The organism is Azospirillum sp. Marseille-Q6669, from assembly GCF_965111635.1.
The window spans coordinates 450,779-508,449 of the sequence record NZ_CBCOOP010000004.1; the positions used below are offsets into that span (position 1 = coordinate 450,779).

Annotated in this window: 49 protein-coding genes (1 of these 49 cut by a window edge); 35 read left to right on the forward strand and 14 right to left on the reverse strand. The window is 67.7% G+C overall.

Features of this window, described 5'->3' with window-relative positions:
* Positions 1-186: 186 nt before the first annotated feature.
* The 5 genes from ACWPXE_RS23530 to ACWPXE_RS23550 all read right to left on the reverse strand — a co-directional run bounded on the left by ACWPXE_RS23530 (position 187) and on the right by ACWPXE_RS23550 (position 6,326).
* A complete protein-coding gene (locus tag ACWPXE_RS23530; RefSeq protein WP_454019759.1) occupies positions 187-1,353 on the reverse strand; it encodes an iron-containing alcohol dehydrogenase in 1,167 nt (388 codons plus the stop codon).
* 146 nt (positions 1,354-1,499) lie between these two features.
* Positions 1,500-2,234: an ABC transporter ATP-binding protein gene (locus ACWPXE_RS23535; protein ID WP_454019760.1), complete on the reverse strand. Its 735-nt coding sequence runs from the start codon at positions 2,232-2,234 to the stop codon at positions 1,500-1,502.
* On the reverse strand, positions 2,227-4,023 hold the full coding sequence (locus tag ACWPXE_RS23540; RefSeq protein WP_454019761.1) for a branched-chain amino acid ABC transporter ATP-binding protein/permease: 1,797 nt from the start codon (positions 4,021-4,023) through the stop codon (positions 2,227-2,229). The genes ACWPXE_RS23535 and ACWPXE_RS23540 overlap by 8 nt, the downstream gene beginning before the upstream one ends.
* A 9-nt stretch (positions 4,024-4,032) precedes the next feature.
* A complete protein-coding gene (locus tag ACWPXE_RS23545) occupies positions 4,033-4,917 on the reverse strand; it encodes a branched-chain amino acid ABC transporter permease (protein ID WP_454019762.1) in 885 nt (294 codons plus the stop codon).
* Positions 4,918-5,114: 197 nt separating this feature from the next.
* Complete coding sequence (locus tag ACWPXE_RS23550; protein ID WP_454019763.1) at positions 5,115-6,326, reverse strand: ABC transporter substrate-binding protein; 1,212 nt, start codon at positions 6,324-6,326, stop codon at positions 5,115-5,117.
* A 381-nt stretch (positions 6,327-6,707) separates the two neighbouring features.
* Here ACWPXE_RS23550 and ACWPXE_RS23555 point away from each other — a divergent pair, with 381 nt between their 5' ends.
* From ACWPXE_RS23555 to ACWPXE_RS23590, 8 genes are read left to right on the forward strand one after another with little or no spacing between them, the layout of a single operon-like run.
* Positions 6,708-7,724, forward strand: coding sequence for a thiamine pyrophosphate-dependent dehydrogenase E1 component subunit alpha (locus ACWPXE_RS23555; RefSeq protein WP_454019764.1), 1,017 nt, complete (start codon positions 6,708-6,710; stop codon positions 7,722-7,724).
* Between the two features lie 6 nt (positions 7,725-7,730).
* Positions 7,731-8,705 carry an alpha-ketoacid dehydrogenase subunit beta gene (locus ACWPXE_RS23560; RefSeq protein ID WP_454019765.1) on the forward strand — a complete coding sequence of 325 codons (975 nt, stop codon included), beginning with the start codon at positions 7,731-7,733 and terminating at the stop codon, positions 8,703-8,705.
* Between the two features lie 22 nt (positions 8,706-8,727).
* On the forward strand, positions 8,728-9,516 hold the full coding sequence (locus ACWPXE_RS23565) for an enoyl-CoA hydratase/isomerase family protein (RefSeq protein ID WP_454019766.1): 789 nt from the start codon (positions 8,728-8,730) through the stop codon (positions 9,514-9,516).
* A 2-nt stretch (positions 9,517-9,518) separates the two neighbouring features.
* Entirely contained in the window at positions 9,519-10,766 is a 1,248-nt protein-coding gene (locus ACWPXE_RS23570) for a dihydrolipoamide acetyltransferase family protein (RefSeq protein ID WP_454019767.1), read from the forward strand.
* Between the two features lie 17 nt (positions 10,767-10,783).
* The gene (locus tag ACWPXE_RS23575) at positions 10,784-11,956 is read left to right on the forward strand and encodes an acyl-CoA dehydrogenase family protein (RefSeq protein ID WP_040137608.1); all 1,173 of its coding nucleotides are present in this window, start codon (positions 10,784-10,786) and stop codon (positions 11,954-11,956) included.
* Between the two features lie 50 nt (positions 11,957-12,006).
* Positions 12,007-13,521 (forward strand): AMP-binding protein, encoded by a 1,515-nt coding sequence (locus ACWPXE_RS23580; protein WP_454019768.1) that lies wholly within the window; start codon positions 12,007-12,009, stop codon positions 13,519-13,521.
* On the forward strand, positions 13,518-14,936 hold the full coding sequence (locus ACWPXE_RS23585; protein WP_454019769.1) for an MmgE/PrpD family protein: 1,419 nt from the start codon (positions 13,518-13,520) through the stop codon (positions 14,934-14,936). The genes ACWPXE_RS23580 and ACWPXE_RS23585 overlap by 4 nt, the downstream gene beginning before the upstream one ends.
* A gap of 29 nt (positions 14,937-14,965) precedes the next feature.
* Complete coding sequence (locus ACWPXE_RS23590; protein ID WP_454020053.1) at positions 14,966-15,604, forward strand: TetR/AcrR family transcriptional regulator; 639 nt, start codon at positions 14,966-14,968, stop codon at positions 15,602-15,604.
* A gap of 34 nt (positions 15,605-15,638) precedes the next feature.
* Here the strand turns inward: ACWPXE_RS23590 and ACWPXE_RS23595 are convergent, their stop codons facing one another.
* Positions 15,639-16,577, reverse strand: a complete 939-nt coding sequence (locus ACWPXE_RS23595) for a LysR substrate-binding domain-containing protein (RefSeq protein ID WP_454019770.1) — start codon at positions 16,575-16,577, stop codon at positions 15,639-15,641.
* A gap of 240 nt (positions 16,578-16,817) precedes the next feature.
* Between ACWPXE_RS23595 and ACWPXE_RS23600 the strand changes: the two genes are divergently transcribed.
* From ACWPXE_RS23600 to ACWPXE_RS23665, 14 genes are all read left to right on the forward strand, one after another.
* Entirely contained in the window at positions 16,818-17,567 is a 750-nt protein-coding gene (locus tag ACWPXE_RS23600; RefSeq protein WP_014198868.1) for an SDR family NAD(P)-dependent oxidoreductase, read from the forward strand.
* A 25-nt stretch (positions 17,568-17,592) separates the two neighbouring features.
* Complete coding sequence (locus tag ACWPXE_RS23605) at positions 17,593-18,438, forward strand: transketolase (RefSeq protein ID WP_109071187.1); 846 nt, start codon at positions 17,593-17,595, stop codon at positions 18,436-18,438.
* The gene (locus ACWPXE_RS23610; RefSeq protein ID WP_454019771.1) at positions 18,435-19,454 is read left to right on the forward strand and encodes a transketolase family protein; all 1,020 of its coding nucleotides are present in this window, start codon (positions 18,435-18,437) and stop codon (positions 19,452-19,454) included. The genes ACWPXE_RS23605 and ACWPXE_RS23610 overlap by 4 nt, the downstream gene beginning before the upstream one ends.
* A 117-nt stretch (positions 19,455-19,571) precedes the next feature.
* Positions 19,572-20,627: a TRAP transporter substrate-binding protein gene (locus tag ACWPXE_RS23615; RefSeq protein ID WP_454019772.1), complete on the forward strand. Its 1,056-nt coding sequence runs from the start codon at positions 19,572-19,574 to the stop codon at positions 20,625-20,627.
* Between the two features lie 114 nt (positions 20,628-20,741).
* Positions 20,742-22,631 carry a TRAP transporter large permease gene (locus ACWPXE_RS23620; protein ID WP_454019773.1) on the forward strand — a complete coding sequence of 630 codons (1,890 nt, stop codon included), beginning with the start codon at positions 20,742-20,744 and terminating at the stop codon, positions 22,629-22,631.
* 85 nt (positions 22,632-22,716) lie between these two features.
* Positions 22,717-23,601 carry an NAD(P)-dependent oxidoreductase gene (locus ACWPXE_RS23625; RefSeq protein WP_454019774.1) on the forward strand — a complete coding sequence of 295 codons (885 nt, stop codon included), beginning with the start codon at positions 22,717-22,719 and terminating at the stop codon, positions 23,599-23,601.
* Positions 23,602-23,926: 325 nt separating this feature from the next.
* On the forward strand, positions 23,927-25,225 hold the full coding sequence (locus ACWPXE_RS23630) for an alanine racemase (protein WP_454019775.1): 1,299 nt from the start codon (positions 23,927-23,929) through the stop codon (positions 25,223-25,225).
* A 21-nt stretch (positions 25,226-25,246) separates the two neighbouring features.
* A complete protein-coding gene (locus ACWPXE_RS23635) occupies positions 25,247-25,915 on the forward strand; it encodes an amino acid ABC transporter permease (RefSeq protein ID WP_237906619.1) in 669 nt (222 codons plus the stop codon).
* 14 nt (positions 25,916-25,929) lie between these two features.
* Positions 25,930-26,580 (forward strand): amino acid ABC transporter permease, encoded by a 651-nt coding sequence (locus ACWPXE_RS23640; protein ID WP_454019776.1) that lies wholly within the window; start codon positions 25,930-25,932, stop codon positions 26,578-26,580.
* Positions 26,567-27,295 (forward strand): amino acid ABC transporter ATP-binding protein, encoded by a 729-nt coding sequence (locus ACWPXE_RS23645; RefSeq protein ID WP_119509256.1) that lies wholly within the window; start codon positions 26,567-26,569, stop codon positions 27,293-27,295. Before ACWPXE_RS23640 ends, ACWPXE_RS23645 begins: the two co-directional genes overlap by 14 nt.
* 84 nt (positions 27,296-27,379) lie before the next feature.
* A complete protein-coding gene (locus ACWPXE_RS23650; RefSeq protein ID WP_454019777.1) occupies positions 27,380-28,183 on the forward strand; it encodes a transporter substrate-binding domain-containing protein in 804 nt (267 codons plus the stop codon).
* A 35-nt stretch (positions 28,184-28,218) separates the two neighbouring features.
* Positions 28,219-28,563: a RidA family protein gene (locus tag ACWPXE_RS23655; protein ID WP_237906622.1), complete on the forward strand. Its 345-nt coding sequence runs from the start codon at positions 28,219-28,221 to the stop codon at positions 28,561-28,563.
* A gap of 90 nt (positions 28,564-28,653) precedes the next feature.
* Positions 28,654-29,700: a deacylase gene (locus ACWPXE_RS23660; RefSeq protein WP_454019778.1), complete on the forward strand. Its 1,047-nt coding sequence runs from the start codon at positions 28,654-28,656 to the stop codon at positions 29,698-29,700.
* Between the two features lie 44 nt (positions 29,701-29,744).
* Positions 29,745-30,854 carry a LacI family DNA-binding transcriptional regulator gene (locus ACWPXE_RS23665; RefSeq protein WP_454019779.1) on the forward strand — a complete coding sequence of 370 codons (1,110 nt, stop codon included), beginning with the start codon at positions 29,745-29,747 and terminating at the stop codon, positions 30,852-30,854.
* Positions 30,855-31,106: 252 nt separating this feature from the next.
* Here the strand turns inward: ACWPXE_RS23665 and ACWPXE_RS23670 are convergent, their stop codons facing one another.
* Positions 31,107-31,832, reverse strand: a complete 726-nt coding sequence (locus tag ACWPXE_RS23670; protein WP_454019780.1) for a FadR/GntR family transcriptional regulator — start codon at positions 31,830-31,832, stop codon at positions 31,107-31,109.
* Between the two features lie 225 nt (positions 31,833-32,057).
* Between ACWPXE_RS23670 and ACWPXE_RS23675 the strand changes: the two genes are divergently transcribed.
* The 7 genes from ACWPXE_RS23675 (at position 32,058) to ACWPXE_RS23705 (ending at position 40,874) form a co-directional block, all read left to right on the forward strand.
* Positions 32,058-32,939 carry a fumarylacetoacetate hydrolase family protein gene (locus ACWPXE_RS23675; RefSeq protein WP_454019781.1) on the forward strand — a complete coding sequence of 294 codons (882 nt, stop codon included), beginning with the start codon at positions 32,058-32,060 and terminating at the stop codon, positions 32,937-32,939.
* A 42-nt stretch (positions 32,940-32,981) separates the two neighbouring features.
* Positions 32,982-33,746, forward strand: a complete 765-nt coding sequence (locus ACWPXE_RS23680) for an alpha/beta fold hydrolase (RefSeq protein ID WP_454019782.1) — start codon at positions 32,982-32,984, stop codon at positions 33,744-33,746.
* A 187-nt stretch (positions 33,747-33,933) separates the two neighbouring features.
* Positions 33,934-35,205, forward strand: coding sequence for an amidohydrolase family protein (locus ACWPXE_RS23685; protein WP_454019783.1), 1,272 nt, complete (start codon positions 33,934-33,936; stop codon positions 35,203-35,205).
* 126 nt (positions 35,206-35,331) lie between these two features.
* Positions 35,332-36,219 carry an HpcH/HpaI aldolase/citrate lyase family protein gene (locus ACWPXE_RS23690; RefSeq protein WP_454019784.1) on the forward strand — a complete coding sequence of 296 codons (888 nt, stop codon included), beginning with the start codon at positions 35,332-35,334 and terminating at the stop codon, positions 36,217-36,219.
* 71 nt (positions 36,220-36,290) lie between these two features.
* The gene (locus ACWPXE_RS23695) at positions 36,291-38,048 is read left to right on the forward strand and encodes an arylsulfatase (RefSeq protein ID WP_454019785.1); all 1,758 of its coding nucleotides are present in this window, start codon (positions 36,291-36,293) and stop codon (positions 38,046-38,048) included.
* 81 nt (positions 38,049-38,129) lie between these two features.
* A complete protein-coding gene (locus ACWPXE_RS23700; protein ID WP_454019786.1) occupies positions 38,130-39,179 on the forward strand; it encodes a formylglycine-generating enzyme family protein in 1,050 nt (349 codons plus the stop codon).
* Positions 39,180-39,815: 636 nt separating this feature from the next.
* A complete protein-coding gene (locus tag ACWPXE_RS23705) occupies positions 39,816-40,874 on the forward strand; it encodes an IS630 family transposase (RefSeq protein WP_454018128.1) in 1,059 nt (352 codons plus the stop codon).
* Between the two features lie 167 nt (positions 40,875-41,041).
* On the opposite strand, the gene ACWPXE_RS23710 is transcribed toward ACWPXE_RS23705, so the two are convergent.
* Positions 41,042-41,914: a CPBP family intramembrane glutamic endopeptidase gene (locus tag ACWPXE_RS23710; RefSeq protein ID WP_454019787.1), complete on the reverse strand. Its 873-nt coding sequence runs from the start codon at positions 41,912-41,914 to the stop codon at positions 41,042-41,044.
* The gene (locus tag ACWPXE_RS23715) at positions 41,911-42,561 is read right to left on the reverse strand and encodes a TetR/AcrR family transcriptional regulator (protein ID WP_454019788.1); all 651 of its coding nucleotides are present in this window, start codon (positions 42,559-42,561) and stop codon (positions 41,911-41,913) included. The genes ACWPXE_RS23710 and ACWPXE_RS23715 overlap by 4 nt, the downstream gene beginning before the upstream one ends.
* 363 nt (positions 42,562-42,924) lie before the next feature.
* On the opposite strand from ACWPXE_RS23715, the gene ACWPXE_RS23720 reads away from it, so the two are divergent.
* From ACWPXE_RS23720 to ACWPXE_RS23740, 5 genes are all read left to right on the forward strand, one after another.
* Positions 42,925-44,883, forward strand: a complete 1,959-nt coding sequence (locus ACWPXE_RS23720; RefSeq protein ID WP_454019789.1) for a PAS domain S-box protein — start codon at positions 42,925-42,927, stop codon at positions 44,881-44,883.
* 543 nt (positions 44,884-45,426) lie between these two features.
* A complete protein-coding gene (locus ACWPXE_RS23725) occupies positions 45,427-45,843 on the forward strand; it encodes a YsnF/AvaK domain-containing protein (RefSeq protein ID WP_237906636.1) in 417 nt (138 codons plus the stop codon).
* A 4-nt stretch (positions 45,844-45,847) separates the two neighbouring features.
* Entirely contained in the window at positions 45,848-46,786 is a 939-nt protein-coding gene (locus ACWPXE_RS23730) for a YsnF/AvaK domain-containing protein (RefSeq protein WP_454019790.1), read from the forward strand.
* A 244-nt stretch (positions 46,787-47,030) separates the two neighbouring features.
* Entirely contained in the window at positions 47,031-50,276 is a 3,246-nt protein-coding gene (locus tag ACWPXE_RS23735; protein ID WP_454019791.1) for a DEAD/DEAH box helicase, read from the forward strand.
* Positions 50,277-50,368: 92 nt separating this feature from the next.
* Positions 50,369-51,451 carry a potassium channel family protein gene (locus ACWPXE_RS23740; protein ID WP_454019792.1) on the forward strand — a complete coding sequence of 361 codons (1,083 nt, stop codon included), beginning with the start codon at positions 50,369-50,371 and terminating at the stop codon, positions 51,449-51,451.
* A gap of 99 nt (positions 51,452-51,550) precedes the next feature.
* Here the strand turns inward: ACWPXE_RS23740 and ACWPXE_RS23745 are convergent, their stop codons facing one another.
* Genes ACWPXE_RS23745 through ACWPXE_RS23765 form a run of 5 tightly spaced genes read right to left on the reverse strand, consistent with a single transcriptional unit; the run spans position 51,551 to position 56,790 of the window.
* The gene (locus ACWPXE_RS23745) at positions 51,551-53,302 is read right to left on the reverse strand and encodes a hypothetical protein (protein WP_454019793.1); all 1,752 of its coding nucleotides are present in this window, start codon (positions 53,300-53,302) and stop codon (positions 51,551-51,553) included.
* Positions 53,303-53,346: 44 nt separating this feature from the next.
* Positions 53,347-54,273, reverse strand: a complete 927-nt coding sequence (locus ACWPXE_RS23750) for a beta-xylosidase (RefSeq protein WP_014199291.1) — start codon at positions 54,271-54,273, stop codon at positions 53,347-53,349.
* Positions 54,270-55,085, reverse strand: coding sequence for a TIGR04290 family methyltransferase (locus ACWPXE_RS23755; RefSeq protein ID WP_454019794.1), 816 nt, complete (start codon positions 55,083-55,085; stop codon positions 54,270-54,272). Before ACWPXE_RS23755 ends, ACWPXE_RS23750 begins: the two co-directional genes overlap by 4 nt.
* Positions 55,082-55,678, reverse strand: coding sequence for a histidine phosphatase family protein (locus tag ACWPXE_RS23760; RefSeq protein WP_454019795.1), 597 nt, complete (start codon positions 55,676-55,678; stop codon positions 55,082-55,084). The genes ACWPXE_RS23755 and ACWPXE_RS23760 overlap by 4 nt, the downstream gene beginning before the upstream one ends.
* Positions 55,679-55,686: 8 nt before the next feature.
* The gene (locus ACWPXE_RS23765) at positions 55,687-56,790 is read right to left on the reverse strand and encodes an inositol-3-phosphate synthase (protein WP_454019796.1); all 1,104 of its coding nucleotides are present in this window, start codon (positions 56,788-56,790) and stop codon (positions 55,687-55,689) included.
* Between the two features lie 312 nt (positions 56,791-57,102).
* Here ACWPXE_RS23765 and ACWPXE_RS23770 point away from each other — a divergent pair, with 312 nt between their 5' ends.
* Positions 57,103-57,671 carry the 5' portion of an NAD-dependent epimerase/dehydratase family protein gene (locus ACWPXE_RS23770; RefSeq protein ID WP_454019797.1) on the forward strand. It continues 544 nt past the right edge of the window, so the window shows 569 of its 1,113 coding nt (coding positions 1-569); the start codon lies at positions 57,103-57,105; its stop codon lies beyond the right edge, outside the window.

A 57,671-nucleotide genomic window follows, 5' to 3' on the forward strand; every position in this document is an offset into this window, starting at 1 on the left:
ATTTTCTATGAAGATTATGAGTGCGCAAATATTGTTGGTCAAACGAATTATCTGTTCTTGGCATTGTTTGAAATGCATACCCCCATAGTCATTTTGCACGGCTGCTCCCCTCCGCCTTCCGAACGCAAAACGGCCCCGCCGGGAGGGGCGGGGCCGTTCGTGCCGTAGGGTTGTGGCGCCTGCGGATCACCAAGCCAGTTCGAGGATCTCCCGGACGTCGTCCTCTCCGGTGATCGGGCGCGGGTTGCTGCGGACCATCATGTTCTGCATCGCCCCGGCGGCGATGGCGGCGAAATGGTCGCGCGTCACGCCGACCGCCCGCAGGCCGTCGGGCTGCCCCAGGGCGCGCACCAGATCGGCAACCGCCGCCGCCGCGTCGCCGTCCTCCCGCCCCAGCGCCTGCGCCACCAGCCGTTGGCGGTCGGCGTTCACCGGGTGGTTCCAGCGCAGCACGCTGGGCAGCATGACGCAGGAGCAATGGCCGTGCGGCACGTTGGCGACGGCGCCGAGCTGGTGGCCGATGCCATGGCTGGCTCCCCATTCCACCCGCCCCAGCCCGGTCGAGGCCAGCCAGACGCCGAGCTGGCTTTCCAGCCGCGCGTCGAGATCGTCCGGCCTCTCCCGGTTGGCGGGGAGGGAGCGCGCCAGCATCGCCAGCCCGTGCAGGCAGGTCGCATCGGTGAAGGGCTGGGGCTTGCGGGAACAGACCGTCTCCACCGCGTGGTCGACGGCGCGGATGCCGGTGGACAGCCACAGCCGCTCCGGCGTGTGGACGGTCACGGCGGGGTCGAGGATGACCACCTGCCCGCCGATGTACCGCCCGGTGTACAGGTCCTTGACCCGGCGGTCCGGGTCGGTGGCCCCGCCGAGGTTGGAGAATTCGGCGCCCGACAGGGTGGTCGGCACGATGATCTGGCGCAGCGGCGGGTCCTTCACCGCCGGGACGATGCGGGTCCCGTCCTCGGCGACGCGGATGCGCACGGCGTCGAACCCGGCGGTGTCGGTGATGCCCTCGGCCAAGGCGACCAGGGCGACCTTTACCGTGTCCATGGGCGTGCCGCCGCCGACCGTGACGATCAGGTCCGGCCCCAGCTGCCGCACCTCCTCGGCCAGCGCCAGGACGGAGGCGCGCGGCACATGCTCGACGCAGGTGTCGAAGACCCCGGCGCACCTCGTCCCCAGCGCGTCGCGGATGGCGGCGACGACGCCCGTGGCTCGGCTCAGCGTCCGGCTCGCCACGATCAGCGCGCGCTGCTTTCCCAGCTTGGCGACGGTTTCCGCCACCGCCTCCGCCGCCGGGCGGCCGTAGATGACGCGGTCCTGCGCCAGGAACTCGTAGACGCCTGATTGCATGGTGGTTCCCTCCCGTTGTCGATTGGGGACACTTGCCCCCCCTAACCCTCCCCGCTTTCGCAGGGGAGGGGACGGACGCCGCTTCGCAAAAGGCACCCTCCCCTGCGTCAGCGGGGAGGGCCGGGGTGGGGGCACGCGGCGCGAGCTTACCCGCCCAGATAAGCCGCCGACAGCGCCGGATCGGCGGCCAGCTCCGCCGCCGGACCGCCGCGCACCACCTGCCCGCGCCGCAGCACGCAGCCGGAATGGGCGACGCGCAGGGCGATGGCCGCCACCTGCTCGCACAGCAGGATGGTGGTGCCGCGCTCGCGGCAGACCGACTCGATGAAGCCGAAGATCTGCTGCACGATCACCGGCGCCAGCCCGAGCGACGGCTCGTCGAGCAGCAGGTAGCGCGGCTCGTGGATCAGCGCCGCCGACAGGATGACCATCTGCTGCTGACCGCCCGACAGCATCCCCGCCGGAGTCTGCCGCCGCGGCGCCAACATGGGGAATTGCTCGTAGACGCGGTCGGCCACCGCGCGGAAGTTGCCGCCGCGGTTGCGGAAGTCCCAGGCAACCTTCAGGTTCTCCTCCACCGTCATGCGGTGGAACAGCCGGCGTCCTTCCAGCGCGTGCGACAGGCCGCGGCGCGCCCGCTCGTGCGGGGAAAGCCGCGTGATGTCGTCGCCATCCAGCGCGATGCGCCCCGCCGCCGCCGGGACCAGGCCGGAGATCGCCTTCATCAGCGAGGATTTGCCGGCCCCGTTGGCGCCCAGGATGGCGGTGATGGTCCCCGGCTCGGCCCGCAGCGAAACGCCGCGCACCGCCTCGACCGGTCCGTAGCGGACCTCCAGCCCGTGGATTTCGAGGCCCCCCGCGCGATTGATCCCGTCAGGCATGGACGGTCTCCCCCGGGTGGGTTTCGGTGCCGAGATAGGCGGCAACCACCGCCGGGTCGCGGTACATGCCGGCCATGCCGCCCTGGTAGATGACCCGCCCGCTGTCCAGCACGACCACGCGGTCGACCAGTTCGTTGAGGAAATCCATATGGTGCTCGATCAGGATCACGCCGACACCCCGTTCCTTCAGATGGCGGACCAGCCCGCCCAGCCGTTGCAGTTCAACCTCCGACAGGCCCGCCGCCGGCTCGTCGAGCATGACGAGGCGCGGGTCGGCCAGGATGACGCGCGACAGCTCGGTCATCCGCTGGTCGCCGTAGGGCAGATCGCGCACCGGCGTGTCGGCCAGATGCGACAGGCCGGCCATGGCGATGATGGCGTCGGCGCGGCCCAGCATCGCGGCGTCCTCGCGCAGGGCGCCCGGCAGGTTCAGCGCCGCCGCCAGCGGATTCTGCCGGTAGAGCCGGTGCCCGCCGAGCAGCACGTTCTCGCGCACCGTGAAGGCGGGGACGAGCCGCGGGTCTTGGAAGGTGCGCAGCGCGCCCCGCCGGGCCACCGCGTGGTCGGGCAAGCCGGTGATGGCCGCGCCCTCGAAGGTCACGCGCCCGTCGCCCGGCCGGTAGATGCCGCTGATGATGTTGACCAGCGTGCTCTTGCCCGAGCCGTTCGGCCCGACGAGGCCGAGGATCTCTCCCGCCCCCACGCTCACCGAGGCGTTGTCGAGCGCCCGCAGCCCGAGGAAGCTGATGGAAACCCCCTCCGCGCTCAGCAGCGGCCCGCTCCCCGATGGTTTCAGAGCGGCGGGGGGCGCGGCCCGCAGCGGCGCCACGTCCTTGGCGAAGCGCGGGCGCGGCAGCAGCAGCCCGGCCAGCCCGCGCGGCAGCAGGACGAAGGACAGCAGCAGGATCAGGCCGTAGACCATGAACTGGTACTCGGCGAAGATCTGGAGCTTCTCCGGCAGATAGGTGAAGACGACGGCGCCCAGCACCGGCCCGGCCAGCGTGCCCAACCCGCCGACCACCGCCATCACCAGCACCTCCACCGAGCGGTGAAGCCCGAAGGTCTCCGGACCGAGATAGCCGACGAGATGGGCGTAGAAGCCCCCCGCCAGACCGGCCAGCGCGGCGCTGAGCATGTAGGCGTTCCGCTTGGTGCGGGCGCGCGGCACGCCGATGCTGCCGGCGGCCACCTCGCTGACATGGATGGCGAAGAAGGCGCGGCCGAAGGGGCTGGTGACGAAGTTCCGCAGCAGCCACACCACGCCCGCGACCACCGCCAGCATGATCTGGAAATAGGCGGTCGGGCCGACGGACCAGCCGAACAGGGTCAGCGTGCGCAGGCCGGGCGACGGCACGCCGCTCAGCCCCATCATGCCGCCGGTGACCGAGGTCCACTCGCGCACCACCTCGTAGAAGATCATGCCGAAGCCGAGCGTCATCATGGCGAGGTAGAACTCGCGCACCCGCCCGGCGGCGAAGGACAGCAGCCAGCCGCTCAACGCCCCCATCGCCGCGCCGGACAGCAGGGTCAGCGGCAGCGGAAGCCCGAAGTTCTTCATCAGCAGGGCGGAGCCGTAGGCGCCGATGCCGAGGAATCCGGCGTGGCCCAGCGAGATCTGGCCGGCGACGCCGGTCAGCAGGTTGATGCTCTGGGCCAGCAGGACGTTGACGAGAAGGAACGACCAGATCTGCACGGTGGAGCCGCTGACGAACTCCGCCGCGACGCCGAGCGCCACCAGCAGGGCCGCGACCACCGGGGTCCGGGTGAGGAAGGAGAGGAGATTCCGCATCGCTGGCCCTTACACCTTCGTGAATTCCTTGCGGCCGAACAGGCCCTGCGGGCGGATGGCGAGGATCACCATCAGGATGGCGAAGGCCATGCCGTGTTCGGCGGCGGTGGAGACGTAGCCGCCGACCAGCTTCTCGATGACACCGAGCGCAATGCCGCCGACCAGGGCGCCGGCGGTGTTGCCCATGCCGCCGAAGACCGCCGCCACGAAGCCCAGCACCATCAGGTTGAAGCCGAAGCTGGGATCGACGGTGCCGGTGATCTGCGCGACCATCACCCCGGCGATGCCGGCCAGCACGCCGCTGGCGACGAAGGACAGCACGATCACCCGGCGCACCGGGATGCCGGCCAGCGCCGCCGCGTCGGCGTCGTGCGACACCGCCCGCACCGCGCGGCCCCAGGCGGAGCGGCGCAGGAACAGCTCCATCGCCACCATCAGGGTGAGCGACAGGCCGAGAACGGCAAGATACTGCGACGAGACCTGGACCCCGGCGATGTCCACCGAATCCAGGCTGTCGAAGACCAGCGACGGGAAGGCGATGGCCTGCGACCCGAAGACGGTCGAAACGAAGCCCTGGAGGAAGATGCCCAGCCCCAGCGTGGAGACCACCCAGCCCATGCTGTCGCCGGACTTCAGCAGCGGGCGGATGGCGATCCGCTCCGCCACCACCATCAGCCCGCCGGCCAGCAGGATGCCCAGCGGCACGGCGAGGGCCGTGGGCATCCCGGCTCCCAGCATCGCCACCGTCGCGACCGAGGCGGTCATCAGCAGCGAGCCCTGGCCGAAATTCAGCGTCCGCGTGGTCCAGAAGGTCAGCGACAGCCCCATGGCGATGAGCGCGTAGACCGCGCCGACGCAGACGCCGGCGAAAACGAGTTGCAGCACGAAATGCATGGCGTCGTCCTTGTTGTCTCTCCCCCGTCGCAGCACCCGCCTTTGAGTCCCCTCTCCCCTCTGGGGAGAGGGTTAGGGTGAGGGGGTCCCGCATCGCCTGCGCTTTCGGTCCCCCGACATCCCCCTCACCCCGACCCTCTCCCCAGAGGGGAGAGGGGGATCGCTCCGGAGACGAAAGGAGGAGAGAGGGAACCCCGTCAGTTCTTGACGATCGTCAGCCCGATCTTGTCGCCGGTCTTCAGATACTCAAAGACCGCGACATCCTCCGGCGCGATGGCGTGGTGCTTGGTGGCGGAGAAGGAATAGGTCGCGTTCACGCCGCGCAGGCCCTGGATGCCCTCGATGGCCGTCGCGATGGCCTTGGGATCGGTGGAGTTGGCGCGCTTGATGCCCTCGAACAGCACGTCGGCGGCGTCGTAGGCGTTGCTGACCGACAGCGACATGAAGATCTGCGGGCGCTGCGGGTCGTTGCCCCACCAGCGGTCGGTGCCGTACTTGGCCTTGTAGGCGTCGGCGAAGCCCTGCGCCGCCGGGTTCAGAGTCTCCTCGCCGAAGACGTAGACCATCGAGCCGCGCGTGCCGGTCACGAGATCGCCGGCAGCCTCCTGGTAGGGGATCGACAGGGCGCCGTTGGAGGCGACCAGCGGCACGTTGAAGTTCAGCCGCGCCATGGTGCGGCGGATCACCGCCAGATCGGCGCCCAGCCCGACGCAGACCACCACGTCGGCGCCGGCCCGCTGGAGACGGGCGATCTGTGCCGTCACGTCCTGGGCACGCTGGTTGTAGGTTTCCGTCGCCACGACGGCACCGCCCGCCGCCTTCAGCTCCTTGGCGATCATGTCGGCGCCGGACACGCCGTAGGCCGTGCTCTCGTGCACCAGCCCCGGCTTCTTGAACTGGCTGGCGACGTAGCGGCCGAGCACCGTCGATTCGACGTCGTTCTGCAGAGCGAAGGAAAAGACGTTCGGGCGAGGCTTGCCGCCGTCCGGGTAGGTGACGGTCGGGGTCTGCGCCACCGGGTTCATGTAGGGGCGCCCGTCGGCGGCGGCCATCTCGATCACCGCCAGCGTCGGGCCGCTGCCCGCCGGGCCGATGATGGCGACGAGCTCCTTGTTGTCGAGCAGACGGCGCATGTTCTGCACCGCGCGGTCGGGCACGAGTTGGTCGTCGAGCAGCATCGCCAACTCGACCTTCTTGCCGTTGATGCCTCCCTTGGCGTTCCACTTCTCGATGGCGAGTTCGACGCCGCGCCGTCCACCCTCGCCATACTCGTTGTAAGGGCCGGTGAGAGCCGAGGTCATGCCGATCTTGATGGTGTCCTGCGCGGCGGCGGGTCCGGCGGACAGGGCGAGCGCCGAGGTCAGCGTGACGGCGGCCCCGAGCAAGCGGATGACGGAACGACGGTGCATGGCGCTTTTCCCTCCCTTATGCGGCGAGACGTGCTGCCGCGTCTTATTGAATGAACCATGAGTCATTTTTCATTAAGAATGTAACGCGCGCCAACTGTCAGCGCAACGATGTATTTGAGCGGGATGCGCTTGAGACAGAACCCGCACCAAACCTCCCCGCCGGGTAATCGCATCTGGCCTTCATAGCCCTCTCCCCAGAGGGGAGAGGGCGCTTGTGATAGCTCCACCCAGCAGGAAGGAGCCGGCGCGGGGGCAAACAGACCGCTTGACTGAAACATGAATCATCATTCATTGTTTGGTCGACCAACGGAGCATCGACTCCGCACCGCGCCTTCCCACACACACCGGCGGGGCGCGGAAGAAACGCGAAGGGAGGCATGCATGCCGTCATCCGCCGCTCAGGCAGATCCGATTCCGGCCAACTCAACCCCAACCGACCGGCGGCTGGCGCTCCACCGCACCATGCAGACGATCCGGGCAACCGAAACCACCCTGTCCCGACTGTTCGCCGACGGCGAGATCCCCGGCTTCATCCATCTCAGCGTCGGGCAGGAGGCGGTGGCCGCCGGGGTCGTCGGCGCGCTGGGGCCAAGGGACAGCTTCGCCACCACCCACCGCGGCCACGGCCATGTGCTGGCCCGCGGCGTGAAGCTGGACCTCTTCTTCAAGGAGATCATGGGGCGGGCCGGCGGCATCTGCGGCGGGCGCGGCGGCTCGATGCACGTCGCCGACCTGTCGCTCGGCGTGCTGGGGGCCAACGGCATCGTCGGGGCCGGGCTGCCGCTCGCCACCGGAAGCGCGCTCGCCCACCAGACGCGGCGCACCGGCGGCGTGGCGGTCGCCTTCTTCGGCGACGGCGCGATGGCCGAGGGCGCCCTGCACGAGTGCCTGAACATGGCGGCGCTGTGGAGGCTGCCGATGGTCTTCGTCTGCGAGAACAACGGCTGGTCGGAATTCTCGCCGACCTCCACCCAGTTCGCCGCGACCCTGGACAAGCTGGGTGCGGCCTTCGGCGTGCCGCACCGCCGGGTGGACGGCAACGACGTGGCCGCCGTGGCCGTGGCCGCCGCGGAGGTGGTGGAGGCCGCCCGCGGCGGCGGTCCGCGCATCCTGGAATGCCTGACCACCCGCTGGCACGGCCATTTCGAGGGCGACCCGCAGCGCTACCGCAACGCCGACGAGATCGCCGGCCTGCCGCAGAACGACCCGCTGCGCCGCTCCGCCGAGGCGCTGCTCGCCGCCGGAGTCGAGGAATCGGCGCTCGCCGCCCTGGTCGACTCGGTGGATGCCGAGATCCGGGAGGCGCTGGAGGCCGCCCGCGCCGACGCCCTGCCCGACGTGGACGCCGCCTTCCGCGACGTCTACACGCCGACCGCCACCCTCACCGCCGGGGCCTGACCTCCGATGCCGAAGCCTTTGCGCTATGTGAACGCCGTCGCCCAGGCCCTCAACGACGCGATGGCCGCCGACCCCGCCGTGATGCTGATGGGCGAGGACGTGGCCGCCGCCGGGGGGCCGTTCAAGGCGACCCGCGGCCTGCTCGACGCCCACGGGCCGGAGCGGGTGCGCGACACGCCGATCTCCGAAGCCTCCCTGGTCGGCGCCGCCGTGGGCGCCGCGCTGACCGGTATGAAGCCGGTGGTCGAGATCATGTTCATGGATTTCGTGACGCTGGCGATGGACGCCGTGGTCAACCAGGCCGCCAAGGCCCGCTTCATGTTCGGCGGGCAGTGCAGCGTGCCGATGGTGCTGCGCACGCCGCACGGCGGCGGGCTGAACGCCGGGCCGCAGCATTCGCAGTGCCTGGAGGCGTGGTTCGCCCACATCCCCGGCCTGCGCGTCGTCTGCCCGGCCACCGTCGCCGACGCCTACAGCCTGCTGCGCGCCGCCATCGAGGCGCCGGACCCCGTCGTCGTCGTCGAGAACAAGGCGCTCTACGCGCTCCAGGGCGACATCGACGTGAACGCCCCGCGCGAGGTCGGCAAGGCGCGAATCGACCGGGCGGGCCGCGACGCCACCATCGTCACCTACGGCGCCACCCTCTACGCCGCCCGCGCCGCCACCGACCGGCTGGCCGCCGAGGGCATCGAGGCGGAAATCGTCGACCTGCGCTGGATTCAGCCCTGGGACGAGGAGGCGGTCTTCACCTCCGTCGCCAAGACCCACCGGGTGGTCATCGCGCACGAGGCGGTGCAGGCCTTCGGCGTCGGGGCGGAGATCGCCGCGCGCATCGCCGCGGACGCCTTCGACGACCTCGACGCCCCGGTGCTGCGGGTCGGTGCGCCGTTCATGCCCATAGCATTCGCCAAGACCCTCGAAGCGGCCTATCTGCCCGACGCCGACCGGATCGTCGCGGCGGTCAAGAGCACGCTCGCCTGAACGCCCCACGGGAGGACACACCATGACGGAAGAAAGCCCCATCCTCACCAGCCGCGACGGCGCCGTGGGCCTGATCACCATCAACCGCCCGGCGACTCTCAACGCGCTCGACGTGCCGACCCTGCTGGAGCTGGAACGGGCTCTGGGCGAGCTGGAGGCCGACGACGGCGTGCACGTCATCGTCGTCACCGGAGCCGGCGAGCGAGCCTTCGTGGCCGGCGGCGACATCGCCGACCTCGACAGCCGCCAGGGCCTCGCCCACTATCTCGACTTTGCGGAGGTCGTGCACCGGGTGTTCCGCCGGTTCGAGACCTGCGACAAGCCGACCATCGCCGCCGTCAACGGCTGGGCGCTCGGCGGCGGGACCGAGCTGGTGCTGTCGCTCGACATCCGCATCGCCGCCGACAGCGCGAAGTTCGGCCTGCCGGAAATCAATCTCGGCCTGTTCCCTGGCGCCGGCGGCACCCAGCGCATCCTGCGCCAGATCCCGCCCTGCCGGGCGCGCGAGCTGGTCTTCACCGGCGACCAGTTCACCGCTGCGGAAGCGGTCGCCTGGGGGCTGGTCAACCGCGCCGTTCCCAAGGCCGAGCTGATGGCCGAGGCGATGGCCACCGCCCAGAAGATCGCCGCCAAGTCGCCGCTGATCCTGAAACTGACCAAGCGCACGCTGCGCCATGGCGCGGAGATGCCGCTCGGCGCCTCGCTGGCCTACGAGCAGGCGATGATCGGGCTGGTGCTGGACAGCCAAGACGCGCACGAGGGCTGCCGCGCCTTCCTGGAGAAGCGCAAGGCCGCCTTCACGGGGCAATGACCATGGTCCGCGAACTGGTGATGCCCAAGTTGGGGCTGACGATGACCGAGGGGGTGCTCGCCGAATGGCGGGTGTCTCCCGGCCAGCCCTTCCGCAGCGGCGACGTGCTGCTCGTCGTCGAAACCGACAAGATCGCCTCGGAGGTCGAGGCCGACAGCGACGGCGTGCTGATCGAGACGACCATTCCGGCCGGCGAGACGGTGGCGGTCGGCACCCCGATCGCCCGCTGGTCCGCAAATGGCGCGGGCGCCGCCCCCGCTCCGGAACCGGCGGAGGCGCCCGCCGCGAAACCCGCCCCGACACCCGTCGCCGCCAACGCCCGCCCCCTGCCCGCCCCGGTCCGCAGCAACGGGGAGCGCATCCTGTCGACACCGCTCGCCCGCCGCCGTGCCGAGGGTTTGGGCGTCGATCTCGGGACGGTGGCCGGCAGCGGCCCGCGTGGTCGCATCAAGGTCGCCGACGTCGAGGCGGCGGCCCAAACGCGGCCAGCGCTTCAACCAGCGCCTCAACCCGAGCTCCAGGCGCCGAAGATCGACGCGCCTGTCGCGGAACGCTCGAAGCCCACCACCCTGCAGGCGACCGTCGCCCGTCGACTGACCGCCGCCAAGCGCGACGTGCCGCACTTCTACCTCGCCGCGGAGGCCGAGGTGACAGAGCTGGCCGCCCTGCGCGACCGGCTGAACGCCGACACCGAGTCCGGGCTTCCGCGGATTTCGATGACCCATCTGGTGCTGGCCGCGGTCGGCCGGGCGCTCGCCGCCATGCCGGAGATGGACCGGGTGTGGGACGACGAGCCTCCCGGCGGCGCGATCCTCGCCCTTGGCCGCGGCGACATCGGCATGGCGGTGGACACGCCGCGCGGGCTGGTCGCCCCGGTGCTGCGCGGGGCGGCGACCCTGCCGCTCGACCGGCTGGCCGCGGAGGCCGCGGCGCTGACCCGCCGCGCCCGCGACGGGCGCCTGACGGAGGAGGATTTCCAGGGCGGCGCCGTCACCGTGTCGAACGCCGGCATGCACAACGTCACCTACATGACCTCGATCATCAATCCCGGCCAGTCGAGCATCCTCGGCGTCGGCAGCGTCCGCTCCGTCTTCCGTCCCGATGCGGCGGGAACCCCGGTGCTGAAGCGCGAACTCGGCCTCGTCCTGTCGGCGGACCATCGGCTGTTCGACGGCGTGACCGCCCTGGCCTTCCTCAACCGCATCATCGCCGGGCTGGAGCGGCCGTTGCGCCTGCTTCGCGCCGCCTGACCCAAGGAACGATTCCCATGGACTTCCAGCTTTCCGAAGAACAGCGCCTGATGATTGAGACGGCGTCGCGCGTCGGCGCCGAGTTCGGTCCCGACTATTGGCGCGAGCAGGACGCGAAGAAGAGCTTCCCGACCGAGGCCTGGGCCGGCATTTGCGAATCCGGCCTCGGCGGTGTCTCCCTGCCGGAGGAGTATGGCGGCTCCGGCCTCGGCATGCTCGACATGGCGCTGGTGGTGGAGGCGCTGTCGGCGGCGGGCGGCGGCGCGACGCTGGCCCAGCTCTTCATGATCAACCCGATCTTCGGCGGCGTGGCGCTGGCGAAGTTCGGCACCAAGGCGCAGAAGGACGCCATGCTGCCCGCGCTGATCCAGGGCAAGCTGAACTTCTGCATGGCGCTGACCGAGCCGAACGCCGGCTCCAACAGCCTGGAGATCCGCACCTTCGCCCACGCCGACGGCCAGGGCTGGCGGCTGAAGGGCCAGAAGATCTGGATCACCGGCGTGCCCGACGCGCAGAAGATGCTGGTGGTCGCCCGCACCACCCGGCTTGAGGAGGCGGGCCGCCGCACCGCCGGCATCAGCCTGTTCCTGATCGACGTGGACCGCGAGGGCCTCAGCCACCAGCCGATCGAGAAGGTCGGCACCAACACGCTGGCTTCCAGCACCGTCTATTTCGACGACGTGCGGATCGAGCCGGACGAGCTGATCGGCACGCTCGACGGCGGCTGGCACCAGCTTCTCGACGTGCTCAACACCGAGCGGATCGTCACCACCGCCGGACTGGTCGGCGCCGGCAGCCTCGCCATTCGGCTGGCGGTGGACTACGCCAAGGACCGCAAGGTCTTCGGCGACAAGCCGGTGGCCGCCTACCAGGGCGTCCAGTTCCCGCTCGCCCAGGCGCACGCCGAGCTGCAATGCGCCCGGCTGATGAATCTGAAGGCGGCGTCGCTGTGCGACACCGGCCTGCCCTACGGCAGCGAGGCCAACATCGCCAAGCTGATCGCGGCGCAGGCGGCGTCCCACGCCATCGAGCGGTCGATGCAGGCGATGGGCGGCATGGGCTACGCCAAGGAATACCATGTCGAGCGGCTGTGGCGCGACGCACGGCTGTTCCGCTTCGCCCCGGTGTCGGAAGAGATGGTGTTGAACTTCATCGCCATGCACGATCTCGGCATGCCGAAATCCTACTGAGCGGAACCGGCGGGCAACGCCGGACGCACATCCCGAGGGAGGGGACACCCGTGGTCAATCTGAGCGCCTTCATCCGGTTCCACGCGCTGCGCACGCCGGACCGGCTGGCGCTGGTCTATGGCGACCAGCGCATCAGCTACGCCGACTTCCTCGACCGCATCGGGCGCATGGCCGCCTTCCTCCACCGGCGCGGCGTGCGCGAGGGCGACGTGGTGGCGGTGGTGATGAAGAACAGCGCCGCCTTCCTAGAGATCGCCTTCGCCGCCAGCCACCTCGGCGCGGTGTTCCTGCCGATCAACTACCGGCTGGCCGCCCCCGAGGTCGCCTTCATCACCGGCAACGCCGGGGCGATGCTGGTCTTCGCTGACACCGAGCTGGCCGCGGCGGTGAAGGACGACCCGCGCGCCGTTCTGGTCGACGCCGCGGCGCAGGCGGACGGACGGGCGCTGGCCGGGACCGAGGGACCGGTGCCGCCGATGCGGGTGCGCGGCTCGCAGGATCTGTTCCGGCTGATGTACACGTCGGGCACCACCGACCACCCCAAGGGGGTCATGCATTCCTACGAAAACTTCTATTGGAAATGCATGGACCATGTGACGGCGCTGGGGCTGACGGCGGAGGACCGGCTGCTGGCGGTCGGACCGCTGTACCATGTCGGCGCCTTCGACCTGCCGGGCCTCGCGGTGCTGTGGCTGGGCGGGACGATCTGCGTCCTGCGCGACTTCGACCCGGACACCGCCCTCGCCGCCATCGAGCGCGAGCAACTGACCGGCGCCTGGTTCGCCCCGGTGATGGTCGGGCGCATCCTGTCCCATCCTGAGCGCGGACGCTACGACGTCTCCAGCCTGAAATGGGCGATCGGCGGCGGCGAGCGCACGCCCGAGCAGCGCATCCGCGACTTCACCGGCCTGTTCGCCAACGCCCGCTACATCGACGGTTACGGCCTGACGGAGAGCTGTTCGGGCGACACGCTGATGGAGGCCGGACGCGAGATCGAGAAGATCGGCTCGACGGGACGGGCGCTCGCCCATGTGGAGATCGACATCCGCGACGATGCCGGCACCTCCCTGCCCGCCGGGGACATCGGCGAGATCTGCCTGCGCGGACCGAAGGTCACCAAGGGCTACTGGAAGGACCCGGAGAAGACGGCGCGCAGCTTCTACGGCGACTGGTTCCGCACCGGCGACGTCGGCTATCTCGACGCCGACGGCTTCCTGTTCCTGACCGACCGCAAGAAGGACATGATCATCAGCGGCGGCGAAAACATCGCCTCCTCGGAGATCGAACGGGTCGTCTTCCTGCTGCCCCAGGTCGTCGAGGTCGCCGTCATCGCCGTCCCCGACGAGCGCTGGGGCGAAGTGCCGGCGGCGGTCGTGGTGCTGAAGGAGGGCGAGAGCCTCGACGCCGAGACGCTGGAGCAGCACTGCCGTCGGCACCTTGCCGGCTTCAAGATCCCCAAGCGCCTGCTGCTGCGCGAGGCGCTGCCGCGCAACCCGTCCGGCAAGGTGCTGAAGCGCGTGCTGCGCGACGAACTGGCCCCCGCCCATTCGGAGGACACACCATGACCGCTCCCGACACCCTGGCGGCGGCCATCGCCCGCTTCGTCGCCGGCCTGACCCTGGACAACCTGCCGCCCGACGTGGTGGAGAAGGCGCGGGTCTGCCTGCTGAACGGTTACGGCATCGCGCTCGGCGGCCACGACACCCCCTACGCTCCGGTGGCGCGGGCGGCGGCGCTGGCCATGCATGGCGAACGATCCGACGGCGCCAGCATGCTGGGCGACAACACGTCTGGTAGGAACCGGAGGACCAGCGTTCCCGGCGCCGCGCTCGCCGGCTCCGCCCTGTTCCACGGCCGGGCGCAGGAGGACACCTGCGGCGCCGCCCACATCGGCGCGGTGCTGATCCCGCTGCTGACCGCGCTGGTCGAGGCCGGGGACGGCCCGGTGGAACGGCTGCTGCCGGCCCTGGTCGCCGGCTACGAGGCGGGCGGGCTGCTGGAGAACGCCTTCTCGCCTCTGACCACGCCCGCCGGCCTGCGCGCCTCGCCGCTCTACGGCACCTTGGCCGCCGCCGCCGGGGCAGCGTACCTGCTCGGCCTACCGGAGGAGCGCATCGCGGCGGCGCTCGCCAACGCCGCCTCCTTCACCGGCGGCATCCTGCAATCCTTCGACGACGGCACCGACGAGTGGCGCTATCAGGTGGGCGTCGCCGCGGTGAACGGGTTGACGGCGGCGCGGCTGGCGGCGGCTGGCTCGGTCTCCGCCCCTCGCGCCTTCGAGGGACGCACCGGCTTCGTCCGCGCCTTCGCCCGCACCGGCTGCGATCCGGTGGAGCTGGCGGCGCGGCTGGGTCGCGACTGGTCGATCCACCGCGTCACCTTCAAGCCCTACCCGGTCTGCGCCTTCAACCAGACCCCGGTCACCGCGGCGCTCGCCCTGCGCGAGGAGGTGGCGGGCCGGGCCATCCGGTCGGTGACCGTGCGCATGAACCCGTTCGAGACCGGCTACGCGGGCATGGATTCGAAGGGACCCTTCGCCAGCATCTCCGGCACGCTGATGAGCATTCCCTTCTGCATCGCGCTGACGCTGCTGCGCGGCGTGCCGACCATGGAGACGATGACCCGCTACGACGACGGCGCAGTCAACGCCCTGGTCGCACGGGTCGATCTCGTCCCCGACGAGGGTGTGCGGCGGCTGTGCTGCGCCATCGAGGTGGTGTTGGAGGACGGCACGGCGCTGACCCGCCGCCAGGACATGACGACCGACGACTTCTCCCTGCCCTGGGACGCGGTGAGCGGGCTGGTCCGCCGCATCGGCGATGAAACCGGGGTGCCGGCCGACGCCTACGACCGGATCGAGCGCTTCGCCCGCGCCCTGCCCGAGGCGGCGATCGACGACGTGCTGGAGGCGTTCGGGCGGCTACCCGATCACCCGCATCAGGCGCTGGTTTCTCTCGTCAAAGGCGTGAGGAACGGCTAAATCCGGGACGGAGAGGGAGATTGCAGGCGATGGTGGCGATGGGGCGAACGGCGGGAAAGAAGACGCGGGTGCAGCGGTCGGAAGAGGTCCGCGACGCCCTGTTCCAGGCCGCCGCCGAGGTGGTGGGGGAATATGGCTACATCGACGCCTCGATCACCCGCATCACCCAGCGGGCGAACCTGGCGCAGGGCACCTTCTACAACTACTTCTCCTCGCGGCAGGAAATCTTCGACGAGCTGCTTCCGGTGCTGGGCGCCAAGATGCTGGCCCACATCCGCCAGCAGGCCAGCGGCGCCAGGACCTTTCTGGAGAAGGAGGAACAGTCGTTCCGGGCCTTCTTCTCCTTCCTCAAGCGCATGCCCTATTTCCTGCGCATCCTGAACGAGGCGGAAATTTTCGCACCCAAGGCCCACCGCCAGCACTTCCACAACATCACCGGCGGCTACATGCGCTTCCTGCGCAGCGCCCGCAAGAACGGCGAGATCGCCAACCTTGGCGACGAGGCGCTGGAGCCGCTGGTCTACATGCTGATCGCCACGCGGGGCTATCTCGCCTTGCGCTACACCGACGAGGACGGCGTCGTCAATCTGCCGGAAGAGGCCGTTCAGATGTACCTTCAACTGCTCTCCAAGGGCCTTCTGACCAAGGAACCGAATGCGCCGTCGTAAAGACCGCACCGCAGCGGCCGTGGGCCGGCCGGCCTTACGCGCTCCTGTTCAGTGACGACAGGAACTCGTCCTCCCACTGCCGCCCCGCCTCCAACTCGCTGAACAGCCATTCGCGGAACAGCCGGATCTTCGGAAGGTTGGCGGTCGATTTCAGCGTGACGAAGCCATGCCCCTGTGCCCGCAGCCCGCGGGTCGGGAAGGGGATGATGAGCCGCCCCGACAGCAGTTCCTGCCGGGCCAGCAGCAGGCTGTCCAGGCACACGCCCATGCCGTTCGCCGCGGCGTTGATCGCCATGAAGGAGCGGTCGAAGCGCAGGCCGCGCTCCATGTCCAGCTCGACGCCGCGGTGCCGGTTCGCCCAGTCGCGCCAGCCGACGATGTTGATTTCCGAATGGATCAGGATGTGCCGGCTGATGTCCGACGGCTTGCGGATCGGGTTCAGCCCGTTTGCGAGCGCCGGGGAGCACATCGGCACGATGACATCGTCGGGAAACAGCTCCAGCACGCAGCCGGCCGGCGGCGGGCCGGGGTTGTAGCGGATGTCCACATCCACCGCCCCCGTCGTCAGGTCGATGGGTGAGACCGACGCGCGCAGGCGGATGTCGATGGCGGGATGGATCTCCTTCACCCGCCCCAGACGCGGCATCAGCCACTGCGCGGCGAAGCTGGGCATCGAGCGCACGGTCAGGATCGTCGTGCCGCTGCCCGTCGTCGTGACGTTGCGGGTCGCCGTGTCGATGCGGGCGAAGGCGGCGATAATCTCCGCGGCATAGGCCCGCCCGTCGTCGGTCAGCGCGACCGACCGGTGCACGCGGTGGAACAGCCGCAGGCCGAGCTGCTCCTCCAGAATCTTCACCTGATGGCTGATCGCCGAGGGCGTCAGGCCGAGATCCTCCGCCGCCGTTGCGAAGGAACCGAGCCGCGCCGCCGCCTCAAAGGCTTGCAAAGCCTTGATGGAAATCCGTTTCCGCATCGCACCATATCGATGAATTCATTTCAGCATTCGGCAATCTTATTCGTTTGTCGAATTCATCTCAAGACCATAGGATTGTTGCAACGATCGGAGGCACGAACCATCAGCCCTCCGTACCGAAAAATCATCAAAACCGAGCGAAAACGACGCTCCGCCGCGGCACCCCCAGGGCCGCCACGCCCACGGCCGTCACACCCACGGCCGCCATGGCGGAGCCAGCTTCGAACAAAGGGAGCGAGCATGTTGCTGTCCAACAAGGTGTGCGTGATCACCGGAGCGGCGTCCCAGCGCGGCATCGGCCGGGCCACGGCGCGGCTGTTCGCCCTGCACGGCGGGCGGGCGATCATCCTGGACCTCGACGGCGGTCAGGCCGCCGAAGCCGCCGCCGAGCTGGGCGAGGCGCACCGCGGCATCGCCTGCGACGTGACCGACAAGGCCGCCTGCGTCAACGCCGCCGCCCGCGTGGTCGAGGAGTTCGGCCGCATCGACGTGCTGGTCAACAACGCCGGCATCACCCAGCCGCTGAAGTTCATGGACATCGAGCCGAAGAACTACGAGGCGGTGACCGACGTCAGCCTGCGCGGCACGCTCTACATGAGCCAGGCGGTCGTCCCGCACATGCGCGCCCAGAAGTCCGGCTCCATCGTCTGCATCTCCTCGGTGTCGGCGCAGCGCGGCGGCGGCATCTTCGGCGGCCCGCACTACAGCGCCGCCAAGGCCGGCGTCCTCGGCCTCGCCAAGGCGATGGCGCGGGAACTGGGCCCGGACAACGTCCGCGTCAATTCCGTCACCCCCGGCCTGATCCAGACCGACATCACCGGCGGCAAGCTGACGCCCGAGCTGCGGGCGGACATCCTCAAGGGCATCCCGCTGAACCGCCTGGGCGATGCCGAGGACGTGGCGCGCTCCTGCCTCTTCCTGGCGTCGGAGCTGTCGTCCTACGTCACGGGCGCCACGCTCGACGTCAACGGCGGCATGCTGATCCACTGACCCTGAAACGCTGGAGACGACTCCCGTGGACACCACCCAACTGGGCCACAACGTTCCCCTGACCGAACGCGCCTACCGCATCCGCCGCAACGCCGTGCTGATGGGCGAGGTGCAGGGCCAGGGCTACATCGGGCAGGCCCTCGACATCGCCGACGTGCTGGCCGTGTCCTACTTCCACGCCATGCGCTACCGGCCGGAGGACCCGCATTGGGAAGGCCGCGACCGCTTCCTGCTGTCCAACGGCCACTACGCCATCGCGCTCTACGCCGCCCTGATCGAGGCCGGCATCGTCCCGGCCGAGGAGCTGGAGACCTACGGCAGCGACGACAGCCGCCTTCCGATGTCGGGCATGGCCGCCTACACGCCGGGCATGGAGATGTCGGGCGGTTCGCTCGGCCTCGGCCTCAGCATCGCGGTCGGCATCGCTCTCGGCCTGAAGCGCAAGGCGTCGGACAACCGCGTCTACACGCTCTTCTCCGACGGCGAGCTGGACGAGGGCTCGGTCTGGGAAGCCATCATGTCGGCGGCCCATTACAAGCTCGACAACCTGATCGGCATCGTCGACGTCAACAACCAGCAGGCCGACGGCCCCTCCACCCAGGTGATGGCCTTCGAGCCGCTGGTCGACAAGCTGGAGGCCTTCGGCTGGTTCGTCCAGCGGGTGGACGGCAACGACATGGACGCCGTGGTCGCCGCCTTCGACGCCGCCCGCGACCATCCGGAGCCCAAGCCCCGCATGATCGTCTGCGACACCAGGATGGGCAAGGGCGTGCCCTTCCTCGAAGCCCGCGAAAAGAATCACTTCATCCGCGTGGACGCGCACGAGTGGAAGCTCGCCCTCGACGCGCTGGACGCCGGGAGGACCGCATGAGCACCGCCGCCACCACCACCGCCCCGGCCGCCGCCAAGCCGCGCCTGAAGACCTCCGCCATGATCGCCTCGATCGCGGGCGAAGGGCAGCGCACCAAGCCCGCCCCCTTCGGCCACGCGCTGGTCGAGCTGGCCAAGGCGCGTCCGGAGATCGTCGGCCTCACCGCCGATCTGGCGAAGTACACCGACCTGCACATCTTCGCCCAGGCCAACCCGGACCGCTTCTACCAGATGGGCATGGCCGAGCAGCTGCTGATGGGCGCCGCCTCCGGTCTGGCGCACGAGGGCTTCATGCCCTTCGTCACCACCTACGCGGTCTTCGCCTCGCGCCGGGCCTACGACTTCGTGCACCAGACGATCGCGGAGGAGAACCGCAACGTCAAGATCGCCTGCGCCCTGCCGGGCCTGACCTCGGGCTATGGCCCCAGCCATCAGGCGGCGGAGGATCTGGCCCTGATGCGCGCCATGCCGAACATGGTGGTCATCGACCCCTGCGACGCCCTTGAGATCGAGCAGGCGGTACCCGCCATGGCCGCCCACCAGGGGCCGATCTACATGCGCCTGCTGCGCGGCAACGTCCCGGTGGTGCTCGACGAGTACGATTACACATTCGAACTCGGCAAGGCGAAGCGGCTGCGCGACGGCGCCGACGTGTTGGTCATCTCCTCCGGCATCATGACGATGCGGGCGCTGGAGGTGGCGAAGGCCCTGGAGGCCGACAAGGTCGACGTCGCCGTGCTGCACGTCCCGACCATCAAGCCGCTCGACACCGAGACCATCCTGACCGAGGCCGGGCGCAGCGGGCGCATGGTCGTCGTCGCCGAGAACCACACCGTCATCGGCGGTCTGGGCGAGGCGGTGGCCGGCACGCTGCTGCGCGCCGGGGTCGTTCCCAGCGCCTTCCGCCAGATCGGCCTGCCCGACGAATTCCTGAAGGCCGGCGCCCTGCCGACGCTGCACGACCTCTACGGCATTTCCACCGACGCCATGGTAACCAGCATCAAGGGGTGGCTGTAAGCCGCCCCCCACCCCCGTCGCTCACCCCCGGCTGTCGCAGAAGCGAGGACACCCTAAGAACCGCGCCGCGCCCGTTCCCGATACGCTGAACGACAAAAGACCACAGGAGAGGAAACAATGGACAAGAAGCCGCCCCAAACCCCCGCTCACTCGACCCTGGGCCTTCTTCGCCCGAGCCGCCGCGCCGTTCTGGCCGCCGCCGCCGCCGTGCCGCTGGTGACCATCCTGAAGCGCCCGGCCAACGCCGCCGAGTTCCAGTTCAAATACGCCACCGGCCAGGACCCGACCCACCCGGTCAACATCCGCGCGCAGGAGGCCATCGACCGCATCCGCGAGGCGACGTCCGGCCGGCTCGACATCAAGCTGTTCCCCGCCAACCAGCTCGGCAGCGACACCGACCTGCTGGGGCAGGTGCGCAACGGCGGTGTGGAGATCTTCAACCTCTCCTCGCTGATCCTCGCCACCTTCGTCCCGCTGTCCGGCATCACCAGCATGGGCTTCGCCTTCAAGGACTACGACGCGGTCTGGCAGGCGATGGACGGCGACCTGGGCAAGCATGTCCGGGCGGAGATCGCCAAGACCCCGATCATGACGCTCAGCAAGATCTGGGACAACGGCTTCCGCCACGTCACCTCCTCCACCCGCGTCATCAAGACGCCAGAGGACATCAAGGGATTCAAGATGCGGGTGCCGCCGGCGCCGGCCCTGACCTCGCTGTTCAAGGCCATCGACGCCGCCCCGGCGCCGATCAACTTCAACGAGCTCTACTCCGCCCTTCAGACCACTGTGGTCGAGGGTCAGGAGAACCCGCTGGCGATCATCGCCACCGCCCGCCTGTACGAGGTGCAGAAGTCCTGCAGCCTGACCGGCCATGTCTGGGACGGCTATTGGGTGCTCGGCAACAAGCGCGCCTTCGCCCGCCTGCCCGCCGACATCCAGGCCATCGTCACCCGCGAACTGGACCGTTCGGCGGACGACCAGCGGGCCGACATCGCGGCACTCACCGAATCGCTGCAGAAGGACCTGTCCGCCAAGGGACTGACCTTCCACACCATCGACCGCGAACCGTTCCGCAAGGTGCTCGCCGGGACGAACTTCTACGCTGAGTGGAAAGGGAAGTACGGGGCCACCGCCTGGGATCTGCTTGAGAAGGTGACCGGCAAGCTGGGCTGACGCGGTCCGCCGACGCGGCCGGCCTCCTGGTTCCTCAAAGGTCCTGCGGGGCCGGCCGCTTCCCCATCACCGATCGTCCCCACCACCGATCGTTCATGCGAAGGGCTGGTTACCATGAACACTCCCGTCAACACGGCGGACGCCGCCGTTCACGGCGCCGGGCGGCCATCGGGCGCCGGCACCGGCTGGCTTGACCGGCTGGACCGCGGCATCGGGCTGCTGGTCGAGGCACCGGCGGCACTGCTGGTGCTCGCCGAGGTCGGCGTCCTGCTGGTCGGCGTCATCTGGCGCTATCTCCTGCACAGCCCGATCATCTGGTCGGACGAGCTGGCCTCCATCCTGTTCCTCTGGCTCGCCATGTTCGGCTCGGTCGTGGCGCTGCGCCGGGGCGAGCACATGCGGATGACCGCGATCGTCGGCATGCTCCAGCCCCGCACCCAGGCGTTCCTCGACGTGGTGGCGATCACCGCGGCGCTGGCCTTCCTGCTGCTGATGGCCGAGCCGGCCTACGAGTTCGCGGTGGAGGAGGTGTGGGTCACCACGCCGGCGCTGGACATTCCCAACTCCTGGCGGGCTAGCGCGCTGCCGGTGGGCTTCGTCCTGATGATCGCGGTGGCGCTGCTTCGGCTGGCGCGGCTGGGCCGCCCGTCCGACGTGCTGCGGGCGGTGGTGGCGGTCACGGCGGTGGTCGGCGTCATGGCGCTGGCGGCGCCGCTGTTCGCGGGGCTCGGCAACTACAACCTGCTGCTCTTCTTCGTGGTGGGCGTCGGCGCGATGGTGTTCCTTGGCCTGCCCATCGCCTTCGCCTTCGGTCTGGCGACCTTCGGCTATCTGGCGCTCGCCACCTCGACCCCGGCCATCGTCATGGTGGGCCGCATGGACGAGGGGATGAGCCACCTGATCCTGCTGTCGGTGCCGCTGTTCGTCTTCCTCGGGCAGCTCATCGAGATGACCGGCATGGCCCGCGCCATGGTCGGCTTCCTGGCCAGCCTGCTTGGCCATGTGCGCGGCGGCCTGTCCTACGTGCTGATCGGCGCCATGTACCTCGTCTCGGGCATTTCCGGGTCGAAGGCGGCGGACATGGCGGCGGTCGCCCCGGTGCTGTTCCCCGAGATGAAGGCGCGCGGCGCCAAGCCCGGCGACCTCGTCGCCCTGCTGTCGGCCACCGGCGCCCAGACCGAGACCATCCCGCCGTCGCTGGTCCTCATCACCATCGGCTCGGTCACCGGCGTGTCCATCGCCGCCCTGTTCACCGGCGGCCTGCTGCCGGGCATCGTGCTGGGCGCCGCTCTGGCGGCTCTGGTCTGGTGGCGCTACCGCCACGAGGATCTGTCCCACGTCCGCCGCGCCAGCAAGGCGGAGGTCGGCAAGGCCTTCCTGATCGCGCTGCCGGCCATCGCGCTGCCCTTCATCATCCGCGCCGCGGTGATCGAGGGTGTCGCGACCGCGACCGAAGTGTCGACCATCGGCATCGTCTACGCGGTGGTCGCCGGCCTGCTGATCTATCGCCAGTTCGACTGGCGCCGCATCTACCCGATGCTGGTCGAGACGGCGTCGCTGTCCGGGGCGATCCTGCTGATCATCGGGGCCGCCACCGGCATGGCCTGGGCGCTGACCCAGTCCGGCTTCTCCAGCTCGCTGGCCGAGGCGATGCGGGCCCTGCCGGGCGGGGTGCCGGTCTTCATCGTGGTGTCGATCATCGCCTTCATCATCCTGGGCAGCGTGCTGGAGGGCATCCCCGCCATCGTGCTGTTCGGCCCGCTGCTGTTCCCCATCGCCCGCCAGTTGGGGGTGCATGAGGTGCATTACGCGATGATCGTGATCCTGGCCATGGGCATCGGCCTGTTCGCCCCGCCCTTCGGCGTCGGCTACTACGCGGCCTGCGCCATCAGCCGGATCAACCCCGACGAAGGCATGAAGCCGATCATCGGCTACCTCGTGGCGCTGACCATCGGCCTGATCGTCGTCGCGGCGGTGCCCTGGATCTCCATCGGTTTCCTCTGATCCGCCTTCCGGCCCGGCCCCCCGATTTCCCGACGGGTGGATCGGGCCTTCCTCTCCTTCTTCCGTTCAGGAAAGTGATACGGCCATGACGACGGTGGGCTTTATCGGCCTCGGTTCCATGGGCATGCCGATGGCGTGCAACCTGCTGGCACGCGGTTTCGCGCTGCGCGGCTTCGACGTGCGGCGCGAGAGCGTCGCCGTTCTGGAGGCCCGCGGCGGGCGGGGGGCGGACAGCGCCGCCGCCGCCGCCGAAGGGGCCGACGCGCTGGTCCTGATGGTGGTCAACGCTGCCCAAGCCGAGTCCGTCCTGTTCGCCCAGGGCGCGCTGGACCGCCTGCCGGAGGGCGCCACGGTGATCCTGATGGCGACCTGTCCGCCGGACGCCGTCGCCGCGCTCGCCGCGCGGGTCGAGGCGGCGGGACGGCGCTTCGTGGACGCCCCGGTGTCGGGCGGGACGGTCGGGGCGGTGGCCGGAACGCTCTCCATCATGGCGGCGGCCCCGACCGCGGTGGTGGAGCGGGTGCGCCCGGTCCTGGCGGCGATGGGCGACAAGGTCTTCCACGTCGGCGAGGCGCCGGGGCAAGGCGCCACGGTGAAGACGGTCAACCAGCTGCTGTGCGGCGTCCACATCGCCGTGGTGGCGGAAGCCTTCTCGCTGGCCGCCAAGGCCGGCGTCGATCTGGCGGTCCTGCTGGAGATCATGAGCGGCTCCGCCGCGTCGAGCTGGATGCTGAAGGACCGCGGCCCGCGCATGCTGGAGGCCGAGCCGGGCATCACCAGCGCCGTGGACATTTTCGTCAAGGATCTCGGCATCGTCCTGGAGGCCGGTCGCGGCGCCAAGGCCGCCTTGCCGCTGGCCGCCGTCGCCCACCAGATGTTCCTCTCGGCCTCCGGGCGCGGCGAAGGCGCGATGGACGACAGCCAGGTGATCCGCAGCTATCACCTGCTCAACGGCGTCACGCCAGGGTGAGGCGGGGGCGTCGTCAAGGAAACGACGGCGCTCCATCGGTCATGACGGTCTTCGCTCCGGATGCCGGCGGCTCACGCTGAACCGTCGTCATCCGGGGCGCATCAGGTCGCCGGGCTTCGCCCGGCGTTTTTTCTTTCGGCACGACGACGGCAGGGTTCGATGATGAGGGCCCCCGGTGCGCCTCGCCGCCGAGGGAGCCGGCAAGGAAAAAGAAATCCACGAACCTCGATGACAACGTTGTCATTCGCGTCTGACAGCGCTATGATAACGTTGTCATTGGGCGTTTTCGCCTCGCCCTCATCCGGCCGATCAGGATTGTCCCATCATGAGCGTGTTTCTCGATGCCCTGCTCGACAGCAGTTTGGACGACAGCATCCGGGGGGTGCCACCTGGGACGGCGCCGCTGCGGCTGCGTGATGTCGGCGCCCGGGGCTGGCGGCCGGCCACGGGCGACATGGCGCTTCCGGTGCTGACGCTCGACGAGGATGCCTTCGCCGCCAACCGCGATCTGATCTTCGCCTATGCGCGCCGCCACGGCGTGGCGCTGGCGCCCCATGCCAAGACGCCGATGGCCCCGCAGATGGCCTCCGCCCTGGTGGAGGCCGGCGCCTGGGGCGCCACCGTCGCCAACCTGCAGCAGGCGGCCGTTCTGCTGCGCGCCGGCGTGACCCGGCTGATCCTCGCCAACGAGATCGGCGGCCGGGCCAGCGGCGAGCGGCTGGGCGCGCTGCTCGCCGCACATCCCGACGCCGACCTGCGCGCCTTCGCCGACTCCCCCGCCGCGGTCGAGACGCTCGCCGCCGCGGCGCGCGCCGCCGGCCGCCCCCCCGAACGTCCGCTGCCCGTCTTGGTCGAGGTCGGCGCCGGCCGCGCCGGCGCCCGCGACCGGGCGGCGGTGGACGCGATCCTCGCCGCGGTCGTCCGCCATCCCGGCCTGCTGGTTCTCGACGGCGTCGCCACCTACGAAGGGGCGGTCGCCACCGCGGATCCGGCCGAGACCGCCGCCAACATCGCCGCCCTGATGCGGCGCACGGCGGAGGCCTTCGCGCTGGTGCGCGCGCTGGCTCCGGAGCGGCCTTTGCTGCTCACCGCGGGCGGTTCCGCCTTCTTCGACATGGTGGTGACCGGCCTGGCGCCGGTCGCCGCGACGGACGGCAACGCCACGCTGGTGCTGCGCAGCGGCGCCATCTTCTTCCACGACCACGGCGTCTACGAACGCGCTCTCGGCGCGCTCGACGCCCGGCAAGGGTTCGCCTGCGGCGGCGCCACGGCAGCCGAATTCCGCCCGGCCCTGCGCCTGTGGGCGGAGGTTCTGACCCGGCCGGAACCGGAACTGGCCATCTGCGGCTTCGGCATGCGCGACGCCTCCTTCGACCAGGACCTCCCCCGGCCCCTGCTGGTCCACCGCGACGGCAGCGCGCTCTCCGCGGAGGGCTTGCGGGTGACCCGGCTGAACGACCAGCACGCCTTCGTCGCCGTGCCGGCGGGCCATGACCTTGCCGTCGGCGACATCGTCGAGTTCGGGATCTCGCACCCCTGCACCTGCATCGACCGCTGGCGGGTGCTGTTCGGCCTCGGCGCCGACGGGCGGGTCCGCAGCGCCTACCGCACTTTCTTCGGCTGATCCAAGGCGGCCAGACACGCCATGCAGACATTGAATTTCCAACAGCTCCTGCGCTACCAGGACCAGCTGATCGACGGCACGCTGCACACGCTGCTGCTGACCCTGGTCGCGGCGGTGATCGGCACCGCCATCGGCGTCGCCGGGGCGGCGGCGGTGCGCAGCGGGCCGCGCCCGGTGCGCTGGGCGATCCGCGGCTATGTCGAGCTGATCCGCAACACGCCGTCGCTGATCCAGCTGTTCGTGGTCTTCTTCGTGCTGCCGGGCTTCGGCTTGCGGATGGGAGCCTTCGAGGCGGCGGCGATCGCGCTCGGCCTCTATTTCGGCGCCTACTGCACCGAGATCGTCCGTGCCGGGCTCGACGCCATCCCCGGCAGCCAGGTCGAGGCCGGCCAGTGCCTGGGGCTGACCCGCTGGCAGGTGTTCCGCCATGTCGTGCTGCCGCCGGCCCTGCGCAGCGTCTACCCCGCCTTCACCAGCCAGTTCGTCCTGCTGCTGCTCGGCACCTCGCTGGCCTCGCAGATCTCGGCGGAGGAGCTGTTCCACACCGGCGGCTTCATCGAGACGCGCACTTACCGCAGCTTCGAGGTCTATGCCGTGATCTGCGGCATCTACTTCGCCCTGGTGATGAGCTTCAAACTGCTGTTCGCCGCGGTGGGGCGCCTCGCCTTCCGCTGGCCGGTGCGGCGCTGACGGAGACACCGGCCATGCGTTCCTTTTCCCTCGCCGACTTCCTGTCGCTGCTCAGCGCGCTGCAATGGACGGGCGTCCTCGTCCTCATCGCGCTCGCCTTCGGCGCTCCGCTGGCGCTGGCGCTCGCCCTGATGCGGACCAGCGCCCGCCGCGCGCTGCGCTGGTCCGCCACCGCCTTCCTCCAGATCGTCCAGGGCGTCCCGCTGCTCGGCCTGCTGATGTTCTTCTACTTCGGCATGCCGGTCTTCCTCGGCGTGGAGATGTCGCCTCTGGTCGCCGTCGGCATCGCCATGACCGTCTACACCGCCTCCTTCCTCGGCGAGATCTGGCGCGGCGGCATCGAGGCGGTGAAGCACGAGCAATGGGAGGCCGCCGCCTGCCTCGGCCTGTCGACCTGGCACCAGTTCCGCTACGTCATCGCGCCGCAGGCCTTCCGCATGGCGCTGCCGCCGACCGTCGGTTTCCTGGTCCAACTGATCAAGGGCACGTCGCTGGCCTCCATCGTCGGCTTCGTCGAACTCGCCCGCGCCGGCCAGCTGGTCAGCGCCGCCACCTTCCAGCCCCTGCTGGTCTACTCGATCGTCGCGGCGATCTACTTCGCCGCCTGCCTGCCGCTCACCCTGTGGGCGCGTTCCCTGGAGGCCCGTCTCAATGGCGCTCGTTGACATCAAGAACGTTACCAAGAGCTACGGTTCCATCGAGGTGCTCAAGGGGGTTTCGCTCAGCATCGACGAGGGCGAGATCGTCACCATCATCGGCAAGTCGGGCTCCGGCAAATCGACCCTGCTGCGCTGCATCAACGCGCTGGAGCGCATCGACGGCGGCGAGATCACGGTGGAGGGCCAGTCGGTGCGCACCGACATGCCGAACCTGCGCGGCTTCCGCCAGCGCGTCGGCATCGTCTTCCAGGCCTTCAACCTGTTCCCGCACCTGACGGTGGAACGCAACATCACGCTGGCCCCGATCCTCAACAAGCGGATCGCCAAGGCGGAAGGCCGGGCGCTGGCGCTGGACGTGCTGGCCCGCGTCGGGCTGGCCGACAAGATCGACGCCTATCCGGCCCAGCTCTCGGGCGGGCAGCAGCAGCGCGTCGCCATCGCCCGCTGCCTCGCCATGGGGCCGCAGCTGATGCTGTTCGACGAGGTGACCTCGGCCCTCGACCCGGAACTGGTCGGCGAGGTTCTGAAGGTGATGGAGGACATGGCGCGGCAGGGCATGACGATGGTCCTGGTCACCCACGAGATGGGCTTCGCCCGCAACGTCGCCTCCAAGATCGTCTTCATGCACCAGGGCCGCGTCTGGGAGGAGGGGCCGCCGGCGGAACTCTTCGCCAATCCCCGCACCCCCGAACTGCGGAGCTTCATCGCCTCCGCGCGCTGATCCCATTTCCCCGAAACGGCCCCCGCATCGCCTGCCAAGGTCAGGACAAGGGCCGGACAACGACCAGAACAGAGGAGCAATGTCGTGAGACTCTTCCGGACCCTTGCCGCCGCCGTGGCGGTCTGCGCCACCGTTGCCCTGTCCTCCGCCGCCCTGCCCTCCGCCGCGAAGGCGGATGCCCTGCAGAACGTCCTGTCGGCGGGCAAGCTGCGCGTCGGCGTGCTGCTGGACGCCGCCCCCTGGGGCTTCAAGGACGCCAAGGGCGAGGCCGCCGGCCTCGACATCGACCTTGCCAAGCTGATGGCCGCCGACATGGGCGTGAAGCTGGATCTGGTCCAGGTGACCGGCGCCAACCGCATCCCCAGCCTGCTCGCCAACAAGGTGGACGTGCTGATCGCCGCCGCCGGCGCGACGCCGGAGCGCGCCCAGCAGGTGACCTTCTCCCAGCCCTACGCCGCGGTCAATCTCGGCGTCTACGGGCCGAAGGCGATGGCCACCGCCACCGATCCGGCCGAGCTGAAGGGCCACAGCATCGGCGTCGCCAAGGGCTCGACGCTCGACATCTGGCTGACCGACAACGCCCCCGGCGCCAAGCTGGTCCGTTTCGAGGACACCCCCGGCGCCATCGCCGCCTATCTGGCCGGCCAGGTCGAGACCTTCGCCGAGAACAGCGCCATCGCGCTGAAGGTCTCGGAGGACAATCCCGGTAAGGATGTCGAGCTGAAGTTCCTGATCCGCCAGTCGCCGGCCCACGTAGCCGTCCGCCACGGCGAACAGGATATGGTCAACTGGATCAACACCTTCCTGTTCTACAACCGCCAGAACGGCAAGCTGAGCGCCCTTCAGATGAAGTGGTTCAAGGAAAAGCAGACGCTTCCGCAGATGTAATCCGCCGTTCGACATCGCAAGAGAGGTTTCATTCGATGATCACGAGGTTCCAGGTCGGTTCGCGCATGAGCCAGGCCGTCGTCTGCCAGGGCATGGTCCACATCGCGGGTCAGGTCGCCAACAACCGCACCGGCTCGATCCGGGAGCAGACCCGGGACGTGCTGGCGAAGATCGACGCCCTGCTGGAGGAGGCCGGCACCGACAAGTCCAAGCTGGTCGCCGTCAACGTCTTCCTGCCGCACATCACCGACTTCGACGCCATGAACGAAGTCTACGACGCCTGGATCGACCCCGCCAACCCACCGGCCCGCGCCTGCACCGAGGCGCGGCTGGCCGATCCGGACCTGCGGGTCGAGATGACGGCCCTCGCCGCCCTCTGAAGGGCCTCTTAGGCGAACCGGAGGGCGCGCCGGGCAGCCGCTGCCCTGGCAAACGCTGTTAGGACGCCCCTCCGCCACAAGGTTTTTGGAATGCACACTGGCCTCTACCACGCGCTCGATTTCGCCGCCGACGGCAAGTCGCTGGATTTCCTCAGCATCCCGTTCTCGGTGGATCGGTCCCCCTATTATCAGGTGAAGGTTCCGGTCTGCCGCGTGCGCAACGGGGCTGGTCCGCGCGTGCTGCTGATGGCGGGCAACCATGGCGACGAGTACGAAGGCGAATTGCTGCTGGGCCGCCTGTTCCGCCGGCTCGACCCAGCGCGCATCCGCGGCGAGGTGACGATCCTGCCGGCCACCAACGCGCCGGCCGTGATGGCGGCGCGGCGCCGCTCGCCGCTGGACGAGGGCAACCTCAACCGAGCCTTTCCCGGCGACCCCGCCGGAGCGCCGACCTTCCGGCTGGCGCATTTCCTCGAGCACGAGCTGTTCCCGCGCCATGACGTGGTGTTCGACCTCCATTCCGGCGGCACCTCCATGGCCCACCTGCCTTGCGCCCTGATCGAGCGGCAAGGCACGCCCGATCGGCTCAGCCGCGCCCTGGAGCTGATGCAGGGGCTGGGTATGCCCTACGGCTTCGTGGCGGAAAACGGCGCCACGGCCCCGACCTCGATGGCGGCCGCGGCGCGGGCCGGCGTCATCGGCATCAGCGGCGAGTTCGGCGGCGGCGGCACGGTGACGCCGGAGACCATGGCCTATACCGCCCGCGCGATCGACAACCTGCTGATCGCCGTCGGGTTGACCGATGCGCCGGTGCTCTCGGTCGCCGGGGCCGCCCCTGCCCCCATGCAATTGCCCATGCAACTGCTTCAGCTTGACAGCCACCGGCAGGCGATTTACGCGCTGCGGCGCGGCTGGTTCGAACCGGCGGTCGACATCGGGGCGCGGGTCGCCGCCGGTGACCTCGCCGGCTGGTTCCACGACCTGACGCGGCTCGACCAGCCGGAGGAGGAACTCCGCTTCCAGGAGGCGGGCATCGTCATCTCGCGGCGCCTGCACAGCGACAGCGAGGCCGGCGACTGCCTGATCCAGGTGGCGCGTCCGGTCGAGGAGGCGGGCATCCTGGCGCGCGCGGCCTGATCGCGGATTGACAACCGCGGACCAACAGACGGGAGACGGGCGGCATGAGTGACACCGGTGCGGCAAAGCGGCCGCCGACCATCGACGACGTCCTCCGCCTGCGGGCAGTGGAACCGCTTCCTTCAAGCGACGGGGACGCGGTCGAAGGGACGGCTCGCGACGGGGCGACTCCGCCGCGCATCGTCGAGATCGCCCGGCTTGCCGGGGTTTCGCCGATCACCGTCTCGCGCGCCCTGCGTCAGCCGGAGAAGGTGGCCGAGGCCAAGCGCCGCAAAATCCTGGAGATCGTGGAGCGCACCGGCTACGCCACCAACCCCCATGCCCGCGCGCTGAGGTCCGGCCAGTCGAACATCGTCGCCGCCTTCGTCTCGAATCTGCAGAGCCAGCAGTTCTGCCTCGCCGTGCAGGGCTGCGGCGAGGTTCTGGAGCCTCAGGGCTACCAATTGATGATCGGGCAGACCTCCTACTCCTACGCCAAGGAGACGACGATGATCCAGTCGCTGCGCGAGATGCGTCCGGCGGCGGTCATGTTCACCGGCGTCATCGAGATCGAGGAGAACCGGCGGGCTTTGCGGGCGCTGGGAATCCCGATCATGGAGACCTGGGCCTATCCCCGCGACCCGATCGACATGCTGGTCGGCTTCTCGAACATCGACAGCGGCCGCCTGGCGGCCGAGCATTTTGCCGAGCGCGGCTATCGTCGCATCGGCTTCATCGGCCGCCGCAGCGGCCGCGGCGCCCTTCGCCTTACCGGCTTCCGCGAGGGCGCCCACGCCGCTGGTCTCGACATCGTCGCCGAACTGTCGGTCGACGGGGTGAGCAGCATGGTCGACGGCCGCCGCGCGCTTGGCAACCTCCTGTCGCGCAACGCGGCGGTCGAGGCGGTGTTCTGCGCCAACGACCTGCTGGCGACCGGCGCGTTGCTGGAGGCACGCCGGCTGGGCATGCGCCTGCCCGACGACATCGCCATCCTCGGCTTCGGCCACAACGACATCGCCGAAGAGCTGCCGCCCGGACTGACCACAATCGGGATCGACAGCCGCGACCTCGGCCGCCAAGCCGGATCAATGATCCTGCAACGGATGCGCGGCGAGATGCCTTCGGAACCGACCCGCGCCGTCGAGCTGACGCTGACCCGCCGCGGCAGCAGCTGACGCGCGCTTGGGCTTGAGCTGGCGGTGCCGGACCGCCAGCGGCTGGCAACAAACCAGCCTGGGATGGACGAAATGGCTGCGTGGGCAACAGCGCAACACGCCGCCTTGGCTGGCGCAACGCCCAAACCGGGAAAGCACCGGGTCCCCCGCCCTTCCGAAACATGGCGCGTTTGGACGGGGCAATGCCCTGGCCAAGCCACGCTCGGCGTCCTGTTCGCTCCCCTCCCCCACCGGCATGACGGTGGCTCAGGTTCAGCTTCCCAGGAGGTTGGTGCGGACTTGCAGCAGATGCTCCTGAAGGGCGGCACGGGCCTGATCCCCGTCACGGTCCTTGAGCGCGCTGACGATGCGCCGGTGCTGCTCCTCATAAACGGCGCGCCGCGCCGGCGTGAGGCTGCGCACCTTTAGGCGCGCCCATTCCGGCTGGTTTCGGATGGCGTTGATTGCGTCGTAAACATCCGCCAGCAAGCCGTTCTTGGCCGCGCCGATGATCGCCACGTGCAGCATGCCGTCCCAGTGTTCGAATTCCGGAATGTCCTGGGCGCGCTCGGCATGGGCCAGGCATTCCTCCATCCGGTGGAGATCCGCCGCGGTGGCCCGCCCAGCGGCCAGCTCTGCCGCTTGCGGCTCGACCATCAGGCGCAGTTCCATGACTTCCGCCGGGCTGGCGCCGATGATGCGGCTGGTCAGGCTCTGATCCTCGGATGTGGCCTTCACCGTCGCTTCCGATGTGACGAACGAACCGCGGCCCACATGGCGGACAATCTTGCCCTGCTCCTCAAGCACTCGAAGGCTCTTGCGCAGCGTGTTGCGGGAAACGTTGAAGCGCTTCTCCAATTCACGCTCGGTCGGCAGCTTGGTGCCCGGACCCCAGGTTCCGTCGGCAATGCCCTGTTCGATCAACGCAACAACCGCGCTCGCTCCGGAAGCAGCCCGATCCCTGAGATTCAGCGCGTCCATAACCCGTTCCACCAGCATTTTGCTCCATTCTTTATCCAATATGGCGCGCCCTCAGCCGCCGCGCAATCTCAATTTTAGGGTTCCAGCTTACGGATCCAGACAACCGGTTTGGAAAAAATGGACCAGGCGCATTTTCTTCTTGACCAATCATGAGCCGTGATCGTCATATTGGATCACTGATGGCGCTGATAGCGTCGCATTGGTCCTGATAATGGTTCATATTTGGATCAGAGGAGGCAGCGCATGAGATTCGTCACCTTCCAACATGATGGACGCCGCAAGGTCGGGGTGATCGATCCGGACACGCAGCGGGTTTGGCCGATCGAATCCGTTCTCGGCGAACCGGTCCGTGACATGCTCGATCTCATCCGCCGTTACGACGCGGCCAAGGGCGAGATAACGCTTGGTTCCGTGGGGATTCCGTTGGCCGACGTCCGTGTCGACGCGCCGATCCCGCGTCCCGACCGCAACATTTTCTGCGTCGGCAAGAACTACCACGACCATGCCCACGAGTTTACCCGCAGCGGTTTCGACGCCGGGTCGAAGGTGGCGGCCGACGCAATCCCGGAAGCGCCGATCTTCTTCACGAAGCCGCCGGAGACGGTGATCGCCAATGGTGATCCAATCCGTTACCCGCACGGGGTCAGCGACAGCCTCGACTATGAGGCCGAACTGGGTGTGGTCATCGGCAAGGGGGGCCGCGGGATCACCAAAGCCGAAGCCTACGACCATATCTTCGGTTACGTCATCATCAACGACATGACGGCGCGTGACTGGCAGTCGCGCCATAAGCAGTGGTTCCTGGGCAAGAGCTTCGACACCTTCTGCCCGATGGGACCATGGCTGGCGACGGCCGACGAGGTCGACGCGGCCAACCTGGCGCTGCGTTGCTGGGTGAACGACGAACTCCGCCAGAACGCCAACACGCGCGATCTGATCTTCGACATTCCGACCATGATCGAGACCCTGTCGGCCGGAATCACGCTGTACCCCGGCGACATCATCGCCACCGGCACGCCGGCCGGGGTCGGCATCGGCTTCAACCCGCCGAAGTTCCTGAAGCCGGGCGACCGCGTGACGATCGAGATCGACGGGCTCGGCCGGCTCAGCAACGTGCTCGACTGAGCACGGGCGGCCATTCTGCAACGGCAACAAGGGAAACACCTTATGGCACAGCATCTGGCTGTCGAGGTTCACGGCGCGGGCGACCCGGTGATCCTGGTCCATGGCCTGGGCGGCACCTCCAACGTGTTCACCCCGCAGGTCGGCGCGTTGTCGCGGTTCTTCCAATGCGTGCGCTTCGACCTTCCCGGTTCCGGGCGAAGCGCCATCAACGACGACGTCTCGATTTCCGGCTTCGTCGATGCGGTCGTGGCGGTCCTCGACAGCCGCGGCATCGAGCGCGCCCATGTGGTCGGCCATTCGCTCGGCACCGTCGTGTGCCAGCATCTCGCCGTCCGCCAGCCGGAGCGGGTGCGCAGCCTGTCGTTGATCGGGCCGCTTCACGCGCCGCCCGAGGCCGCCCGTCCGGCGCTCCGCGACCGCGCCGCCAAAGCGCGCGCCGACGGTATGGTGGGCATCGCCGATGCGGTCGTCCAGGGCGGCACCTCGGCCGACACCAAGGCCAACCGGCCGGAAGTGGCGGCGTTCGTGCGCGAGATCCTGATGCGCCAGGACCCGGAAGGCTATGCCCGCACCTGCGAGGCCTTGGCCGCCGCCGAGCCCGCCGACGTGGCGCGGATCGCCTGCCCGACGCTGCTCATCACGGGCGACGAGGACGGCACGGCGCCACCCCCGGCCGTGCGGGTCCTGGCGTCGAAGATCCCGGGATCGAACCTGCGCATTCTCGATCGCTGCGGCCATTGGACGACGTTCGAGCGTCCGGCGGCGGTCAACGAAGCGCTGATCAACTTCCTGTTCTCCGTCGCCTGAGCACCTTGCGGAAAAGCGCACCGCCGTGACGCGTCCCCATGGCGGACGCGGCCCATCAAAGGAATGGCCCATCAAGAAGCGGCGGTATCGTTCGGATGGCGGAGCCACGATCCCGGCAAAACCATCCGAAGCACGAACGAAACAATAAGCCGGCAAACCGGCATCCCCGATCGACCAGGAGGAAACGATGCAAACGACTCTCTTCACCAACGTGCGCGTCCTCGACAGCACCGGCGAGCAGCCCTTTGCCGGCGAAGTGCTGGTCCAAGGCAACCGCATCGCCGAGATTTCCAGGCAGGAAGGGACGATCTCCCGCGACGCGCACCGCCATGTGGCCGGTGGCGGCGCCACGCTGATGCCGGGCCTCATCGACTCGCACCTGCACCTGTCGTGGAACAACCAGCCCACGCTCGCGGCCATTCAGCAGATGCCGCCGGAAGAGCATGTCCTCTTCGCCGCCGACATGGCCAAGCTGGTGCTGGACGCCGGCTTCACGGCGGGCTTCGGCGCCGCCGCCGCCAAGCCCCGCCTGGACGTGGTCATCCGCAACGCGATCAACGCGGGCCAGATTCCGGGGCCGCGGTACCGCGCGGCGGGACAGGAGATCGCCACGCCCGGCGGACTTGGCGATACGTCGCCGCCGCACATCGAGCATGAGGGCCTGAATTTCGGCATGATCGTGTCCGGGCCGGAGGAGGTCCGCCGCGCCGTCCGCAAGTTCATCAAATACGGCGTCGACAACATCAAGCTGAACCTGTCGGGCGAGGAGATCACCGGAGTCGGGGCCGAGGTGACCCCGATGGCGCGCGAAGAGATCGCCGTGGCGGTGAGCGAAGCCAAAATGCACGGGAAGACCCTGTGCGCGCACGCGCGCTCCTCCAAATCGGTCAAGCTGTGCGTCGAGTTCGGCATCGAAGGCATCTTCCACGCCTCCTACGCGGACGAGGAAGCCCTCGACATGCTGGAAGCGGTGAAGGACCGGCACTTCGTGGCGCCCGGTCTGGCGTGGCTGCTCACCACGGCCCGGGAAGCGGGCGCGTATGGCATCGCCCCCGGATCGCCGCTGTCGCAGCAGTACGAACACGAGCTGGAGATCGCCGTCGACAGCATGAGGAAGATGCACAAGCGCGGCATCCGGGTTCTCCCCGGCGGCGACTACGGGTTCGCATGGCAGCCGCACGGTACAAACGCCCGCGACCTCGAAATTTTCGTGAATCTGCTCGGCTTCACGCCGATGGAAGCCCTGGTTTCCGCGACCCGGTCCGCCGGGCAGATCATGGGCATGGGCAATGAGCTGGGCATGATCCGGGAGGGCTGTCTGGCCGACCTGCTGCTGGTCGACGGCGATCCTCTCGCGGACGTCACCATCCTGCAGGACCGGAAGCGCCTCCTGGCGATCATGAAGGACGGCGTCTTCCACAAGGCGCCGGAAGCCCCCGCCCCACGCGAGCGTGTCTGAAACCAATCCAGGCCCGGCCGCTCCCAGCGCATCGCTCCCGGCGGAGGCTCCGCCTTCTTCCCGGGAGCACGGACGCTCGCAACGGCCGGGTCACCGCACAGGCCAAAAAATGGAGGGGGACGCACGATGGACGATCTCGGCTGGCGCAGCGTGCTGTTTGTCCCGGCATCGCGGCCCGACCGCTTCGACAAGGCGCTCGCCGCCGGCGCAGATGCCGTCTGCGTGGATCTGGAGGACGCCGTGGCGCCGGCTCACAAGCAGGATGCCCGTGCCGCGGCCATGCGCTTCCTGGCGGATGGCAGGAACGGTGGCGGTGGCGGTCCCGACCGCGTGATACGCATCAACACGCCGCGCAGCGTGGCGGGGATGCGCGATGCGCTCGCCCTCATCGAGGCGCGCCCCTCCGGTGGCACCGTGGTCATCCCCAAGATCGACTCGCCCGAGGAGGTCTGCTGGGTCGACCAGTTGCTGACCGAAGCGGGACTCGATCTTCGCCTGGTGGCTCAGATCGAGACGCTGCGCGGGATCGATCAGGCCGCCGCCATCACGGCCGCGTCCCGCCGGGTGAGCGCCGTCATGTTTGGAGGCTTGGATCTGGCGGCTGAACTCGGCGTCCCGGCGTCCTGGGATGGGCTTCTGTACGGTCGATCGCGGATCGTTCATGCCGCCGCGCGGGCCGGCATCCCGGCCATCGACATGCCATTCGTCGCGGTGCGCGACGCCGATGGGTGCCGCGCCGAGGCGCAACGCGCCCTGTCTCTGGGCTTCACGGCGAAGATGGCCATCCATCCGGGCCAGGTTCCCACCATCAACGAAGCCTACACACCGACACCGGACGAGGTCGCCGACGCCGAGCGGATCGTCACTGCATGGAAGAACGCTCCGGACGGCGTCATTCAAGTCCACGGGAAAATGGTCGAACGCCCGATCGTGCTCGCCATGCGACGCACACTGGCCCGCGCGCAGGCTCCCGAACGCGCATCCACATCGACGCGGCATGGTGATGCCGCCTGACGGCCTTGCGGTTGGCTTGGGCCGGCCTGCAAGGCCGAACTTTATAAGCAGAAAGAAGGGGGGAAGAGGCAATGCGCAGACACGCATCATTCCGGACGAGGCTGGCGCTGGGAGCCATCGTGGCGGCGACCGCCAGCGCCGTTCTGGCGTGCCCATCCATGGCGGCGGACGTCCGGACGGGTGCCGGCCCGTCGGGAGGCGGCAACCGCCCCAACATCCTGCTGATCCTTGCCGACGATCTGGGCTATTCGGACATCGGTGCGTTCGGAGGCGAGATCCAGACGCCCAATCTCGACGCCTTGGCGCGCTCCGGTCTCCAACTGACCAACTTCCATGTGTCGCCGGCCTGTTCGCCGACGCGGGCCATGCTGATGGCCGGCACCGACAATCACGTGGCCGGGCTGGGGACGATGGCGGAACTGCCGACGCCCGAGCAGAAAGGAAAGGCGGGGTACGAGGGCACCCTCGGCACCAACGTCGTGCCGTTCCCGGAACTGCTGCGCGACGCGGGCTATCACACCTACATGGCCGGGAAGTGGCACCTGGGCATGACGGAAGAGCTCAGCCCTCCGGCGCGCGGCTTCGAACAGTCCTACGCGATGCTCCAGGGCGGGGCGGGGTTCTTCGACCAGACCGGCAACGCGCCGCCGCCCGACGGCAAGGGCACGACCAAGGCGCGCTACCGCGAGAACGGCAAGCCGGTCGAGCTGCCGAAGATCGACTACACGACGAATTTCTACACGGACAAGGTCATCGAATACATCGGCAGCAACAAGGCCGATGGGAAGCCCTTCTTTGCCTATGCGGCGTACACGGCGCCGCACTTCCCCCTGCAGGCGCCCGACCACCTCATCGAGAAGTACAAGGACACGTACAAGGCGGGATACGAGGCCATTCGGAACGAGCGCTTCAAGCGCATGCAGGCAGCAGGGCTGATCCCGGCAACCATGACGCCGTCCGAGCCGCCCGCCCTCTGGCCGGAATGGGAGCAGCTTTCCCAGCAGCAAAAGGATGTCGAAGCGCGCCGGATGGCGGTTTACGCGGCCATGGTCGATTCCCTGGACCAGAACATCGGCCGGCTGGTGTCCTACCTGAAGGAGATCGGCGAGTTCGACAACACCATCATCGTCTTCCTGTCCGACAATGGCGCCGAGGGGAACGACATTCTGGACCTCGCCCCCGCCGCGTGGGTTGAGGAAACCTTCGACAACAGCCTGGACAACATCGGGCGTCCGGGCTCCTACGTCGGCTATGGGCCGGGGTGGGGCCATGTGAGCGCCGCCCCCTTCCGCCTTTTCAAGGCGTTCCCGACCGAGGGCGGCGTGCGTTCGCCGACCATCATTTCGTACCCCAAGCTGGCGCATCGCGGAAAGATCGACGGCCAGATCGCCTCGGTGATGGATCTGGCGCCGACCTTTCTTGAGGCCGCCGGGGTCAAGCACCCTGGAAACAGCCACAAGGGGCGCACCGTGCATCCCATGCAGGGAACGTCCCTCTGGCCCTATCTGAACGGCCGGTCCGATCACGCCCATCCGAAGGACTACGCGTTGGGAATGGAGCTCTTCGGGCGTGCCTCCGTCAAGAAGGGCGACTGGAAGCTGGTTTGGGTGAACCAGCCGTGGGGAACCGGCGGGTGGGAACTGTTCAATCTTGCCGATGATCCCGGCGAAACCCGCAACCTCGTCGATGCCCGACCGGAAAAGGCCAAGGAAATGATGGCCTCCTGGGATGAGTACCAGGAGAAGAACGGTGTGATCTTCGATGAGAAGATCGCCGGCCAGCTTCAGTACAGCAATGGCACGCGCTATTACCAGGAGCTTGAGTGGTAGGCGATGCGACAGCGGCGGCCGGGCTTGGCACGGCCGCCGGCCATGACCGGGACGCGGCCGATCGCAAGGAAAGACGAACCCATGGCCAACAAAAGCACGGTCTTCTTCGCGGCACTCGTGACGGCCGGAGTTGGTGCCGCCGCGGGACTGGCGATGTTCGCCTGGCCTGCCCAGGCTCCAGCCATGCCGAACGTCGCGGAGGACACGCTGTGCGACGGTTCCGCCGCGACCCCCGGCACGAAGGAGGCGCCTCCCGGCATGGTGTGGATTCCGGGGGGCGATACCCGGATCGGCTCCGACCAGCATTACCGCGAGGAAGGGCCGGTGACGCGGGTGAGCGTCGATGGCTTCTGGATGGACCGGACCGAAGTCACGAACGCCCAATTCCGCCGGTTTGTCGAAGCGACGGGGTATGTCACCGAGGCGGAACGCGTCGTCGACGGAACCGGCGCCGGTGCGCGCCGGCCCTCCGGCTCCGTGGTCTTCGTCGATCCGACCTCCCAGGCCGGGGGGAGCGACACGTGGTGGCGCTTGGTTCCCGAAGCGAACTGGCGCCATCCGGAGGGCCCCGGCAGCGACATCGGGGGCCGCGAGAACCACCCCGTGGTGCATGTCACGTACAACGATGCCGTCGCGTATGCGCGATGGCTCAGCCGGGAACTTCCCACCGAGGCGCAGTGGGAACACGCGGCCCGGGGCGGGCTGGATGGCGCGCCATACGCCTGGGGCGGCGAGTTCACCCCTCAGGGCGTGGCGATGGCCAACACGTGGCAGGGGTTTTTCCCGATCCAGAACACGCGGGGCGACGGCTATCCGGCGACCGCCCCCGTGGGCTGCTTCACGGCGAACGGGTACGGGCTGCGGGATATGATCGGCAATGTCTGGGAATGGACGTCGGATTGGTATCGGCCGCGGCATGACGGTCTGGGCGACGTCAACCCGACTGGTCCCCGTCAGGAGGACAGTTACGATCCCCGACAGCCGGGGGTCCCCAGCCGGGTGATCAAAGGAGGCTCCTTCCTCTGCGCGCAGAACTTCTGCCAGCGGTACCGGCCGGCGTCACGCCATCCGCAGGACGTCGGCCTCGGAGCAAGCCATCTGGGGTTCCGGACAGTGCTGAATACGAGGTAGTGCCGGCGCCGAGACGGAACGGCAGCGTCACAGTTCGGTCGCGTGTGGTGGCTGCGAGCGGCGTTCACTTCATGGCACACCGCCAGAAACCCAAACGGAGGTGGGGCCGCTGCCTACGACAGCGGTCCCATCCATGCAACAGCCCGAGCCTGGCGATCCTCGTCGCGTGAGCTGATGTGGCGAAGGCCATCCATCACATCGGCTCTCGCCCCGGTCCTCACGCCGGCTGATTCCATGGCCGCGCCGATACAGGTATCGGATTCAACCCACCAGCTGAAACGCTGGCTCGCGGAGGGTAACGAACCGTGATTCGATTTCCCGTTCACGGCGGAGAGGAGCGAATGCCAGCAATGTTGCCAATCCGCGAAAGGGTCACTGCACAAAAGCCCCCCGGAATCGGGATGATGGGCGGCCACGCCGACCCTGGAGCCATCGTGAAAGCAACCGTTCGGACTTGCAAGGATGGTTGGCCGCCTTCAAGCTTTCACTCGGCTTCGGAGCCTCGGGCGCGACGGGGTCGGTCAACCCGGACGACAGGTTGTCACCAGCCGTCCAGGGTTAAATATGGACTGGGCCTGTCATACCGACGGCGTGTGAAGGCTTCCTTTGAGGCGAGCCCGATCCACCTGATTTGGCATGGGCAGCAAGGTTCACCTGGTTCATCACCTTGACGCCGATGAGTTGCATCGGCTGTACAAGGCCGCGACGGATGCGACGGAGCGGACGCATCTGCAAATCATCTGGCTGCTGACCAGTGGGCGCTCGGCCCAGTTCGTGGCCGAGGTGACGGGGTACACGCCGCGCTGGGTCAGCGTCATCGTGGGACGCTATAACGAGGCCGGGGTTGCGGGGCTGGGTGACCAGCGCCAGTTCAACCCCGGCGCCAGACCGCTGCTCGACGAAAACCAGCGACAAAGCCTGAGGACTAGCCTGGCCGATCCGCCGCCCGGCCGCGGTTTGTGGACGGGCCACTCGGTCGCCCAGTGGATCGCCGGCATGCTTGGCCGGCTCGTCTCACCCCGGCGCGGCACCGATTATCTGGGCCGGCTCGGCTTCACCCGCCAAATACCGCGCCCCCGCCATGCCGAAGCCGATCCCTTGGCCCAGGAGGTCTTCAAGGCCCGGTTCCGCCGCCGTGTGCAGGCCCTCCAGCAGGAAGACCCGGACACACCCTTGGAGGTGTGGGCGATGGATGAGCATCGCGTCGGGCTGAAGCCGGTGCTCCGCCGAGTGTGGGCGCCGCGCGGCCGCCGGCCGGTGGCGCGCGGCCACCAGCGCTTCGAGTGGATGTATCTCGCGGGCTTCGTACGGCCGAGCACCGGACAGGTGATCTGGTTTCTCGTCGATGGCCTCGATGCGCCCATGTTCGGTGCTATCCTGGACGCCTTTGCCCGCGAGGTCGGGGCCGGGCCCACCAAGCAGGTGCTCATCGTCCTCGATGGCGCGGGCTGGCATGTCGCCGGCTCGCTGGACATCCCGGAGGGCATCACGCTGGAGTTCTTACCCCCGTATTCCCCCGAATTGCAGCCCGCCGAGCATCTCTGGCCACTGACCAACGAGACGATCGCCAACACCTACTTCGAGGATCTCGATGCCCTCGATCAAGCACTCGCCGATCGCTGCTGCGGTCTCGCCGATGATCCCGACCGTATCCGCGCCGCCACATGGTTCCACTGGTGGCCGCAATTCGCATGAATTCCAAGCAATGGAAGCCTTCATGCGCCATCGGTATCATACAAGGGCGCAGAAAGGAGCGCTGGGGGGCGACGGAGCTCACGTTCACCCTGCCCTCTCACATCCCGGACAGTTTGCGCACTTTCATGCAAGGACCCCAGCCGCCGCCGCCTCAGCCCCATCCCCCGTTAGCCAAACTGTCGAAACGGGCTGACCGAGGGCATGCCATGAACCGTCTTGCCAAAAAAAAATTGTGGATCGGCGATGACGATTGCCACAGTCAACGCGAAGAGAAGTCCCGTCTGGATTATCTTGGTGTCCGGGTGAGTTTGGAACAGCTCGTTGAACAGACCTGCGCTCAGGTGGAATACGATGGCGACAAGGATGCTGCGATTCGCACGGTAATAGAGCCAATTCATAATCAACACGAACGGGAACAGGCTCAACGCGAAGTTCAGCGTGTGAATACAGCCGCTTTCGGCGATTTGCGCCTGATAATAATGAGCGACCATGCCGAGTGGTGCATGCCAGACCGTCCAATAGAAGGCGAAAACGATCGAGGTCCAGAACAGCGTCATGCTGCGCCTAAGGCAGTCGGTCCCGTAGGAATGCCAGCTCAACTCCTCGATGATCGGCGCCAGAACCAACGGGAACCAGCCCGGCAGGATGCCAGCGGAAAAGGACGCATGGGCCGCAAAGCGGAATTGTTCGGTGCTGTAGCCGAGCAGAAGGGAAAGAGCCTGCGCAATCAGGATGCTTCCGAGCATGATACCCGCGCCCAGCGTCGCAAGGCGCAGCTGCCGCCAGTCGGGCCGGACCAGACGGCGACCCAAGTCGTTGCGCAGAACCAGGTCACCTCGCGTCAACCGCCAAGCGGTGAGGAACGGAAAGAGCAGACCGAGCAACAAAAGCACTGCCACCGTTGTCAGGCCGGCAGGGCCGATTCCGTCCCGATGGCTCAGCCACACCGCGCCACCCCAGGCCGTCCATGAGCCCAACGTGGCGAGGGTATAAAAAGTCCAAGGGCGGTTGTAGCGTTGAATGATCTGATCTTCGGTCATGATTGCACCCTTCCCGCTCCGGCCAAAACGGCCAGAAATGCCGAGACGAGACTGTCCGGGCGCGCGCCGAGCGCGCGTTCGGTCAGATGCAGCGTCGCCATCAGCCGCATGCCATGCTCGTCCTGCGACCAGCCGAAGCGCGGGTTCCCGAGCAGAAAGGCCTGTCCAGCGAGAATGAACTGAATGGTCGACAGCGGATCCTCGACGGCGAAATCCCCGGTTTTACAGCCGTGATCGATTACACTGGCGATCAGGGGGCCGACCTTGAGGACCAACGCGATGTTGGCCCGCTCCTGCAGTTCGATATTGTCCGGGTGATCGAGTGCCTGCATCAGCGGTGCATTATCCGCTTCCACCGCTTTCAGCGCTGTCAATGCGAGGACCAGCGTTTCGTGCGGCGAGCTTTCGGACATTGCAATGGCCCTCTCCACGTTCTCTGCCATGGCAGTCACCGTCGCCTCTGCCATGCGCACCAGCAGGTCTCGCATGGACTGGAAGTGAAGATAGAAGGTGCCCTTCGCGATACCGGCCTCACGAGCGATCTGGTCGATCGACACCGCGCCGACGCCATGCTGGCGGAACAGTTTGGCGGCTGCGTTCAGGATTTCGGCCGATCGAACATCGGCAGGCTTGCTCGTGCGTGGCATGACATGCGCCTTGAGGATGACTGACCGTCAGTCATTATCGCACCTGCATTCAGACTGGCAAGCTGTTGTTGAGAGTGTTGACGGTGCTTACGCGACAGCGCCAGGGCGGGCGAGTGAGGTGATGTGGTGGACGGCCCTTTCACCAAATGCCGGTGAGCAGCGTTGAGCGTCGAAGAAACCACCTCCGTCTGCTCAGCGTCGCAAGTCGATCGATGCCCAGGCGGTGTGCGCACTTGCGGCTTGGTGCGAGTTGCGAGCAACCCTGGGTTTCCCAAAGGGCGGTGGCGTTGAGTAACGTCAGCAACAGCGATAATATGGCTGTCATCATTCGACGTCCTGCGGAGAATCTTAGTGGAGAGTGAGTTGCCGACCGGCGTTGGCGGTGAGCCGCTGTCGGGCGAGCGGCGATTCGAACTGCTCGTCAACAGCGTCCACGATTACGCCATCTACATGCTCGACCCACACGGAATCGTGACCAGCTGGAATCCGGGTGTCCAGCGGTTCAAGGGATACACGGCCGCGGAAATCATCGGCCAGCATTTCTCGCGCTTCTACACCGATGACGATCAGCGCGCCGGAGTGCCGCAGCGGGCGCTCTCCATCGCCTCGATCGAAGGAAAATTCGAGGCGGAAGGTTGGCGGGTTCGCAAGGACGGCACGCGCTTTTGGGCCCACGTCATCATCGATCCGATCCGTGACGACGCCGGGAAGCTGATTGGATTTGCCAAGATCACGCGCGACGTCACCGAGCGCAAGCAGGCGCAGGAGGCTCTGCAACAGAGCGAGGCGCGCTTTCGCCTGCTGATCCAGGGAGTGATCGACTACGCGATCTTCATGCTCGATACAACCGGGCATATCACGAACTGGAATTCCGGTGCCCAGCGAATGAAGGGCTACGCTGCCGAGGAGATCATCGGAGAGCATTTCTCCCGCTTCTACACCGCCGAGGATCGCGCCAACGGTGCCCCGATGCAGGGATTGCGCACCGCTGAGCAAACCGGAAAATTCGAAACCGAAGGCTGGCGGCTCCGCAAGGATGGCACCCGCTTCTGGGCCAGCGTCGTCATTGACGCGATCCGGGATGACAATGGGCGCCTCGTCGGTTTTGCCAAAGTCACCCGCGACATCACCGAACGCAAGCTGGCGCAGGAAGCGTTGGAAGAAACCCGTGCGGCACTCTTCCAGGCGCAGAAGATGGAAGCCGTGGGCCAACTGACCGGCGGCATCGCGCACGACTTCAACAATTTGCTTCAGGCCATTGGCGGCAGTCTGGAGGTCATCGAACGGCGGCTCATGACGGGACAAGGCGACATCCAGGCGTATGTGACCGCCGCCAGAACCTCGGTTGATCGGGCGAAGACTCTGACACAGAGGCTGCTCGCCTTTTCCCGCCGACAACCGCTTCAACCCGAGCGCACCGACCTCAAGACGCTGGTGGATGGACTGCGGGACCTGATCGAGCGTTCGGTCGGCGAGGCGATCCGGGTCGAGACACGGCTGGCTCCCGAGCTGTGGCCAATCTGGGCGGACGCCAATCAGGTCGAGGCTGCGCTGCTGAACCTGGCCATCAACGCCCGCGATGCAATGCCCCATGGCGGACAACTCACCATCCAGGGCGTCAACATCCATCTGGATGCGACCGCGGCGGCTTCGGAAACCGGAGTGCTGCCCGGCGACTACACACTGCTTGAGGTGGCCGACACCGGCACCGGCATGTCGCCGGACGTTCTCGAGCGTGCCTTCGAACCATTCTTCACGACGAAACCGCTTGGTCAGGGAACGGGGCTTGGGTTGAGCCAGATCTATGGCTTTGCCCGTCAGTCGGGCGGGTATGTCCGGATCGACAGCGAAGTGGGCCATGGAACCTCCGTGAAACTGTACCTGCCTCGCTCTCACCAAGCGGAAAATCTCGGTTCCGTCCCTGTGAAGGTCCCCGATCAGCCGCAGCAGCCGGTGCCGGGAACCGTGCTGGTGGTGGAGGACGAACCGATTGTCCGCATGCTGCTTGTGGAGGCGCTCCGGGAGCAGGGGGCGACGGTCTTGGAGGCCGAGGATGGAAACGAAGCCTTGACCATTCTCAACTCCCCGGTGGGGATCGACCTTCTGGTAACGGATGTCGGCTTGCCAGGCATCACAGGACAACGGGTCGCGGAAACAGCCCGGTCATTGCGGCCGGACCTGAAAATCATATTTTTGACCGGCTACGCCTGCAATGCCGTCCTGGACAAGGAACTGCTGGCGCCACACACACGACTTTTGAGCAAGCCCATTGCCATTGACCAGTTCCTCGCCCAGGTGAATGCAATGTTGCGCAGCGGTTGAAAATTCTTCGACCTGCCTCATGCCTGCTCAGCTGGAATCCTGCTCCATCAGGCCGCCGTTGACGTCTGGCTTGGTGGCGTTGGGTGCAGCCGCATAGACGGTGCATCGTGACGTTCAACAGGGGACCGATGCCGTCCGCCTCAGCGCTGCCGGCTCTGTCGCAGCGTTTTCGCAATGGCGGAGAGCGGGTAGAACCCGACCTCTTTCACCAACGTTGCCGGATGTGCGGTTGGGCCATTTTTATCTGGTCTTTGCACATCGTTGCGCCGTTTGAAGGCCACGACGGCTGGGCTCCCAGCCCATCCAGGCCAAAAGACCACGCCCTGTTTTCATCTCTCCTTTCCTTACTGGAACGGTGAAGAGGAGCTGCTGTTAAGACCCCAGTGGCCCAGCCGGAGATGACGTCATGGCGAACGATCGAGGTCCCAAAAAGTTCGGTGTTTATGAAGCCGCAAGCGCAGGTGGTCTCAATTGGACATGGATCATCGTCGGGCTGATTGTGCTCGCGATCCTCCTGTACTTTTTCTTGCGCTAGGGTGCGTCATGGCCAGCGACCGCGAAGAGGTCGTTCCGCTTCATGAGGAAACCGCCTCGGTTGGCAAGCGCCAGATCGAGCGCGGTCGTGTGCGGGTGACCACCAAGGTCACCGAGCATGAGGAACTCGTCCGGCAGGCGCTGAAGCGCGAGGATGTCGAGATCGTTCGGGTGCCGGTGAACCGGGCCATCGATGCCCATCCGGACATTCGCCAGGATGGCACCACAACCATCATCCCGGTCGTCGAGGAGATGCTGGTGGTCGAACGTCGGCTGGTTTTGCGGGAAGAGATCCATCTGCGCAAGACCACGAGCACTGTCCAAGCCGAGCAGCCGATCACCCTCCGTTCGGAAGAAGCCATCGTCGAATTCATTGACGAACCTGGGGAGCGTGGTGCCAGGACCGACCAACCCAACGAGGACTAGGCTCATGAACAAGACCATCATTGCCCTTTACGATACGCGCGCCGACGCCGAAGCCGCCCTGCGGGATCTCGAAGCCGAGGGCTTCGACCGCAGCGTCGGTGAGATCGTCTCGCACAGCGACGCCGGTGGCGCCGGTGGCGGCGGTGGCTTCCTGTCCCGCCTGAGCAATTGGAACGTCCCGGACACCGATGCTCACGTCTATGCCGAGGGGATGCGGCGTGGCGGCACGCTTCTGAAGCTGCGGTTGGACGATGAGGACGTGGACCGGGCCATCGCGGTCCTGGAGCGCGGCACCGTTGTCGATATTGAACACCGGGGCGAGGCGTACCGCTCGACCGGATGGACGGGTTACGACGAGACCGCCGCGCCATATGACGAAGCGTCGGCCGCCGAGGAGCGGGCACGCTATGCGGTTGGCGGGGCGGGAAGCAATGCCCAGCTCGGCAACGCGGCCGAAGCATTCCGCAGCGTGAACACGACCGACGCCACGGCGGATGCTGCGATGAACACCGGGGTTGGCAGCGGTCGCGAAGAGGTGGTTCCGGTCACCGAAGAGGAATTGTCCATCGGCAAGCGCGCCGTGGAGCGCGGGGTCGTGCGCGTGCGCACCTATGTGACCGAAACACCGGTCGAGGAGCAGGTTCGTCTGCGCGACGAGACGGTCTCGGTCGAGCGCCGCCCCATCATGCGCGAGGTTGGAGACGTTCCGGCCGACGCGTTCCGTGAACGCACCATTGAGGTGAGCGAAACCGACGAGGAGGCGGTGGTCCAGAAGCGCGCGGTGGTCAAGGAAGAGGTGGTCATCCGCAAGGATGTCGAGGAACGCGCCCAGACCGTGTCGGATACGGTCCGCCGTACCGAGGTTGAGGTTGAGGACAGCCGAACCGGAACGTCGCGCAGTGGGGTGGAGAACACCGGACGCCGGGACGACATCGAGCGGTAACGCTCACAGTGGTGCTTCACAAAAATAAAGGGGCGGCCGTCGCCGCCCCTTGTTCAGCACATAGACCGGCCACCAGGGCGCAGCGTGTACGGAACGTTCAACGAATCTGCCCACTCCGTTGGGAATGAATGGGCGTCCGGCTGTTAAGAGCCAACCATCCCTGTTTCCCCTGACGCAGTGTGCCATGCCTGACTCTGCATCTTTGATGCAATCCGACCGCGCCGCTTTCCGCTTGGACCGGTCAATGACCTGCGCCGCCCCGGCCGAAGGCGCCCTGGCAATTGAGCTTGCCAGATGCGCCGCCTGTTCACAGGCGGCGCCATTGGTCGTGACCCGCAGCGACACTCGGGCTGTCCGGCTCGCCAGGGCGATCCGGGACGCCAAGCCGGACCTTGATGTCGTGCTTATTCCAGGTTGGGACGTCCCCCTTGGCGAGCGGGGCCAGCCATCGCGGGCCGTGCTTGGGCAACGGGCCGCTGCCATCGCCGCCTTGTCCCGACCGGCCAAAGGCGTCAAGCGGCTCGTTCTGGCGACCGCCGAGGCGGCGCTGCAGCGTCTTCCGCCTCCCGACGCCTGGCCCGACGTCGCGTTGGTCATCGCGACGGACACACCCTATGAGGAGGAGACTTGGCGGAACCGACTCGTTGCCGGCGGCTACATCCTCGACGACCGGATCGACGAACCGGGGGAAGCCGCGTTTCGCGGTTCCGTAGTGGAGATCTTTCCGGGCGACGCCGACCGCCCCGTCCGCTGCGACATCGTCGATGGCCGGGTCGCACGGATACGGACCTTTGATCCGGCAAGCCAGCGCTCGACGGGCGACTGCGACCGGATCACCGTTCATCCGGTGACCGAAATCCCGGCGACACCGGAAATCGTCGCACGGTTGATCCAAGGGCTGGAAAGCCGCAGAGACCCAACGGCTGCGGGGCTCGCGGAGGAACTCGCCGCCGGACGGCGTCCCCACGCCTTCGAGCGCCTGCTGCCCCTGGCCTACGACCGCTTGCCGAGCGTGCTTGAGCTTCTTGCCGACAGTCCGGTCATCATTGACGAGGGGATTGGCGACCGGCTGGAGGCGTGGTTCGACGAGTTGGAGGGCGCCGACGCATCCGCCATGCACCTCGACCGCAACGCGTGGGAGATAGGGTTGCGGGGACGCGCGGTACTGACCCTGGAGCCCGACGGGCAAGCCTCGTCCAGCGAGGCGCCGGCGGTGTCCGAACGCACCCTCGCCCGCCTCGCCGGGGAGAGGATTGCCGCGGGTGAATCCGTGATCATTGCCGCCGCGAACGCCGCCGACGCGGCCAGGATGGCGGAGCGGGTGGCGGCGGCGACCGGCCGGCCGGTGCCGGTGCTTGACCGGTGGCCGGTGGATGGGCCTCCCGTGACGCCGACAGCCCTGGTGCTTCGGGTCGCGGCGGGCTTCACGTTCGACGGCGTGAAGGTGCTCGCCCAACGCCCCCGTCCGGAAGGCGGAGCCGGCCCGGCCGCCCCGCTGGCACCCGTCGACCTATCGTGCGACGATCTTGCGGTCCATCTCGACTACGGGATCGGTGCGGTGCGCGGGCTCGAAACGGTTGAGGCCGGAGGCCAGCCGGAAGACGTTTTGGTGATGGAGTATGCCCGCGAGAATCGGCTCCTGGTGCCGGCGGCCGACCTCGACCGCGTGTGGCGCTACGGCAGCGGCGACGCCCGGGTGGCCCTCGATGGGCTCAAGGGCGGAAATTGGATCACCCGCCGTGCGGAGTTGGAGCGCGAGATCGGCCGAACCGCGAAAAGCCTTGTGCGCCAAGCCGAGCGCCGGGCCCGCACGGAAGCCCCCGTGATCGCGCCGCCGGCCGGACCGATGCGGCGCATGGCCGCCCGCTTCCCCTACGAGGAAACCGCAGGCCAGCGGCGCGCCATCAGCGCCGTGATGGCCGAACTCGCCGGCGGGCACCCCATGGATCATCTGGTCTGCGCCGACGTCGGCTACGGCAAGACCGAAGTGGCGTTGCGCGCCGCGGCGGCAGTCGCCTTCACCGGCCGGCAGGTTGCCGTTCTTGCCCCGACCAGCGTGCTCGCCCGCCAGCACTTGGAGGTGTTCCGACGGCGGCTGGCCGGTTTGGGCCTGCGCATCGAGCCGTTGACCGGCGGCATGGCGGCGTCGGCCGCAAAAGCCGTGCGCGACGGCCTCGCCGACGGATCGGTGGCGATCGCGGTCGGCACGCATGCTCTTTTGTCGAAGACGGTGCGCTTCGCCGACTTGGCGCTGGTCGTCGTCGACGAGGAGCAGCGCTTCGGCACCGTGCAGAAGCGGGCGTTGGCCCGGCTTTCGGCCGGCGTCCACTGTCTGGCGCTCAGCGCCACGCCGGTTCCGCGGACGCTGCAGGGGGCGCTGGCGGGACTGCGGGGAGTCAGCGTCATCGATACCCCCCCGGTGCGGCGGCGCCCGGTGCGCACGCGGGTCACGCCCTATGACCCTTCGGTTCTGCGGTCCGCCTTGTTGCGTGAAAAGGCGCGGGGCGGACAGAGCTTCTGCGTGGCACCGCGGATCGCCGACCTGCCGGCGCTGGAGGCCGAGGTGCGCGCGCTCGCGCCTGGTCTGTCGGTCGCCGTCGCGCACGGCCGTCTCCCCATTGCCGAACTTGATCAGGTGATGTTCGATGTGGCGGAAGGAGCGGTCGACGTGCTGGTTTCAACCCCCATCATCGAGACCGGCATCGACATACCCCGCGCCAACACCATCGTGATCCGCCGCCCCGACCTGTTCGGGCTCGGGCAGCTCCATCAGCTCCGCGGCCGGGTCGGGCGCGGGGGAGCACAGGCCTACGCCTATCTGCTGACCGATCCGGACACTCCGCTTGGCGAGCGAACCGAGCGGCGGCTGGGCTCGCTCGAGGCGATCGAAAGCCTGGGCGGCGGCTTCGCCCTCAGTGTGCTCGATCTCGACCAGCGCGGGGCGGGCGATCTTCTGGGAACCGATCAGAGCGGCCATCTGCGGTTGGTCGGAACCGAGCTGTACCAGCATTTGCTGGCCCGCGCGCTGGCCGGCGCCGCGACGGACGATGCCCCCGAACTGCGCCTGGGTGTGCCGCAGACCATTCCCGCCGCCTACCTTCCGGAGGAGGACTTGCGCATCGGCCTGCACCGCCGCCTCTCGCGTCTGCGCGACGAAGCGGCGGCCGAACCGTTGCGCGAAGAGATCGAGGACCGCTTCGGGCCGTTGCCGGAGGAGGTCGAGCTGTTGCTGGCGGCCGCCGTGCTCCGCGCGCGTTGCCGGCGGCTGGGCGTCGCAGCCCTGGCCGCCGGACCCTCGGGTGTGTCGCTGACCCTGAACGACACACCCTGCCGGGCCGTGCGCGAAGCGGCGCTGGAGCGTCTGTGGACCGGACAGGTGCGCCGGACAGACGACCGCCTCGTCTTTGCGCTGGGCGCCGATGGACCGTCGGAGATCCTGGACAATGCGCGCGCCCTGCTCGATCAGCTTCCGCCTATCGGCACGGCCTGAGCGGACAGTCGTTCCACATGGCCACCTTGTGGAGCCATGCGGAGAAATCCCCCGTTATGATGGCCGGGAGTGTCTGATCCGATGGATGACCCATGCCGAAGCTTGGCGAGCAGAATGGCAACGAGACGTGGCGGATCAAGTCTGCGCCCCGGCGAGGCCGGGTTCTTCATGTCCGCTCCGGGATGTCGGCGGAACAGACGCTCGCCCTTCGTGTCGGGCTCGTTGTCGTCCTGATCGCCCTGGTCATCGCGGTGTTCTGGTTCGACCGCGATGGCCTGAAGGACCAGATCGACGGCCATGTCAGCTTCCCCGACATCCTCTACTTCGCGATGATCACCGTCACCACCGTCGGTTACGGCGACATCGTTCCGGTCAGCGATACCGCACGGCTGATCGACGCCTTCGCAGTCACGCCCATCCGCATCTTCATCTGGTTCATCTTCCTGGGCACCGCCTACGAATTCGTCGTGCAGCGGATCATCGAGGATTTCCGAATGAGCCGAATCCAGAAGCATCTGCAAGGGCACATCGTGCTGTGCGGCTTTGGGCACAGTGGATTCATCGCCGCGCAGGAGACGGTCGCCAAGGGACATCCGGGCGAACGGATCGTCGTGATCGACCAGTCGAAGGAACGCATACGGCTGGCGGCCGAGGCGGGGTTCATCGGGTTGCTCGGCGACGCCACCAGCGAAGAGATGCTGACCTGGGCCTGCGTGGGAAGCGCCAAGGCGGTGATCGTCAGCTCGGGCCGGGACGACACCACCATTCTGGTGATCCTGACCGTCCGCCATCTGTCCGCCGGCACCAAAATCGTGGGCAACATCAAGCAGGAGGAGAACATCAAGCTGGCCAAGCTGAGCGGCGCCGACCTGGTAGTGTCGCCGCCCAGGATCGGTGGCTATCTCATGGCCGACGCCGTGGAAACCAGCCATGCAACGCCATTCCTGTGCGACCTGATGTCGGTGGGTGGCCAAATGGTGCTGACGGAGCGCTTGGCGGCCCAGGACGAAATCGGCAAGACCATGGCGGAGACGACCGCCGGCGTGGTTGTGCAGATCCACAGCAACGGCCGCGCCATTCCCTTCACGGAACGTCACCGCCATATCATCCAGCCCGGAGACCTGCTGCTTGTGATCAGTCCGGCGCACGGCGACGAGAAGGCAGAAGGCCAATGACCGCGCTTCGTTTTCGATGACCCTGCGCAGATCGGCTGTGCACGAACGCCACGATTGCCAGGAACGCTCCAAGCCTGAAAGTAATGCTCGAAGCGGTGGTTATGGGGTGACGGCGGGAGGTGGGGAGCGCCCACCACGGCCCGCTTGCCGTTTCCAAGCCTCCTCGTAGAAGCGGCGCATCGACGCCGCTCCCGCATCCGAGGAGGCGAATGACCAATAGCCGATCTGGAAGGCGAGATAGCAGGGAAGATGGAAGGCCACCAGCCGCTTTGAAGCGCCCACTGCGCCGCACAACCGGTCGGCTTCCGCCCCCGGAAGGGCGAATTCGACGATGGCCCCCGCCACGTCCCAAGCGACGTCCTGGCAGCCGATCAGGTCATGCGCGTCGGCATGATCGAGCGAGTCGGTCTTCAGCAACCGGCCGTCGGTGGTGCGCAGCCACTCCCAGATGTGAAGGCGGTTGTCGGTGACGACGCGCCGGACCCCGGCGTTCAGCTCCCTCAGTATGTCCGGCGTCCAGCGATCCAAGAAGACGGTCGCGGCGGCGCCAAGCGCTTCGCCGATGTTCACGCGCGCCATCGCCAGCAGGTCCGGAAGGCTGGCGCCCGTGTCACGCTCCGCCGGAAAGCGTTGGGCGCGGAACAGGAGATAGTCGGCCAAGCGCTCCAGAGACATGGTGGAGGGCGGTTGCGCGCCGTCCAACCAACGCTCCGCCAGGAAGCCGTGCCGAAGCGCGATGGGTTCCGTCGTGAAACCCGCCTGATGCAACGCGCGGGCCCGGTCCAGCTTGGCCTCGCCCAGGCGTCCGAGGCCGGCGAATTTCAAAAGCCAGGGGCCGGAGGCAGTGCGCAACAGGAATTTGCGGCGTTCCTGCTGCGCATGGACCGGCGGCCAGTCCGCCGCATCCGCCGCAATATCCGCCGATGCCGTCCGCCATGCGCCGCCTGACAGATCGCGCAACGGCGCGACCGCAGGGCCGAGCGTGTCCTCGAACCAGCGCTCCAACGGCGGCACCGGGCCATGCGCAGCGTGTACCAGTTCATTGAAGTCGATCACCGGACGCACCGCCTCGGCCCAGCGGCGGCGGTGCTGGTCGGATGAGCGCAGTCCCGGATCGCCCTTATGGCTGGGAAGGAACGCGATCCGCCGGGACGGTACGCCCGCCGCCTCCAACCAATCGGCGACGGCGCCGAACGAGCTGCCGGACAGACCCGGCCCTTCATCGACGATCACATAGGACGCGCCCACGTCGGCCAGCAGGGCGGCCCGCAGGCGAGCCGACACGCGGACGGCGCGTTGGAACGGATGACCGATCGGACGCAGAGTGACCGGAGGCGCTGCGTCCAGCGCAACCGCCGCCATCGCCGCCAGTCCGGTTCCGATGCTGCGCAGGCCAATCATGACGAGCGGAGCGGGCAGATCCGGCGGAAGCCGGGCCGCAGCCTCCAGATAGGCTTCCGGATAGAGGCCATAGAAGGCATAGCCTTCAGGCCGGCGTATCCGCACGGTTTCGGGCAACGGCTGCGCCGACAACCTCTCCAGTTCAGCCGCCAGCGCGCAAGCGCCCGGCTGCGGCTCGCCGCGCCAGGACCGGGCGACGGCACGGGCCAGCCCCATCACGACCGCCATCGCCGCATCGCGGCACGGGGTGCAATCGTCCTCCCCCAGCGCCGCGAATTCCGCATCGGCGAGGCCCTGCGCAAGCTCCGCCGCCTCGATGAACAAGGACACCAGCATGGCATGAAGGATCAGCCCGTCAGGCTTGGCGACGGCTGTACGATGGGCGGCGGCGATCCGCGCCACGGCGACGCACGGGTTCTCAAGACGGTCGCGATCGCCGTAAACCAGCATGGTTCAACCGCTCCGCGCGGCGAAGTGTCTTGGCCTACCGCCTCCTATCCCATCGCCAGCAGGGGGAACGGCGCGGCCGGAGCGGTGCTGGCGTAGCGGCGGACCATGGCGGCGCAAAAATCCGCGAACTCCTCGGCGACCTGGGGCGGGCTGGTGTGGTGCGGTTCGATTCCACGATGCTCGGGCGTGAAGCAGAAAGTTATGGTGACATCGAAATCGGCCAGCGCTTCCATCTGACGGTCGAACCAGGCGAGCGCGTTCGGCCGGAAGCTGTCGGCCCAGGACAGGCCGGTGCGCAGGTGCCGAACACCCAACCGCTTCATCCAGGCCACCGCCTCGTCCAGCCGGTGATCCTCGAAGTGGAACCATTGGCAAATCCCCATCTCGGCCGCATAGGGCGCGTAGGCGTCGAGCGCCGGCTTGGGCGTGCCGTCCGCCCGCAGCAGCCCCATATGGAAATGACGGTAGTAGGAGGAACCCTCCGCCTCCTTGTGGCGCGTCGTCGCCTCCCAAGCGCTGGGCAGGTCATAGAGGCTGTACCAGTGAATGCGCGGAACCCGGCCGATCAGCAGCTCTGCGGTGCGGGTGACGCCCCAGGCCTGCACCTCCTCGGCGCCGAAGGACGAAACGCCGGCCTCCGTCACCCAGACCGGCTTGCCGGTGACGGCGCGAATCTCCTCGATCTTGTCCGGCCATTCGTGGATCTGCCAGAGATTCCAGTCGAGCGGAAAGCCATGCACCGCAACCACGTCCACATGGTCCAGAGCGCCGCGTTCGTCCAGACGTCGGATGAAGGAGGGATCGATGGGCGAGATGCCGCCCAACACGCGCGTGAGCGCGCCATTCTCCGCCCGGATCGCCTGTCCGGACAGGATCGTCATGCGGGCGAACAGATCCCATTCCGGATCGAGATCGGGATTCCAGTGGGACTTGTTGTTGGGCTCGTTCCAGATCTTGGCGGCTTCGATCATCCCTGGCTTCCCGTCCTGACGTGGTTTGCCGGTGCCCGTCCGGCGGATGGTGCGGCGGTGGGGGGCCGGGCAGGATAGACGGCGCCCGCCTCGGTCGGCCGTGCTGCGCGGCGGCAGACATAGACCTCCTGCTCCGGATGCTCGACGACCCGAAAGCCGGCGCTGCGCAGCATGGCCTCGGCGCAGGCGGCGTTCGGGACCCACCAGTTTGTCCAGTCGCCGGAATACTGGTGTTCGATGAAATGCAGCTTCGGATAGCCGGGCGCGTTGAAATGGTCCTGCTGGCGGAAGTCGTAATCGATGCCCACCGGCTCGACCGTCTCGGAGCCGCGTTGCATCGATTGGAAGATCATCAGGTCGCGGGCGGCATGCTCGTGGATCAGATCGAGAGCCAGCAACGGGTGGCGCAGATGGTAAAGCACCCCCATGAACAAGACGACGTCGAACCGCTCGCCCAGCATTGCGAGGTCGTAAACAGACAGCTTGCGGAACTCAATGTCCTGGCGGGTCACTTCGGCGGCGAAGCGCGCCTGTGCGAGATAACGATCGTCGAAGTCGATTCCCACCACCCGCTCGGCGCCGCGCCGCTTCATCTCGATGGAATAGAAGCCACCGTTGCAGCCGATGTCGAGCACCGTCAGGCCGCTCAGATCCTGCGGGACCGCATGGGCGAACCGCCGCCACTTCACGTTCGGGTAGTCGTGCAGGAAGTGGTCGGGGGCGGTGCTGACGCCGTTCAGATCGATGTTGTGGAACCAGTCCCCCAGCGCGGCGACCCGGGCGCGGATCTGGTCGGTCGTCAGATTCGTCATTCCGCCGCCTCGTTGATGCTGTGGACCTTCAGACCCCATTCCCCGGCGATCAGCACGCTGCGGGACGCCGGAGCGATCTCGAAGCGGGCGTGGAAATCCACGGAAAGCCCCAAAGCGTGGGACAGTGCCGACTTGATGACGTCGGCGTGGCTGACCAGCGCGACGGTCCGGCCGGCGTACCGGCGGCGCAGCCGCTCGATGCAGCGCGCCATCCGGGCCTGTGCCTCCAGCATCGTTTCGCCCCCAGGCGGGCGGGCGTGCGACCGCGCGCTGTTCCACACATTCCAAGCCGGGTCGCCGCGCAGGTCCTCGAAGCGCAGGCCGGCCCAGGCGCCGAGATCAAGCTCGTTGAGATCCTCCTCCACCTCCACGGCCAAGGCCTGTGACGCGGCGATGGCGGCCGCCGTTTCCACGGCGCGTTCCAACGGGCTGGACAGCACGGCGGCGAACCGGTGACACGCCAATATGCCGGCCAGCGCGTCGGCCTCGCGCCGGCCGGCCTCGCTCAGCGTCACGCCGGGCATGCGTCCGCACAACACGGAGCCCAGCCGGTCGTGCGACGCGTGACGCAGCAGGACCAGGATCGTTTCCACGCCGCCGCTCACGCCCGGAAGCGCAGGCCGTCCACCGCCTCGCCGGCGATGAAGCGCAGCGTGCGCTCGCGCGCTTCATGGTCGGTGAACTGCTCGGGAGGCGATTTCATGAAGTAGCTCGACGGTCCAACCAGCGGCCCGGCCATCTTCCGGTCCAGCGCCAGCTTGGCGCAGCGCACCGCGTCGATCACGATGCCGGCGGAGTTCGGGCTGTCCCAGACCTCCAGCTTCAGTTCCACGCTCAGGGGCACGCCCCCGAAGGCGGTGCCCTCCAGCCGGATGTGCGCCCATTTCCGGTCGGCCAGCCAGGGGACATGATCGCTGGGGCCAATATGGACGTCGTCCGCGTCGAGCGGCACGTCCAATTGGCTGGTGACGGCGCGGGTTTTCGAAATCTTCTTCGATTCCAGGCGTTCGCGTTCCAGCATGTTCTTGAAGTCGGTGTTGCCGCCGAAGTTCAGCTGATAGGTGTGGTCGAGCCGGACGCCGCGCTCGCGGAACAGGTTTGCCAGCGTGCGGTGGATGATGGTGGCACCCATCTGGCTCTTGATGTCGTCGCCGATGACCGGCAGGCCGCGTCGCTCGAACCGCTTCGCCCAGCTTGGGTCGGAGGCTATGAAGACCGGGATGCAGTTGACGAAGGCGCAGCCGGCCTCCAGCGCCTGCTCGGCATAGAACTCCGTGGCCCGCTGCGAACCGACCGGCAGGTAAGACACCAGGATATCGGTGCCTGAGCGGCGCAGGGACTCGGCGATGGCAACCGGCGCCTCCCCCGACTCCTCAATGTCACCGGCCAGATAACGGCCGATGCCGTCCAGTGTCGGACCTCGCTCCACTTGCACTCCCGAAGCACGCGGGCTTGCGAAGCGACACGTGTTGTTCGGAGGGGCAAAGATGGCGTCGGACAAATCCCGCCCGACCTTGGCGGCGCTTACGTCGAAGGCGGCGGACATTTCGATGTCGCTGACTCGATAGCCACCGAGATCGAGAGTCATCAGCCCGGGCGGCGGCTCATTAGCGTGAGCATCGGCATAATAGCTTACACCTTGCACGAAGGATGAAGCGCAATTTCCAACACCGGCAATCGCCACCCGCAGCTTTTTCCCAGTCACGAAATTCTCCTCGTCCTGAAAATTTCCTTAATGAACCGGAATGGTATTTGTATCTTGGAAAAATAATTGATGGAAGATCGTCCAATCTGACCACGCCTTTTGGGTAAGGTGTCGAAAATCAAACGGCGGTGTTAACATTGACGCAACCACGCTTCTTTTCACGAAGCGAACATGACGATTTCCCACGTATGTAAGTGAAAATTTGCATTCCTTTAAAAATAAGAACCATGAGTATTCATATCAATTTTATACATAACCAACACAATTAGAAATAGCAGTCATAAACATCACCGTCCATCAGCGGAGGGGCTCGTGGGAGAATCCGTTCTTGTCACTGGTGGCGCCGGTTTCATCGGCCGCCACGTCGCCGGGGCACTCCTCGCCCGCGGCGACCGGGTTCGGGTTCTCGACAGTCTGATCGCGCAAGTCCATCCCACTCGGACGCGGCCCGACGAACTGGACCCGGACGTCGAATTGCTGATTGGGGACATACGCGACGAGGCCATGGTCGGCCGGGCGCTGGAGGGAGTGGATTCGGTGATCCACCTCGCCGCCGAGGTCGGTGTCGGCCAGAGCATGTACGCGGTGGGCCGCTACACCTCGGTGAACGACCATGGGACGGCCGTGCTCTTCCAGCGGTTGATCGACCGACCGGTCCGCCGGGTGGTGGTCGCCTCCTCGATGAGCATCTACGGCGAGGGGCTGTACCGGACCGCCGACGGCACGCCGATGGAGGACGTGGTGCGCGGCACGCGCAATCCCGACGGTTCCTGGGACCCGCTGGATTGCGACGGACGGCCGCTGATCCCCGTCCCCACGCCGGAGAGCAAGCGCCCGGCCCTGAGGTCCGTCTACGCCATCGGCAAATACGTGCAGGAGCG

Excerpts from the sequence above, each read along its gene's own strand:
- ACWPXE_RS23530 (WP_454019759.1), bottom strand. The coding sequence starts at position 1,353 with ATGCAATCAGGCGTCTACGAGTTCCTGGCGCAGGACCGCGTCATCTAC.
- ACWPXE_RS23535 (WP_454019760.1), bottom strand. The coding sequence starts at position 2,234 with ATGCCTGACGGGATCAATCGCGCGGGGGGCCTCGAAATCCACGGGCTG.
- ACWPXE_RS23540 (WP_454019761.1), bottom strand. The coding sequence starts at position 4,023 with ATGCGGAATCTCCTCTCCTTCCTCACCCGGACCCCGGTGGTCGCGGCC.
- ACWPXE_RS23545 (WP_454019762.1), bottom strand. The coding sequence starts at position 4,917 with ATGCATTTCGTGCTGCAACTCGTTTTCGCCGGCGTCTGCGTCGGCGCG.
- ACWPXE_RS23550 (WP_454019763.1), bottom strand. The coding sequence starts at position 6,326 with ATGCACCGTCGTTCCGTCATCCGCTTGCTCGGGGCCGCCGTCACGCTG.
- ACWPXE_RS23555 (WP_454019764.1), top strand. The coding sequence starts at position 6,708 with ATGCCGTCATCCGCCGCTCAGGCAGATCCGATTCCGGCCAACTCAACC.
- ACWPXE_RS23560 (WP_454019765.1), top strand. The coding sequence starts at position 7,731 with ATGCCGAAGCCTTTGCGCTATGTGAACGCCGTCGCCCAGGCCCTCAAC.
- ACWPXE_RS23565 (WP_454019766.1), top strand. The coding sequence starts at position 8,728 with ATGACGGAAGAAAGCCCCATCCTCACCAGCCGCGACGGCGCCGTGGGC.
- ACWPXE_RS23570 (WP_454019767.1), top strand. The coding sequence starts at position 9,519 with ATGGTCCGCGAACTGGTGATGCCCAAGTTGGGGCTGACGATGACCGAG.
- ACWPXE_RS23575 (WP_040137608.1), top strand. The coding sequence starts at position 10,784 with ATGGACTTCCAGCTTTCCGAAGAACAGCGCCTGATGATTGAGACGGCG.
- ACWPXE_RS23585 (WP_454019769.1), top strand. The coding sequence starts at position 13,518 with ATGACCGCTCCCGACACCCTGGCGGCGGCCATCGCCCGCTTCGTCGCC.
- ACWPXE_RS23590 (WP_454020053.1), top strand. The coding sequence starts at position 14,966 with ATGGTGGCGATGGGGCGAACGGCGGGAAAGAAGACGCGGGTGCAGCGG.
- ACWPXE_RS23595 (WP_454019770.1), bottom strand. The coding sequence starts at position 16,577 with ATGCGGAAACGGATTTCCATCAAGGCTTTGCAAGCCTTTGAGGCGGCG.
- ACWPXE_RS23600 (WP_014198868.1), top strand. The coding sequence starts at position 16,818 with ATGTTGCTGTCCAACAAGGTGTGCGTGATCACCGGAGCGGCGTCCCAG.
- ACWPXE_RS23610 (WP_454019771.1), top strand. The coding sequence starts at position 18,435 with ATGAGCACCGCCGCCACCACCACCGCCCCGGCCGCCGCCAAGCCGCGC.
- ACWPXE_RS23615 (WP_454019772.1), top strand. The coding sequence starts at position 19,572 with ATGGACAAGAAGCCGCCCCAAACCCCCGCTCACTCGACCCTGGGCCTT.
- ACWPXE_RS23620 (WP_454019773.1), top strand. The coding sequence starts at position 20,742 with ATGAACACTCCCGTCAACACGGCGGACGCCGCCGTTCACGGCGCCGGG.
- ACWPXE_RS23625 (WP_454019774.1), top strand. The coding sequence starts at position 22,717 with ATGACGACGGTGGGCTTTATCGGCCTCGGTTCCATGGGCATGCCGATG.
- ACWPXE_RS23630 (WP_454019775.1), top strand. The coding sequence starts at position 23,927 with ATGAGCGTGTTTCTCGATGCCCTGCTCGACAGCAGTTTGGACGACAGC.
- ACWPXE_RS23635 (WP_237906619.1), top strand. The coding sequence starts at position 25,247 with ATGCAGACATTGAATTTCCAACAGCTCCTGCGCTACCAGGACCAGCTG.
- ACWPXE_RS23640 (WP_454019776.1), top strand. The coding sequence starts at position 25,930 with ATGCGTTCCTTTTCCCTCGCCGACTTCCTGTCGCTGCTCAGCGCGCTG.
- ACWPXE_RS23645 (WP_119509256.1), top strand. The coding sequence starts at position 26,567 with ATGGCGCTCGTTGACATCAAGAACGTTACCAAGAGCTACGGTTCCATC.
- ACWPXE_RS23655 (WP_237906622.1), top strand. The coding sequence starts at position 28,219 with ATGATCACGAGGTTCCAGGTCGGTTCGCGCATGAGCCAGGCCGTCGTC.
- ACWPXE_RS23660 (WP_454019778.1), top strand. The coding sequence starts at position 28,654 with ATGCACACTGGCCTCTACCACGCGCTCGATTTCGCCGCCGACGGCAAG.
- ACWPXE_RS23665 (WP_454019779.1), top strand. The coding sequence starts at position 29,745 with ATGAGTGACACCGGTGCGGCAAAGCGGCCGCCGACCATCGACGACGTC.
- ACWPXE_RS23670 (WP_454019780.1), bottom strand. The coding sequence starts at position 31,832 with ATGCTGGTGGAACGGGTTATGGACGCGCTGAATCTCAGGGATCGGGCT.
- ACWPXE_RS23675 (WP_454019781.1), top strand. The coding sequence starts at position 32,058 with ATGAGATTCGTCACCTTCCAACATGATGGACGCCGCAAGGTCGGGGTG.
- ACWPXE_RS23680 (WP_454019782.1), top strand. The coding sequence starts at position 32,982 with ATGGCACAGCATCTGGCTGTCGAGGTTCACGGCGCGGGCGACCCGGTG.
- ACWPXE_RS23685 (WP_454019783.1), top strand. The coding sequence starts at position 33,934 with ATGCAAACGACTCTCTTCACCAACGTGCGCGTCCTCGACAGCACCGGC.
- ACWPXE_RS23690 (WP_454019784.1), top strand. The coding sequence starts at position 35,332 with ATGGACGATCTCGGCTGGCGCAGCGTGCTGTTTGTCCCGGCATCGCGG.
- ACWPXE_RS23695 (WP_454019785.1), top strand. The coding sequence starts at position 36,291 with ATGCGCAGACACGCATCATTCCGGACGAGGCTGGCGCTGGGAGCCATC.
- ACWPXE_RS23700 (WP_454019786.1), top strand. The coding sequence starts at position 38,130 with ATGGCCAACAAAAGCACGGTCTTCTTCGCGGCACTCGTGACGGCCGGA.
- ACWPXE_RS23705 (WP_454018128.1), top strand. The coding sequence starts at position 39,816 with ATGGGCAGCAAGGTTCACCTGGTTCATCACCTTGACGCCGATGAGTTG.
- ACWPXE_RS23710 (WP_454019787.1), bottom strand. The coding sequence starts at position 41,914 with ATGACCGAAGATCAGATCATTCAACGCTACAACCGCCCTTGGACTTTT.
- ACWPXE_RS23715 (WP_454019788.1), bottom strand. The coding sequence starts at position 42,561 with ATGCCACGCACGAGCAAGCCTGCCGATGTTCGATCGGCCGAAATCCTG.
- ACWPXE_RS23725 (WP_237906636.1), top strand. The coding sequence starts at position 45,427 with ATGGCCAGCGACCGCGAAGAGGTCGTTCCGCTTCATGAGGAAACCGCC.
- ACWPXE_RS23730 (WP_454019790.1), top strand. The coding sequence starts at position 45,848 with ATGAACAAGACCATCATTGCCCTTTACGATACGCGCGCCGACGCCGAA.
- ACWPXE_RS23735 (WP_454019791.1), top strand. The coding sequence starts at position 47,031 with ATGACCTGCGCCGCCCCGGCCGAAGGCGCCCTGGCAATTGAGCTTGCC.
- ACWPXE_RS23740 (WP_454019792.1), top strand. The coding sequence starts at position 50,369 with ATGCCGAAGCTTGGCGAGCAGAATGGCAACGAGACGTGGCGGATCAAG.
- ACWPXE_RS23745 (WP_454019793.1), bottom strand. The coding sequence starts at position 53,302 with ATGCTGGTTTACGGCGATCGCGACCGTCTTGAGAACCCGTGCGTCGCC.
- ACWPXE_RS23750 (WP_014199291.1), bottom strand. The coding sequence starts at position 54,273 with ATGATCGAAGCCGCCAAGATCTGGAACGAGCCCAACAACAAGTCCCAC.
- ACWPXE_RS23755 (WP_454019794.1), bottom strand. The coding sequence starts at position 55,085 with ATGACGAATCTGACGACCGACCAGATCCGCGCCCGGGTCGCCGCGCTG.